This window comes from Pseudomonas sp. FA-1, from assembly GCF_056856075.1.
The window spans coordinates 1-57,518 of the sequence record NZ_JBWXTH010000002.1; the positions used below are offsets into that span (position 1 = coordinate 1).

Annotated in this window: 46 protein-coding genes, 1 tRNA gene and 3 pseudogenes; 25 read left to right on the forward strand and 25 right to left on the reverse strand. The window is 63.4% G+C overall.

Annotated features, from left to right (window positions below; translation table 11 throughout):
• Positions 1-139: 139 nt before the first annotated feature.
• The 5 genes from AC1MHZ_RS03960 to AC1MHZ_RS03980 all read right to left on the reverse strand — a co-directional run bounded on the left by AC1MHZ_RS03960 (position 140) and on the right by AC1MHZ_RS03980 (position 8,251).
• Entirely contained in the window at positions 140-409 is a 270-nt protein-coding gene (locus AC1MHZ_RS03960) for a PAAR domain-containing protein (RefSeq protein WP_482966037.1), read from the reverse strand.
• Positions 409-1,944: a type VI lipase adapter Tla3 domain-containing protein gene (locus AC1MHZ_RS03965; RefSeq protein ID WP_482966038.1), complete on the reverse strand. Its 1,536-nt coding sequence runs from the start codon at positions 1,942-1,944 to the stop codon at positions 409-411. Before AC1MHZ_RS03965 ends, AC1MHZ_RS03960 begins: the two co-directional genes overlap by 1 nt.
• A 69-nt stretch (positions 1,945-2,013) precedes the next feature.
• A complete protein-coding gene (locus AC1MHZ_RS03970) occupies positions 2,014-3,678 on the reverse strand; it encodes a type VI lipase adapter Tla3 domain-containing protein (RefSeq protein ID WP_482966039.1) in 1,665 nt (554 codons plus the stop codon).
• Complete coding sequence (locus AC1MHZ_RS03975) at positions 3,675-5,699, reverse strand: T6SS effector phospholipase Tle3 domain-containing protein (RefSeq protein ID WP_482966040.1); 2,025 nt, start codon at positions 5,697-5,699, stop codon at positions 3,675-3,677. The genes AC1MHZ_RS03970 and AC1MHZ_RS03975 overlap by 4 nt, the downstream gene beginning before the upstream one ends.
• Positions 5,696-8,251 (reverse strand): type VI secretion system Vgr family protein, encoded by a 2,556-nt coding sequence (locus AC1MHZ_RS03980; RefSeq protein ID WP_482966041.1) that lies wholly within the window; start codon positions 8,249-8,251, stop codon positions 5,696-5,698. Before AC1MHZ_RS03980 ends, AC1MHZ_RS03975 begins: the two co-directional genes overlap by 4 nt.
• Positions 8,252-8,574: 323 nt before the next feature.
• Between AC1MHZ_RS03980 and AC1MHZ_RS03985 the strand changes: the two genes are divergently transcribed.
• The gene (locus AC1MHZ_RS03985) at positions 8,575-9,465 is read left to right on the forward strand and encodes a LysR family transcriptional regulator (protein WP_482966042.1); all 891 of its coding nucleotides are present in this window, start codon (positions 8,575-8,577) and stop codon (positions 9,463-9,465) included.
• A 117-nt stretch (positions 9,466-9,582) separates the two neighbouring features.
• On the opposite strand, the gene AC1MHZ_RS03990 is transcribed toward AC1MHZ_RS03985, so the two are convergent.
• The 3 genes from AC1MHZ_RS03990 to AC1MHZ_RS04000 form a co-directional block, all read right to left on the reverse strand.
• A complete protein-coding gene (locus AC1MHZ_RS03990) occupies positions 9,583-10,917 on the reverse strand; it encodes an MFS transporter (RefSeq protein ID WP_324819213.1) in 1,335 nt (444 codons plus the stop codon).
• A 59-nt stretch (positions 10,918-10,976) separates the two neighbouring features.
• A complete protein-coding gene (locus tag AC1MHZ_RS03995) occupies positions 10,977-12,047 on the reverse strand; it encodes a C45 family autoproteolytic acyltransferase/hydrolase (protein WP_482966043.1) in 1,071 nt (356 codons plus the stop codon).
• 153 nt (positions 12,048-12,200) lie between these two features.
• On the reverse strand, positions 12,201-13,130 hold the full coding sequence (locus AC1MHZ_RS04000) for a LysR family transcriptional regulator (RefSeq protein WP_480460449.1): 930 nt from the start codon (positions 13,128-13,130) through the stop codon (positions 12,201-12,203).
• Between the two features lie 244 nt (positions 13,131-13,374).
• Here AC1MHZ_RS04000 and AC1MHZ_RS04005 point away from each other — a divergent pair, with 244 nt between their 5' ends.
• Both AC1MHZ_RS04005 and AC1MHZ_RS04010 read left to right on the forward strand, forming a co-directional pair.
• The gene (locus AC1MHZ_RS04005; RefSeq protein ID WP_482966044.1) at positions 13,375-15,096 is read left to right on the forward strand and encodes an amidohydrolase; all 1,722 of its coding nucleotides are present in this window, start codon (positions 13,375-13,377) and stop codon (positions 15,094-15,096) included.
• A 146-nt stretch (positions 15,097-15,242) separates the two neighbouring features.
• Positions 15,243-15,968, forward strand: coding sequence for a TorF family putative porin (locus tag AC1MHZ_RS04010; RefSeq protein WP_482966045.1), 726 nt, complete (start codon positions 15,243-15,245; stop codon positions 15,966-15,968).
• A 52-nt stretch (positions 15,969-16,020) separates the two neighbouring features.
• Here the strand turns inward: AC1MHZ_RS04010 and AC1MHZ_RS04015 are convergent, their stop codons facing one another.
• The 4 genes and pseudogenes from AC1MHZ_RS04015 to AC1MHZ_RS04030 form a co-directional block, all read right to left on the reverse strand.
• Positions 16,021-16,650, reverse strand: coding sequence for a helix-turn-helix transcriptional regulator (locus AC1MHZ_RS04015; protein WP_465001337.1), 630 nt, complete (start codon positions 16,648-16,650; stop codon positions 16,021-16,023).
• A 16-nt stretch (positions 16,651-16,666) separates the two neighbouring features.
• Complete coding sequence (locus AC1MHZ_RS04020; protein ID WP_482966046.1) at positions 16,667-17,299, reverse strand: hypothetical protein; 633 nt, start codon at positions 17,297-17,299, stop codon at positions 16,667-16,669.
• A 204-nt stretch (positions 17,300-17,503) separates the two neighbouring features.
• On the reverse strand, positions 17,504-18,244 hold the full coding sequence (locus tag AC1MHZ_RS04025) for a methyl-accepting chemotaxis protein (RefSeq protein ID WP_439958594.1): 741 nt from the start codon (positions 18,242-18,244) through the stop codon (positions 17,504-17,506).
• Between the two features lie 114 nt (positions 18,245-18,358).
• Positions 18,359-19,390: pseudogene (locus AC1MHZ_RS04030) on the reverse strand (HAMP domain-containing protein); the annotation flags it as partial.
• Positions 19,391-19,717: 327 nt separating this feature from the next.
• Between AC1MHZ_RS04030 and AC1MHZ_RS04035 the strand changes: the two are divergent.
• The 6 genes from AC1MHZ_RS04035 (at position 19,718) to AC1MHZ_RS04060 (ending at position 24,858) form a co-directional block, all read left to right on the forward strand.
• Positions 19,718-20,683 (forward strand): amino acid ABC transporter permease, encoded by a 966-nt coding sequence (locus AC1MHZ_RS04035; protein WP_084857999.1) that lies wholly within the window; start codon positions 19,718-19,720, stop codon positions 20,681-20,683.
• Between the two features lie 15 nt (positions 20,684-20,698).
• Positions 20,699-21,460: an amino acid ABC transporter ATP-binding protein gene (locus tag AC1MHZ_RS04040; RefSeq protein ID WP_324815134.1), complete on the forward strand. Its 762-nt coding sequence runs from the start codon at positions 20,699-20,701 to the stop codon at positions 21,458-21,460.
• Positions 21,461-21,498: 38 nt separating this feature from the next.
• Complete coding sequence (locus AC1MHZ_RS04045) at positions 21,499-22,338, forward strand: transporter substrate-binding domain-containing protein (protein ID WP_084858001.1); 840 nt, start codon at positions 21,499-21,501, stop codon at positions 22,336-22,338.
• Positions 22,339-22,469: 131 nt separating this feature from the next.
• The gene (locus AC1MHZ_RS04050; RefSeq protein ID WP_084858002.1) at positions 22,470-23,777 is read left to right on the forward strand and encodes an NAD(P)/FAD-dependent oxidoreductase; all 1,308 of its coding nucleotides are present in this window, start codon (positions 22,470-22,472) and stop codon (positions 23,775-23,777) included.
• A 25-nt stretch (positions 23,778-23,802) separates the two neighbouring features.
• Entirely contained in the window at positions 23,803-24,273 is a 471-nt protein-coding gene (locus AC1MHZ_RS04055; protein ID WP_084858003.1) for an Lrp/AsnC family transcriptional regulator, read from the forward strand.
• Positions 24,274-24,366: 93 nt separating this feature from the next.
• Positions 24,367-24,858: a GNAT family N-acetyltransferase gene (locus AC1MHZ_RS04060; protein WP_482966047.1), complete on the forward strand. Its 492-nt coding sequence runs from the start codon at positions 24,367-24,369 to the stop codon at positions 24,856-24,858.
• 150 nt (positions 24,859-25,008) lie between these two features.
• Here AC1MHZ_RS04060 and AC1MHZ_RS04065 read toward each other — a convergent pair whose 3' ends face one another.
• The 3 genes from AC1MHZ_RS04065 to AC1MHZ_RS04075 all read right to left on the reverse strand — a co-directional run bounded on the left by AC1MHZ_RS04065 (position 25,009) and on the right by AC1MHZ_RS04075 (position 28,212).
• Entirely contained in the window at positions 25,009-25,200 is a 192-nt protein-coding gene (locus AC1MHZ_RS04065; RefSeq protein WP_084858005.1) for a DUF4223 family protein, read from the reverse strand.
• Between the two features lie 276 nt (positions 25,201-25,476).
• Positions 25,477-26,493: an Ldh family oxidoreductase gene (locus tag AC1MHZ_RS04070; protein ID WP_482966048.1), complete on the reverse strand. Its 1,017-nt coding sequence runs from the start codon at positions 26,491-26,493 to the stop codon at positions 25,477-25,479.
• 96 nt (positions 26,494-26,589) lie between these two features.
• Positions 26,590-28,212 carry an APC family permease gene (locus tag AC1MHZ_RS04075; RefSeq protein WP_482966049.1) on the reverse strand — a complete coding sequence of 541 codons (1,623 nt, stop codon included), beginning with the start codon at positions 28,210-28,212 and terminating at the stop codon, positions 26,590-26,592.
• 475 nt (positions 28,213-28,687) lie between these two features.
• Between AC1MHZ_RS04075 and AC1MHZ_RS04080 the strand changes: the two genes are divergently transcribed.
• The 6 genes from AC1MHZ_RS04080 to AC1MHZ_RS04105 all read left to right on the forward strand — a co-directional run bounded on the left by AC1MHZ_RS04080 (position 28,688) and on the right by AC1MHZ_RS04105 (position 35,341).
• Positions 28,688-29,401: an AraC family transcriptional regulator gene (locus tag AC1MHZ_RS04080; protein ID WP_416768253.1), complete on the forward strand. Its 714-nt coding sequence runs from the start codon at positions 28,688-28,690 to the stop codon at positions 29,399-29,401.
• 170 nt (positions 29,402-29,571) lie between these two features.
• Positions 29,572-30,504 carry a 4-hydroxyproline epimerase gene (locus AC1MHZ_RS04085; protein ID WP_482966050.1) on the forward strand — a complete coding sequence of 311 codons (933 nt, stop codon included), beginning with the start codon at positions 29,572-29,574 and terminating at the stop codon, positions 30,502-30,504.
• A gap of 70 nt (positions 30,505-30,574) precedes the next feature.
• Positions 30,575-31,522 (forward strand): dihydrodipicolinate synthase family protein, encoded by a 948-nt coding sequence (locus AC1MHZ_RS04090; RefSeq protein ID WP_482966051.1) that lies wholly within the window; start codon positions 30,575-30,577, stop codon positions 31,520-31,522.
• Between the two features lie 110 nt (positions 31,523-31,632).
• Positions 31,633-33,210: an aldehyde dehydrogenase (NADP(+)) gene (locus AC1MHZ_RS04095; RefSeq protein ID WP_482966052.1), complete on the forward strand. Its 1,578-nt coding sequence runs from the start codon at positions 31,633-31,635 to the stop codon at positions 33,208-33,210.
• Between the two features lie 108 nt (positions 33,211-33,318).
• Entirely contained in the window at positions 33,319-33,978 is a 660-nt protein-coding gene (locus tag AC1MHZ_RS04100) for a GntR family transcriptional regulator (RefSeq protein ID WP_084858012.1), read from the forward strand.
• Between the two features lie 76 nt (positions 33,979-34,054).
• A complete protein-coding gene (locus AC1MHZ_RS04105) occupies positions 34,055-35,341 on the forward strand; it encodes an NAD(P)/FAD-dependent oxidoreductase (RefSeq protein WP_482966053.1) in 1,287 nt (428 codons plus the stop codon).
• Positions 35,342-35,428: 87 nt separating this feature from the next.
• On the opposite strand, the gene AC1MHZ_RS04110 is transcribed toward AC1MHZ_RS04105, so the two are convergent.
• The 6 genes from AC1MHZ_RS04110 to dapA form a co-directional block, all read right to left on the reverse strand.
• Positions 35,429-35,761, reverse strand: a complete 333-nt coding sequence (locus AC1MHZ_RS04110) for a YegP family protein (RefSeq protein ID WP_482966054.1) — start codon at positions 35,759-35,761, stop codon at positions 35,429-35,431.
• 442 nt (positions 35,762-36,203) lie between these two features.
• Positions 36,204-36,293 (reverse strand) — tRNA-Ser (locus AC1MHZ_RS04115).
• 92 nt (positions 36,294-36,385) lie between these two features.
• Positions 36,386-37,096 carry a phosphoribosylaminoimidazolesuccinocarboxamide synthase gene (purC, locus tag AC1MHZ_RS04120; RefSeq protein ID WP_043213139.1) on the reverse strand — a complete coding sequence of 237 codons (711 nt, stop codon included), beginning with the start codon at positions 37,094-37,096 and terminating at the stop codon, positions 36,386-36,388.
• Between the two features lie 29 nt (positions 37,097-37,125).
• On the reverse strand, positions 37,126-37,884 hold the full coding sequence (locus AC1MHZ_RS04125; protein WP_324815186.1) for an MBL fold metallo-hydrolase: 759 nt from the start codon (positions 37,882-37,884) through the stop codon (positions 37,126-37,128).
• Complete coding sequence (gene bamC / locus AC1MHZ_RS04130) at positions 37,885-39,000, reverse strand: outer membrane protein assembly factor BamC (protein ID WP_224456547.1); 1,116 nt, start codon at positions 38,998-39,000, stop codon at positions 37,885-37,887. It lies immediately after the preceding gene.
• 17 nt (positions 39,001-39,017) lie between these two features.
• Positions 39,018-39,905 (reverse strand): 4-hydroxy-tetrahydrodipicolinate synthase, encoded by an 888-nt coding sequence (gene dapA, locus AC1MHZ_RS04135; RefSeq protein WP_084854506.1) that lies wholly within the window; start codon positions 39,903-39,905, stop codon positions 39,018-39,020.
• A gap of 259 nt (positions 39,906-40,164) precedes the next feature.
• Here dapA and AC1MHZ_RS04140 point away from each other — a divergent pair, with 259 nt between their 5' ends.
• Positions 40,165-40,725, forward strand: a complete 561-nt coding sequence (locus tag AC1MHZ_RS04140) for a glycine cleavage system transcriptional repressor (RefSeq protein WP_084854505.1) — start codon at positions 40,165-40,167, stop codon at positions 40,723-40,725.
• Positions 40,726-40,735: 10 nt separating this feature from the next.
• Positions 40,736-41,209: a peroxiredoxin gene (locus tag AC1MHZ_RS04145; RefSeq protein ID WP_084854504.1), complete on the forward strand. Its 474-nt coding sequence runs from the start codon at positions 40,736-40,738 to the stop codon at positions 41,207-41,209.
• A 119-nt stretch (positions 41,210-41,328) separates the two neighbouring features.
• Here AC1MHZ_RS04145 and AC1MHZ_RS04150 read toward each other — a convergent pair whose 3' ends face one another.
• Both AC1MHZ_RS04150 and AC1MHZ_RS04155 read right to left on the reverse strand, forming a co-directional pair.
• Entirely contained in the window at positions 41,329-42,399 is a 1,071-nt protein-coding gene (locus AC1MHZ_RS04150; RefSeq protein ID WP_084854503.1) for an AI-2E family transporter, read from the reverse strand.
• Positions 42,400-42,420: 21 nt separating this feature from the next.
• Complete coding sequence (locus tag AC1MHZ_RS04155; RefSeq protein ID WP_084854502.1) at positions 42,421-42,660, reverse strand: sulfurtransferase TusA family protein; 240 nt, start codon at positions 42,658-42,660, stop codon at positions 42,421-42,423.
• A gap of 118 nt (positions 42,661-42,778) precedes the next feature.
• Here AC1MHZ_RS04155 and AC1MHZ_RS04160 point away from each other — a divergent pair, with 118 nt between their 5' ends.
• A complete protein-coding gene (locus tag AC1MHZ_RS04160) occupies positions 42,779-44,215 on the forward strand; it encodes a M48 family metalloprotease (protein WP_084854501.1) in 1,437 nt (478 codons plus the stop codon).
• A 109-nt stretch (positions 44,216-44,324) separates the two neighbouring features.
• Here AC1MHZ_RS04160 and nadA read toward each other — a convergent pair whose 3' ends face one another.
• A complete protein-coding gene (gene nadA / locus AC1MHZ_RS04165; RefSeq protein ID WP_084854500.1) occupies positions 44,325-45,383 on the reverse strand; it encodes a quinolinate synthase NadA in 1,059 nt (352 codons plus the stop codon).
• 250 nt (positions 45,384-45,633) lie between these two features.
• Positions 45,634-47,142: a YdgA family protein gene (locus AC1MHZ_RS04170; RefSeq protein ID WP_084854499.1), complete on the reverse strand. Its 1,509-nt coding sequence runs from the start codon at positions 47,140-47,142 to the stop codon at positions 45,634-45,636.
• A 505-nt stretch (positions 47,143-47,647) separates the two neighbouring features.
• Here AC1MHZ_RS04170 and AC1MHZ_RS04175 point away from each other — a divergent pair.
• The 7 genes and pseudogenes from AC1MHZ_RS04175 (at position 47,648) to AC1MHZ_RS04205 (ending at position 57,513) form a co-directional block, all read left to right on the forward strand.
• Positions 47,648-49,000 carry an APC family permease gene (locus AC1MHZ_RS04175; RefSeq protein WP_084854497.1) on the forward strand — a complete coding sequence of 451 codons (1,353 nt, stop codon included), beginning with the start codon at positions 47,648-47,650 and terminating at the stop codon, positions 48,998-49,000.
• 283 nt (positions 49,001-49,283) lie between these two features.
• A pseudogene (locus tag AC1MHZ_RS04180) lies at positions 49,284-50,333 on the forward strand (methyl-accepting chemotaxis protein); the annotation flags it as partial.
• 345 nt (positions 50,334-50,678) lie between these two features.
• Positions 50,679-51,191 (forward strand): annotated as a pseudogene (locus AC1MHZ_RS04185) (methyl-accepting chemotaxis protein); the annotation flags it as partial.
• Positions 51,192-51,311: 120 nt separating this feature from the next.
• Entirely contained in the window at positions 51,312-52,259 is a 948-nt protein-coding gene (locus AC1MHZ_RS04190) for a cation diffusion facilitator family transporter (RefSeq protein WP_084854495.1), read from the forward strand.
• 120 nt (positions 52,260-52,379) lie between these two features.
• Complete coding sequence (locus AC1MHZ_RS04195; RefSeq protein ID WP_324815644.1) at positions 52,380-54,149, forward strand: phosphoethanolamine transferase CptA; 1,770 nt, start codon at positions 52,380-52,382, stop codon at positions 54,147-54,149.
• A gap of 439 nt (positions 54,150-54,588) precedes the next feature.
• Positions 54,589-56,151, forward strand: coding sequence for an amino acid permease (locus tag AC1MHZ_RS04200; protein WP_324815641.1), 1,563 nt, complete (start codon positions 54,589-54,591; stop codon positions 56,149-56,151).
• Between the two features lie 60 nt (positions 56,152-56,211).
• Entirely contained in the window at positions 56,212-57,513 is a 1,302-nt protein-coding gene (locus tag AC1MHZ_RS04205; protein ID WP_482966055.1) for an NAD(P)/FAD-dependent oxidoreductase, read from the forward strand.
• The last annotated feature ends 5 nt before the right edge of the window (positions 57,514-57,518 follow it).

The following is a 57,518-nucleotide window of genomic DNA, read 5'->3' on the forward strand; positions in this document are numbered from 1 at the left end:
GGGACAAGCCCGCTCCCACAGGGTGCCGCAAATCAAATGGTCATGCGTTGTTCTATGAGAGCTGGCGGAGCCTGCGAGTGGGCCGCCCCTGCCATCGCAGTGCCAAGGCAGCGTCTGCTCCACCTCGAGCATCACAGGGTCAGGACACCCGTACATCCACAGCATGGCTTGCAACACCCTGGCAGCCACACGCTAGACGATGCCCTTGCAGCACCACGGGAATCCCGTTCATCCGCCGCGTCGGGTGGCCTTCGATGAACGCGAACTCCCCCTTGTGCCTCGGGCAGGTGGCCTTGTCGCCCAGCACAGCCGGCGTCTTGCCCTTGATCGTATGGGACCCTGCCAGCTGGCACGCCACCACACGGCCGCCGCTGCTGGTAGGGTCACCCAGGCAAATAGGATGGCTCATTAGGGCAAACCGTAGTTGAAAGGATCAACACCGCGATTCTTGCAGTTCTTCTCTTTGCGCGCCTCATCTGGTGGGCGGACCATCTGCACCGTCAGGCTGCCGTCCGCACCGGCGTACACCACTGCACTCGTGCCGCCGTCCAGGTAGCTGGCGATGCATGCCAGGTTGATCTGCACCAGGGCGCTGCTGACACCGGTATTGCCCAAGCGGCGGCCGATGTCGTAGCCCTCTTCCACATTGCCGATGTCCAGGCCGTGGCCGTCGGTATTGAGCTCATGCAGGGCGTTGGTCAGGGCGATTTCAGCTTCGAGGTTGTCCGTGGTGTCGTAGAACACCCGCACCGGCTTGTGCCCCTTGGGCAAAGTGTCCAATGCCTCTAGCCAACCGGCTTGCAGGGCCTTGGCCTGGAGCGCAGGTTTTAGGCGCTTGCCGTTTTCATCCTGCATCGGGACTTTGATCGGGCGGTGCAAGTACCCCAACACGGGCGAGGCGTCGAATTCATCGACCTGATGCTGGGTCCAGCGGATTGGTAGCCAGGGAGAGGGCTCGAAATGGCCGGGGCCTCGGTTGCTGATGGTTTTCCAAAGTTCGGGGAGTTTGGAGTGCCAGTAGGCGGTGGACATAAGTGGTGGTATAGGATATTCAACGCCCTTGGCTCGCTCTTTGTCCCGATACCAATATAGGTGCGCTCTATTCTGCTCCCAATAGAAAGCCCACAGCTTTCTCAAATCTGTCTTCTTGCTTTGATTATTTTCCGCTTGACTGATGGCATAAGGGCGGATATAGCGATCTACTCGATCAGATCGCGCAACCAACAAGCCCATCATATTTTCATATACAACAGGCACTCCTGGATCGCTACGCAAATCCGGCGTACCTGGCTTGCGATACATATTGCGCACCACATCACCATCCTTACTAACTATTAGAGCCTCAGGCACCCTAGGATTATCATCAAAAAACTTAAATAACCTCTCAATCATGGCTTGGGCATGCGTAGTATTTTCGTCTCCCTCCCATAGAAACAGTGTGACACCCAACGTAGCCGAATTACGACCAGAGCCAATCAAGTTAGCAGCTCGGTATGCACTGCCATATGGATTAGGCGGAGCCAAGGCAAACACCGGAAGGGGCCAGTAGGCTACTGATTCGCCGGCTGAGCCTTTAAAAGCCAAGATCATTTTTATCTTACTGGAAGATATTCTGGCCGTAATGGAATCACTGTAATCCTTAGGATCGCGCGAGTAAACCGACAGAAAGTTGTCATTTTTATTTTTTATAAATTCCCATATCTTGGTTTGAGCGTCTTTGTGGATCGCAAGCCCAACCCCACGCATTTCCAATGCAAAATTCCGCGTATGCATGGCGTTCTGCTTGATGATTTTGGCTTCAAGCTCATCCTTACTGGTTACAAGCTTGGCTTTTTCGCTCGCCGACGCATTGAGCCACAAATGAATGCTAAAAATTAGAGCGACAACTCCGAAGAAGGATGAAATACCCAAAGCCAACAAGCGCACGGAACTCCGATAAGTCACACCTAACTCCCTACCCTTTCATTCGAATGTAGCAACCTTTGTCAATCAGCCTGCAAATAAGATGGCTCATTAGGGCAAACCGTAGTTGAAAGGATCAACACCGCGATTCTTGCGGTTCTTCTCTTTGCGCGCCTCATCTGGCGGGCGGACCATCTGCACCGTCAGGCTGCCGTCCGCACCGGCGTACACCACTGCACTCGTGCCGCCGTCGAGGTAGCTGGCAATGCATGCCAGGTTGATCTGCACCAGGGCGCTGCTGACACCGGTATTGCCCAGGCGGCGGCCGATGTCGTAGCCCTCTTCCACATTGCCGATGTCCAGCCCATGGCCGTCGGTATTGAGCTCATGCAGGGCGTTGGTCAGGGCGATTTCAGCTTCGAGGTTGTCCGTGGTGTCGTAGAACACCCGCACCGGCTTGTGTCCCTTGGGCAAAGTGTCCAATGCCTCCAGCCAGCCGGCTTGCAGGGCCTTGGCCTGAAGCGCGGGTTTCAGGCGCTTGCCGTTTTCATCCTGCATCGGGACTTTGATCGGGCGGTGCAGATAGCCCAGTACCGGTGAGGCGTCGAACTCATCGACCTGATGCTGGGCCCAGCGGACCGGTAGCCAGGGAGAAGGCTCGAAATGGCCGGGGCCTCGGTTGCTGATGGTTTTCCAGAGTTCGGGAAGCTTAGATTGCCAGTAGGTGGCGGACATTGTCGGTGCAATTGAAAGCTTATTCCCCTTGGAGAGCTCTATTTCTTCATACCACTTGTCGAATGCTCTGCTTTGCTCCCAATAGAAATCCCACAGCTTGCCTAAATCCGTTTTCTTGCTTTGATTGTTCTCGGCTTGATTTATTGAATAGGGGCGGACATAGCGATTGACTCGGTCCGACCGAGCAACCAACAACCCCGTCATGCTCTCATATATTGTCGGCACGACCTGAACATCTTGGAGACCAGGTGTACCGGGCTTGCGATAAAGATCACGTACCACATCACCATCTTCACTCACGATCAACGCCTGCGGAACAGCCGGATTATCCTCAAAAAACTTGAACAGTCGTTCGATCATAATTTGACCATGGCTGGTGTTCTCGTCGTTTTGCCAGATAAATAGCGTGACGCCCAGCGTTGCGGCATTACGACCAGAGTTGATCAGTCCGGCGGCCTCGTCCCCCTTGGCATAAGGAACAGGCGGTCCTAGGGCAAAAACGGGAATTGGCCAATAAGCGACTGATTCACTAGCCGATTGCTTGAATGCTAATCGAACTTTTATTTCACTAGAGATTTCCCTAGAACTTAAAGAGTCTGGATAATCCATTGGATCATCTGAATAGACCGATGTGAAATTTGAATTTTTATCCTGGATAAATTTCCATATTCTAGACTGCGCATCCTGATGAATAGCAAGCCCTACGCCGCGCATTTCGAGAGCATAAGTTTTTGCGGAAGTAGACTCTTGCTCCGATAATGCGGCTAAAAGCTCAGCTCTATGCTTAGCTAGCTTTGCCTTCTCGTTCGCTACCGCATTCCACCACCAGTGGATACTGAAAACCAGAGCAACAATACCGACAATGGATGAGATACCCAGAGCCAATAGGGACGTAACGTTACGATAAGCCACACCAAGCGCCTGCCCTTTCACATAAACCACCATCAGAAGCCCAAGCCAAAGTACAACCATCAGCCCGGACAGCAATAAATAAACTTTAAGCTTAGGTCGCGCTCTAACCGGCAAAAGGTCATCCATCATAGAACAGCCTCACCTTCAGGACTTACGATTAGAGAAGGAGGCACCAGAGATACCAAATCGGAAGATGGGAAAATACCTTTTTGGTAGTACTCACTGCTCGCTTTTACCATTCCTTGGATTTCATCACTCAGTCGCGACCAGCCTGGTAAATTTTCGAGTTTCAAAAACCTTCTCTTATCTATCTTCCAATCCGCAATCGCCACTAACACCTCCCGCAACTCCGGGTCATCCAGGCAATGTGCCTGCCCAATCGCAATATCCATCGCCGTCACCCACCGATGATTTTCCGGGCTACGCAACACGGCCGAGTGGTAACTATTTTTTTCCAGCACATCGAGCTCGACCCTCATCCGTGCTCGGATTTCGTTGGGTGTTTCCTCTCGCAGAATGTCGAAGTAATCCGGTGTGCCCAGCATCCAGTTACCGTATTTGCGCTCTTGCTTGAGGGCGCCGGTCTGGTCGCCAGCTTCCTTGCCTTTGTTCCAGGCAGCGCGGGCTTTTTCCAGGTCGATCCGTGCAGGCACCGAAGCGATCTTCCGCCACTGGAAACGGGCCACCGGATTACCCAGGGCATTGCTGATGCTCACGTCGTCCGGCCTGTCGAGCCCGGACTGTTCAGGTGAGCCGGGTTGCTCCTCACCTCCGAACATGTGCGGTGCATGGGGTGGATTCAGCGGCTCGCCATTGATCAAGCGCTCTTCGCCCACGGCCATGCTCCCCTGGGAGGCAAAGCCCACGAACAGGTTGTTTCCTGGATAGCGGTGCTCACCTTTGGCGCGCAGCTTGTCCGGCCCGGCCGCTTCCCCCACCCGTACCGGCTTGCCATTGCGATGGCGCTTGGTCCACAGCCGCTGGTAGAAGCGCAACGGGTGCAACGCCTGCATCGCGGGCGTTCCATCCGGCAGGGTGTCCGGCACGCCGTAGGTGCCGATGCCCTTTACGTCATCCAGCGCCACGGTGGTGTCTTCCGGGCAGAAATACAGGTACACCTTGCCGCGGTTGTCCCGCTCGGGGAAAACAGTGAGGTTGCCGACCTTGTCCTTGCGTGAACCTTGGGTCGGCGACCAACGGGGGCCGGTGCGGCCGCCGTAGGTCTGGGGATCGCGCAATGCAGACAAGGGCGGTTCGGGGTGAGGCGTGGCGGTGACCGCCTTGACGATACGCAGCAAGGTGGACAGCGTGTCGTGGTGCTTGGGCGTCACGTTCGGCAGCACGCTGTAAGGCGTATCCACCATGATCAACGTGTCCGCGCAACGCTGGCCTTTGTCCACCAGCATCGCCTGGGCCAGCAGGGTGATCAGGGTCCCCTGGCTATGCCCGATGATGGTGATGGTCTCGTCGGGCGATACACGGCGGATCTCGCTGACGAGCATGGCCAGACGGGTGGCGGCCAGCACGAAATAACGACGATGAGGGCCCCTGCCCATGAACAAGGTATTGGGCAAGGCAAGTTGCGCCCCTTGACGCTTGAAGGCACCGAACCCCTCGCCATACATCTCCAGCAGATTGTTGGTGGCGTTTGCGAAGAAGCCGCCGCCCTTGGCGAAATGCCTGTCCAGCCGGTTTTCGAACACGTCCTGGTACTGATCACGCAGCTTGACGGGATTATCTTCCTTGTCCCGTTTTATCTCCTCCGGTGCAGCGCGATATCCCCAGTAGAACGGGATCATCAGGCTACGGGTCTTGGGGTCGTCCGTGTCGCGCTTGTAGAGATACGTATCGGGATCGTCGAGCGCGGTCCTGTCATCGTTATTGCGCTCCTCGGGAGCGCGCTTCATGGCCTTTTGGTAAACGGTCCCATACCGCCCCGCCTTCAGATCCGGCCGATCCAGACGCTCGTTGACGCCCTGACACAACCCCTCTTCCACCGCCTCGTACGAAGCCCCAGGGTCGTTCACCCCGTGCAGGAAGATCACCACCCCCGGCAGGTCGGCGGGCACCTCCAGGCTGCGATCGGTATTCGCGTTGGGGATCAGGCGGGTCTTGCACCCCGCTACGACACAGTGCTCGGACCCCTTCATTGCGCGCCTCCTTTCGAGCCGTTGTCACGCAGGGCAGCCACCTGGGCCTGGTGCATCTGGTCGCGCTCGACGCGCTCGGTCCGGCCGCTGGCGTCGGTACGGCCCTGCACGGTGCTGCCGTCCTCCAGCGTGATCCGGTAGGCGTGGCTGGCTGCCAGGCGGACACTGTCCTCGGCATGCCCCGCGTAGTGGAACAGCAAGCGCTGGGCCGCCGGGTCGCGGCTGAAGACCGGGGCTTGGGCAGCGTCGGTGCCAGGGCCGGTCCAGTCATGCTCGCTGGCCTTCACCGTGACCTTGCCCTGGGTACCGATCTCGATGCCGCCCCCGATCTTGATGTAGCTGCCGTCATCGGCCACCAGGCGGATGGTGGGCGCGGTGACCACGGCCTCGCCTTCAACAGCCGAGAAGCGCAGGTCCTTTTGCGCATTGAGGGCGATGTCGTCGTCCTGGGCCTGGACCTGCACCTTGCCGCGGTTGGCAATGGCGCTGATGCCGCCGTCCTGAGCGAAGGCGCTGATTCCCTGGCCGGCCTGCAGGCGCATGGCACTACCACTGGTGAGCTGCAGGTTGTCCTGGGCAGTGGTGTCATGGTTTCCGCCGGCGTAGTGCAGCTGCGAACGCGGGGTCGCGCTGGCGATCCCCGCCTCGCCAGCCAACGCCAACAACGGATCGCCCGTCGCGTCGCTGTCCGCAGCCGGCCATTGCGCCAGGGCCTGGCGCACGGCATCGCTCCCTTGGCTGTCCGCCGCCTCGCCACCGCGCGCCGCAGCAGTCTGGCCCAAGGCCCTGAACAGCTCGCCACAGTCGGCCAGCAGCTGCAGCAGCTCCTGGCGGTCCAGTTGCGCCCCCGTGGCGTCGCGGCGCGCATAGGTAGTCAGCAGCATGCCTTGGGCGGCACGCAGGGCGATGGCGGCATCGGTGCGCAACTCGGCGCCGCTGCCACGGGGCTGGGCACGCCCGTCGGTGCGCGGCGTGGTGAGCTTGCCCAGGTTCAGCGCGGTGGCCTGGTGGGTACTGGCCAGGCGGGTGCGCACTGCGCCCGACGTGTCATCGAAGAGCAACTCGTTGAAGCCGCGCCCCTTGTGCTCCTGAGTCCGGATACCCGACAACGCCCGGTTGCCCGGCAGGCCAACGGCCTTGCTGAAGCGCGGCGGAACCTGCTCGGCGTTGTACAGCGCCGCCGTGATCACTGGCCGATCGATATCACCGGCCATGAACGAAACCAGCACCTCCTGGCCGATGCGTGGCACGAACTGGTGGCCGAAACCACTGCCGGCGCTGGGCATCGCCACCCTCAGCCAGGTGGTACCCTCCGGCAGGCTGTCACCTCGCTGCCAGGGAAAGCGGACCTGGACCCGCGCCAGTTCATCGGTGAACACCTCTTCACCCTCCGGGCCCACCACGATGGCGCTGAGCGGCCCGTTGATGGTGGGGCGCGGCACGCTGAGCGGGGGGCGGTAAGGGATCTTCTTGCGGATACAGACGAAATCGTTGTCGTAGTCGGCAGGCTGGTCCGACAGGTAATTGTTACAGCCGCGATGCGTCACCGACAGCAACAGGAACTCGCGCTCGGCCTGCGCCTCGCGGTCGTGGTCGAAATGCCCGGTCAGCTCGAAGGTGTAGCCCGGGCGCATGGCCCGGCAGGTGCTGCTGCCGCGAAAGGTCTTGGCCTGGGCTTCGATGGCCTCCAGGCGGTTGCGCACCAGCAGGTTGCCTTCGTCCACGGTGCGGTGGCTGCGGGCGCCCAGGAACTCATAGACCTCGTAACTCCCGCAGTCACCCTGCTCGTTCAAGGTGTCCATCTGGATAGGCAGCCGATTGCGAGGTTGCTTGTAGTCGAAGGTCTGCAGGGCCATCCTGCCCGGCTGCAGTTCACGTTGGCTGCGCCATTGGGTGATCGAATCGGTGGACTCGGTGACGCAGGCACTGTGGTAACGGACCTGCGGTTGCTCGGCCAGCGGCCCCAGCATCTGGGAGCAATCGGTGATGATCAGGGTATGGTCGTCGGCGGTATGCTCGAAGTAGAAGACCAGCCCCTCCTGCTCCATCAGGCGCATCACGAAGGCAAGGTCCGTTTCACGGTATTGGGTGAGGTAACTGTGGGGCTTGAGGGCGTGATACAGGCGAAACTCGAAGCGTGCCAAAGCCCCGTAGTGGGCCAGGACCGTGCCGATCACCGTTTCCACGGTTTGGCCCTGGAAGATGCGCGAGTCGATGCGCCGCGTCAGCATCCACAACCAGGGCTGCAACTTCGCCTGGTAATAGGCCAGCCCACCATCGCTCCGTTGCAGGCTGAACATCGTGATATGGCCATGGATATAACGGGTGCCGCCGCCCGCCAGTGCTATTTCCAACTTCGCCGGCTGGCCGATCAGCGACTTGACTTCGATGCAGGCGTCCTGGCTGAGCAACCACAACTCGAAACCGGACAGCGTGCACAGCCCTTCGTTGCCGCTGAAGCGCTCGAGCAGCAAGGCCTGCTCGCCAGCGAGGGGCGTGGTCAGTTTGATCAGGCGGCAGTGTTGAGGCGAAAACGCCCGTTCTAAGTCCATTTGCACTTTACTCTACTCGACCGTGAAAGAGGCAATGAAAGTGCCCTCTATTTTTACACGCGAATATCCAAGCGCAACCAACTTATATTTCATTTCAAAGAATTAATAAAACCAGGAAAGTTCCTACAAATAAAAAACCCCACACACAAGAAACAGCCAAAAGTTAAACACCAAGAAAACTTTTGACAACAAATCAGCAAAAAACAAACAATTGAACAGTTGACCTATTCCACCAGACAATGCTGAGCCGACCGCATTAAGCATTGGCCAGCGCCGGAAGACTTGGTTAAGGTCTGCCCATCCCGCTTCCACCAGGCCGTACCATGGACATCAAGCAGCTCAAGTTCCTCATCGCCCTCGACCAGACCCGCCATTTCGGCCAGGCCGCGGCGCTGTGCCATATCACCCAGCCGACCCTGTCCATGCGCCTGCGCAACCTGGAGGACGAACTGGACCTGGTGCTGGTCAAGCGTGGCCAGCGCTTCGAAGGCTTCACCGAGGCCGGCGAGCGCATCCTGGCCTGGGCCCGCACCTTGCTCGCCGCCCACGATGGGTTGCAGGCCGAGGCCGCCAGCTGCCGCGGCCAGGTGGTCGGCAGCCTGCGCCTGGGCACCGTGCCGCTGGCCAGCTTCAACCCTATGCAGCTGTTGCTGCCGCTGCGCGAAAAGTTTCCGGAGCTGCACTTTCAACTCAGTTCGCTGAGCTCCGAGCAGATCATCGATGGGCTGAGCCGCAACCAGCTGGACCTTGGCATCTGCTACCTGGACCAGGTCAATGCCAGCTTCTTCGAAGTGATCGAGCTGGGCACCACCACCATGGGCCTGCTGCACGACACCCGCTACTTCGACTTCGACACACCCGAGCTGCGCTGGGAGGCCTTGGCCAACCTGCCCCTGGGCCTGCTGAGCGAAGGCATGCACTACCGCCAGTCGTTGGACCTGAGCCTGCGTAGCCGCGGCCTGGAACCGGCCGCGGTGCTGGAGAGCGACTCCACCTTCCAGCTGATCCAGGCCATCAATACCGGCATGTGCTGCGCCGTCATGCCATTGGATTGTGGGCTGGAGGAGCTGTCCGAGCACATGCGCATCCTGCCGATCGCCGATGCCAGCATCCACAGCCCGGTGGGGCTGCTGTTGCGTCGCAGCGAGCCACGCTCGGCGATTGCCGAGCAATGTTTCGCCGAAGCCAAGGCGTTGTTCACTGCCACGCCCTGAGGCCTGTGTCCGGGGAGCGCTTCGCGCTCCTTTCGCGGCAAGGCCGCTCCAGAGCCAGCGCGAGACCTGTAGGAGCGGCCTTGTGCCGCGAAAGGGCTGCGCAGCAGCCCCTGTCCATCAATGCCGGGCCAACACCGCCTCTACAGCACCCCCCGAAGGTTCCTCGTCGATCTGCGCCATGCTCAGCCGCGACGTCTCGCGCAACATCAACGAACACACCGCCACCAACCCCAGCGCCCCGGCTCCATACAACGCCACACCCAACGGGTCGTGGTCGGTAAGGATCAGAATGGCCGTAGCGATACTCGAGGCCGTGCCGCCGCCCAGCGCCGCACCGATCTGGTAGCTGGCAGAGATCCCTGAGTAACGCATGCTGCGCGGGAACTGCTCGCCGAGGAACGCCGGGATCGGCCCCTGGGTCGCCCCCATCAGCAGGCCGGTCAGGCTGTAGGCGAACAGGGCGATGGCGAAGCTCTGCATGCCCACCAGGGCGAAGAAGGCGAACAGCCCCAGGGCCATGACCAATGCGCCGAACACCATCACCGTGCGCCGGCCCAGGCGATCGGACAGGTAGCCGAACAAAGGCGCCGACAGCACGATGGCGATCGACAGGGTCAGGTCGAACATCAACGCCTGGGTGCTGCCGTAGCCCACCTGGGTGGCGTAGGTCAGGAAGAATGTGCTGCCGATATAGGCGATGGTGCAGTAACCGAAGGCGATGCCGGTGCACAGCAGCAATTGCCGTGGCCGTTGGCGCAGCGCCTCGGCCAGAGGGGCACGTACCGGCTTGGCGGCAGGTGCCGCCAGCGGCGCCGGGGCCCTGAGGCGGGCATACAGGCCGATCAGCACCAGGGTGCCACCGAGCCAGAACGGGATGCGCCAGGCGAAGTCCACCAGGTTGTCGTCGAAGGCCGCGCTGACGATGGCGAACACCGCAGCGCCAAGGATGCCGCCGACGCCGATGCCCATGCTCGTGAAGCTGCCCCACAGCCCTCGCCTACCTGGTGGTGCCGACTCGATGCCGAACAGCGCGGCACCACCCCACTCGCCGCCTGCGGCAAAACCCTGGACCAGGCGCAGCAGCACCAGCAGGACCGGCGCCATCACGCCGATGCTGGCGTGGCTGGGCAGGCAGCCGATGAGGAAGGTGCTCAGGCCCATGAGCAGCAAGGTCGCCACCAGCACCTTCTGGCGGCCGATGCGGTCACCGAAGTGGCCGAAGACCAGCCCACCCAGGGGGCGTGCGAAAAAGCCGGCACCGAAGGCGCTGAAGGCCACCAGGGTCGCGGTCAGGTGGTCCATCTGCGGGAAGAACACCTGGGGAAACACCAGCGCCGCCGCCGTGCCATAGATGATGAAGTCATAGAATTCCAGCGCAGTGCCCAGGCCGGAGACGCAGAAGGTCCGCAACGCAGACCGGGATGACGCAGGGTGGGAATGTTCCGCATGCATTGTTGTTGTTCTCGTTTTGCGGGTGCCGCCCCCACGACAGGCAGCGGCACCGGGTTGGCTCAGAAACGTTCGAAGCCGGCCTTGGCCAGTTGCAGCGGCGTGCCCGCCACGTAGTCCAGGAAGCAGTGCTCGGTATCGATACCGACGCTGAGCAGCGTTTCCCAGCGTTCGGTATCCGGCATGGCCATGTCCGGGTGGAAGCAGATCGGCGCGCTGTCGCCTTCGGCGCCACACATGGCCTCGGCGCGAGCGCGCAGGTCACTGCTGCCCATCTGGCCGATCACCTGTTCCAGGTGGCCCAGGCGGCATTGGGTGTCGGCGCGGTCGGCCACGTGCTCGCCCAGGCTCAATTGCGGGTCGAGGAAGTGGTTGGTGTGCAGCAGCCAGCCGTCCTCGCGTGGCAGCACCAGCGCGGTACGCTCGGGGCTCAGCTCGATGCTCACCGCGCGTGGGCTGCAGTCCTCGCGGGAGAACACGGTCAGTACGGTCGAGGCACTGACCCGCGCCGAACGCGCCAGCTCCACGGCTTCCTCGACGCTGCTCGCGTCCTCCAGCAGGCGCCGGGCAATGGCATGCACCGGCACCCCGCCGCTGTCGTTGTCGCTGGTGTGGTGCAGAATGTTGAAGTGCAGGCCCAGACCTGCGCTGTTCACGCCCAGCTTGGCCAGCATGCCGAATTCGCAGAACAGCTTGACCTGCATGCCACGCTCGGTGTGCAGGCCCAGCATCAGGCCATGAGGGCAGAGGCTGTCGTGCCAGTCCCAGGTCTGCAGGGTCTGCGGTGCCCGCGGACCGTGAGGTGCGTGCACGGTGGTGGAACATTCGCTGTGGCGGGTGCGAGCGGCCAGCACCTCGGTGCGTGCGTTCAAGCTCGCCAGTTGCCACAGCGCAAGGTCCGCTCCCCTGGCCATGCCGACCACTTCCGACGCCAGGTTCGGGCTCCAGGCTTCCAGGGCTGCCAGGCTGTTCTCGCCGATGCGCTGGGCCTCGCGCAGCGACACGCCGACCCGAGGGAAGAAGTCCAGGTACAGCTGGGTGGTCTGGCGGATCTGCTCGGCGAAACGTTCGCCGATCTGGCGACCGCGCTCGGCGGGGTTGCGGATGTCGGTGACGAGGGTGTGGATCTTCACTGCGGGGGAACTCCTGGTACAGCGGGCTCAAGGCATCGTTGCTGTTTGGGAAAGAGTGGAATGCCTGCTCAGGCGACCACCCTTAGCCTAGCGAGCCGCCTCCCGCCGATCATCGTCACACCCCGCACAACTTTTGTGCCCAGGCGGAAAAACTCAGCCCCGCTCAGCCGCCTCCAGGCCCTGCCCCCGCAGGTGTTCGTGCAGCAAGGCGATGAAAGCCTGCACTTTGCGCGTGTTGCGCCGGTGCGGCAGGTACAGCACATGCACCCAGGGCCCGAACGCGCTCAAGGCCCGCCAGTAGTCGGGCAGCACTTCCACCAGTTGGCCCTTGGCCAGGTAGGGGGCGGCGCACCAAGTGGGCACGAACTGCAGGCCCTGGCCATCGAGCAGGCAGGCCAGCAGGAAGTCGAAGTTGTCGCTGACCAACTTGGGCGTGGGCTGGCGCACGCGCAGGGTCTGGCCGCCCTGCTCGATCCACCAGTAGCTGCGGTTGAGCAACGGGTGACGCAGCAGCAGCCAGTCGTGCTGGGCGTAGTTCTCCAGGGTGATCGAGTCGCCCCGCCGGGCCAGGTAGTCGGGGCTGGCACAGAGGATCACGCGGTTCTCGATCAGCGGCTGGGCGATCAGTTCAGGCTGGTCGGTGGGGCCGTCGCGCAGCGACAGGTCGTAGCCGCCGTCGATCAGGTCTTCATTGGCATCGTTGAGGTTCACCTCCAGGCGCACCTGCGGGTGTTCGCGCATGAACCGGCAGCATACCTGGTTGAGAAACGCCGGGCCGAACGACGGCGGCGCGGTGATGCGCAAGGTGCCCCGCAGCGCGTGCTGCAGCTGTTCCACTTCCTCGGTCACCAGCTGCAGGTGCATCAATGCCTGGCGCGCGCCTTCCAGGTACAGGGTGCCGGCTTCGGTGAGCGCCATGCGCCGGGTGGTGCGCTCGAACAGGCGCACGCCCAGTTCGGTTTCCAGGTGGGCGACGGCCTTGGTGATGGCCGAGGGGGTCTTGCCCAACTGCTCGGCGGCACGGCTGAAACTGCCGTGCTCGGCGGCGGCGACGAAAATGGTCAGGGCCGTCATTTTGTCCATGGTTTCTTCCTGTTCGGCACAAGCGAGGCAATGCGAAGGCGCGGCGAGTATCTGCGCCTTTTCATCAAACCGGCAAATGCCGCGCGATTTGAATAGGCACCGGCAGGCCCGGGCTTTGCACCACGGCAATCATAGGCGACGGATTATTTCCCCAGCGCGAAAAAAGTTGTGCCTGTCGTCGCATTTAATCGCCCTTGCGCCTTGGCTAGGCTGCGGCCCCATCACAACAAGAACGAGGCATCGAATGAAGCAGCTCCTGAAGATGGCGATCAGCGCCGGCCTGGCCTGCACCGCCCTGCCGGGCTTCGCGGCGGTCGACCTGATCCTGCACAACGCCAAGGTCTATACCGCCGAGCCAGGCCAGCCGTTGCAGCAGGCCGTGGCAGTCGAGGGCCAGAAGATCGTCGCGGTGGGTTCCGACCAGGCCGTGCTGCGCCTGAAGGTCAGTGGCACGCAGGTGATCGACCTGGGCGGCAAGGTGCTGATGCCAGGCATGCTCGACTCCCACTCCCATGCGATCAAGGGCGGCCTGCAGTTGGAGCTGGCCAACCTGGCCGGCGAGCAGCTGCCCCTCGACGAGCTGGAGCAGCGCCTGCGCCAGTGGCGCCAGGATGGCAAGGCGGTGCGTGGCGAATTCCTCTCCGTCGGTGGCGTGCCGGGCACTTACTGGGACGACATCCCGGCCCTGGAGCAACGCTTCAACCATGGCGAATGGGCCAGGCAGCCGATCCTCCTGGCGGCCAACGACATGCATACCGGCTGGGCCAACCAGGCCATGCTCGAGCGCGCCGGGATCGATGCCAAGACCATCGCGGCGCTGCCTGCCGAGGCACGCAACACCATCGGCCAGCACCAGGACGGTACCCCGAACGGGTTTCTCGCCGATGCCAGCTACTACCCGGTGACCGACCTGCTGCCACCGCTGAGCCACGACACCTTGATGACCGCCGGGCGCATGGCCCTGGACTACAACAAGCAGCTGGGCATCACCGGCTGGATGGACCCACTGGCCAACGAACTGCCAGGGGCCGACGTCAAGAACAATTCGCTGGGCGTGCTGCCGGTCTACAAGGCCCTTTCCGAGCGCGGCGAGCTGACCGCCCACGTCGCCGCCCTGCTGATGGCCGACTCCAAGGCGCGCCCTGCCGACCTGGACGAGCTGGACAAGGTGCGCCAGCAGTTCCTCGGCGTGGAAAACCTCACCCTGCCGGGCATCAAGGTGTTCGCCGACGGCGTTGCCGAGGCCCCGGCACAGACCGCAGCCATGCTCGAACCTTACAAGAACTCCGGGCAGAACGGCGAACTGCTGCTGGACCCGAAACACTTCGGCGAGCTGGTCAGCGCCGCCGATGCCCGCGGCTGGCTGGTGCACGTGCACGCTATCGGCGACCGCGCCGTGCGCGAGGCGCTCAACGGCGTGGAGCAGGCTCGGCGCGAGCGCCACAGCGGCATCCCTCACTCCATCACCCACCTGCAGATGGTCAACCCGAAGGAGTACGCCCGCTTCAAGGGCCTGGACGTGATCGCTTCGATGCAGCTGTACTGGGCCAGCGCCGACGAGAACAACCTCGACCTGGTCAAGCCGTATGTCGACGCCATCGCCTTCATGCATACCTTCCCGGCCCGGTCGCTGTTGAAGAATGGAGCGACCATCGCCGGGGCCAGCGATTGGCCGATCACCACGCCGGAGCCGTGGAAGGCGATCTACCAGGCGGTCAGCCGCAAGGGCCCCAAGGGTGTGCTCAATGCCGAGGAGGCCATCGACCGGGAAACCATGTTCCAGGCCTACACCCTCAATGCCGCGCGGGCCATGCGCCTGGAACAGCAGGTCGGCTCGCTCAAGGTCGGCAAGCAGGCGGACATGATCGTCCTCGACCGCGACGTGCTCACCGTCGAGCCTGAAGCACTGCGTGACACCCAGGTGCTGCAGACCTGGTTTGCCGGCAAGCAGATCTACCAGCGCTGATCGCGTCCGACCGTCCTACAGCGCTGGCCTTTTCGCGGGTAAACCCGCTCCCACAAGCACGACACAGATCCCTGTGGGAGCGGGTTAACCCGCGAAAGCCACACCCCGCTTCACCGTACACAACAACAATAAATGGAAAGCCTCGAATGACCCCACGCACCCTCATCGCGGGCGGCCTGCTGGCCTGCGCTCCGTTGGCCCATGCCATCGACCTCGACGACGACTTCAGCCTCGAGGCCAAGGTCGGCATCTTCAGCGACTACCGCACCCGCGGCATCTCCCAGACCCAGAACGATCCGGCCCTGCAAGGCTCGCTGACCCTCGCCCACAGCAGCGGCCTGTACGCCGGGGTCTGGAGCTCCAACGTCGACTTCGGCTTCGGCAGCCGCACCCGCCAGGAGCTGGACTACTACGCCGGCTACTTCTGGCAGATCAGCGACGATGTCACCCTCGACACCTCGTACATCAAGTATGTCTACCCGCGCCAGGGCAACTTCAACTATGGCGAGTATCATGCTGAACTGCGTGCCTGGGGTGTGCTGCTGGGCGGCAACTACTCGGACGACTTCAATGGCGACCAGTCGATGCTCTACAACTATGTCGGCTATGGCACCCTGCTGCCCCATGACATCGGCCTGGAAGTGCGCTATGGGCGCAACGACTACAAGGACCCGAGCTGGTTCGCCAACGACGGCAGCAGCCGCAACGCCTACCACGAATGGGAAGTGGAACTGAGCCGCACGATGCTGTCGCTGGACTGGTCGCTCAGCTACATCGACACCAACCTGTCCCAGGCAGAATGTGCCAGCTACCTGGGCTTCAAGGACGTCTGCTCGGCCACGCTGGTTGCCTCGGTCAGCAAAGGTTTCTGATCGATAGCACCTGGGGTGGCTATACCGCGAAAGGGCTGCACAGCAGCCCCAATCAAGCCTGATGTGGCTCACCTGGCGCCTTGAGCGAAAACCGACACACCGCCCCACCACGCAACATGCACTCCTGATGCACCGCCTCCCCCCCGCCCAAGGCCCCGATCAACGCCAGGTCCAGCTCGCACACCACCGGGTGGGCCTTGGCCAGGTGGTGGAACACGCAGTTGTGGGCCACGATCTCAGCCTCGCCGGACGAACGAAAGAACACCTGCGCCTCGTAGCCGGCATTGTTCATGTGCTCGACGATGCGCGCCTCGTCGACCACCTTCTGCTCCATGCCCTCGGCCATCCTGCGCCCCAGGTTGCGCATCAACGCCAACAGCGCGTCCTGGCCGATCAGCCCGGCGACTTCGTCGATCAGCAGGTTGGCCAGCAGCGGATACTGCCGTGGAAACAACTCCCGGGCGTGGTCGGTGAGCTGGTGCAGCTGCTCCGGGCGCCGCCCGGTAGGCCGGGTGGCGCCGCGTTGGACCAGGCCGTCACGCTCCAGCGCCGCCAGGTGCTGGCGCACCGCGGTGCGGGTGACCGCCAGGGCCTGCGACAGCTCGTCGATGCTCATGCCTCCAGGCTGGTAGAGCAACGCGTTGAGCAGGTCCTGCTGGGTACGGCCCAAGCCTTCGAGCATCGGGTTGCCTCCTTGTTCAGAACTTGTCCGGGAACTGCTTGACCAGCGCGCCGGCCAGGGCATCGGCCAAGGCCTGCATGTGCTGGCGCATCATCTGCCAGGTCTGCGCCTCGCCGGCATAGTCACCGGCGGCGAACTGGTCGATCTGCGACAGGTGATGCCCGCCGTGGGCGGTAAGCATCGACAGCAGGGTCTGCTCCGGCAGGTAGGGGTTGGCCTTGGCCAGGAAGGCAGACAACGTCTTGGCATTGCTCGACAGCTCGTTGATGGCCGTTTGCTTGCCGGCCTTGTCCTTGGCCACGGTCGCGTCGCTGTAGTGTTTCACGGCGCCCCAGTGCCCGGCCAGCAGCTTGAGCAACTGGTCGGCGGCGGGCTGGCCGTACAGCGGGGCGATGCTGTTGGCGATGGTGGTGGCATTGCCCACCACCTGCTTGGTGGCGACCTCGGCTTGCTTGTGGTTACCCGCCTGGTTGGCCATGGCGTAGTTCCTGACCCAGAACACATGCTCGACCCAAAGGTCGCGCAGGGCCAGGCGCGTGGTCAGCGCGGCGGAGTCGGTGGTGGGAGAAGCAGCGGGGGCAGAAGTTTGGCTCCAGGCTGGCTGGGCGCACAGGGCCAGCAGCAGCAAGGCGGCGATCTTGAGATTCATGGCAGCACCCTCGGGTGGGATTGGACTGACAAGAATAATTTAAGCATCAAAATATGTTTTTATTAGTGGATGCCTGAGATTCCGATCAATGGTCTTGAGGCTACTTCGCGCCCATCGCCGGCAAGCCGGCTCCCACAGGTCTGGCGATGTCTCTGAAAACAGCGTAGGACTGGTGGGAGCCGGCTTGCCGGCGATGGGGCCGCCTCAGATCCTGAAGCTGCCCACCAGCTGCTTCAAGCGCCCCGCCTGCTGGCTCAGGGCATCGCAATGGCGCAGGGTTTCGTTGAGGTTCTCCACCCCTTGCTGGTTGAGGCTGTTGATCTGGGTGATGTCCAGGTTCAGGCTCTCGACCACCGCGCTCTGCTCCTCGGTGGCGGTGGCCACCGACTGGTTCATGCCATCGATCTCGCCGATGCGCTGGGTCACGCTGGCCAGCCGCTCGCCGGCCTGGTTGGCCACCTGCACGGTCTGCTCGCTGGACACCTGGCTTTCGTTCATGGTGTACACCGCCTCGCGCGAGCCCACCTGCAGGCCGGTGATCATGCGGTGGATCTCCTCGGCCGACTCCTGGGTGCGATGAGCCAGGTTGCGCACCTCGTCGGCCACCACCGCGAATCCACGCCCGGCCTCGCCGGCACGGGCCGCCTCGATGGCGGCGTTGAGCGCCAGCAGGTTGGTCTGCTGGGAGATGCCCTTGATCACGTCGAGGATCTTGCCGATCTCGTCGGTGCTGGCGTTGAGCGCCTCGATCTGCTCGCACGACTCGCTGATCTTCTGCGACAGCGCGGTCATGGCGTTGATCGCATCGTCCACCACCTGGCGGCCATCGTTGGCCTGCTCGCTGGCGCCGCTGGCGTGCTGCGAGGCGTCGGCGGCGTTGCGGGCGATCTCCTGGGTGGCGGCGCCCAGCTGGTTGATCGCCGCGGCGACGCTGTTGGTGCGCATGCTCTGCTCCTCGGAGCCGATGATCGAGGCGTTGGAGGCGTGGACCACCTTCTCCGACAGGTCATGCACCAGGCGGGTGGCCGAGGACACCTCGCTGATCGAGGCGTGAATACGCTCGACGAAGCGGTTGAACGAGGTGGCCAGTTCGCCGAACTCGTCCTTGTGCTGCACCGCCAGGCGGCGAGTCAGGTCGCCTTCGCCTTCGGCGATGTCCTGCATGGCGCGGCCCATGGTGGTCAGCGGGCGCATCAGCACCGGGATCAGCAGGCCCAGCAGGCCGGCGATGGCGGCCACGGCGATGAGCATGGCGATGATCGCCGAGGTGCGGAACTGGCTCAGGCCCGCGTAGGCCTTGTCCTTGTCGATGGACAGGCCGATGTACCACTGGGCCGAGGGCAGGCCCTGCACGGGGGCGAAGGAAATGATGCGGTCCTGGCCGTTCAAGGTGACGTCCTGCATGCCTGGCTCGACCTTCAAGGCGGCATCGGGGTAGATGTCCTTGAGGTTCTTCATCACCTGGTCCTGGTCGGGGCTGACGATCACCTGGCCGTTGCGGTCGGCGAGGAAGGCATGGCCGATGCCGCCGAAGTCCACCGAATTGATCAACCGCACCAGGGTATCCAGGCTCAGGTCGGCGCCTGCCACGCCCAGCAGCTCACCGCTGGCCTTGGCCTTGACCGGCGTGACGATGCTCATCATCAAGCCACCGACGGTGCCCTGGTAAGGCGGGGTCAATACCGTGCCACCGGCATTGGCGGCTTCGCCGTACCAAGGCCGCTTGCGTGGGTCGAAACCTTCAGGCAACTCCACGAATGGCCGCTGGGTGAATACCCCGTCAGCCTGGCCGAGGTAGGTGAAGAGGAAGTTCTGCGTATAGGACGGTTGCTCGACCAGACCGGCGACATGTTCGCCGATGCCCTGCTGAGCGATGTCCTGGGCGAGGTTCTCGAGCATCAGGATGCGCCCGCTCATCCAGTTCTGCACGCTGCTGGCGGTCAAGGCGCCAGCCTGCTGCACGGAAGACTCGATGTTCTGGCGGATGGTGTTGCGCTGCAGGTAGTCGTTGTAGAGGGTGAACAAGGCAAACGCCAATACCACGACGCCGCAGGCACTGAGCAGTACCTTGTGGCGGAATTTCAGGTTCATGTTCCGGACCTTGGATGGATTGTTCTTTTTATCGCACGCCCATGACTCGATGGCGGGACTCTCGCTTCCCTATCGGCTGGCTGTGTATGAATCTTGAACGCTGTAGCGATTTTTCATACAAGCATCCAGCCATTTTTCCTACTCGACACCGTAAAAACAGCCGCGCGTACACTGGCCGGGCCCTTGAACATTTGTAGGGGAATGATCCGAACAATTGATCTTGAAAAAGACCGATAACAAGCATTTCGACGTCTGCCTACCGGCATTGTGCGCCCCCATAATGGCCCCACAACAACAAGAGGAGCCCAGCTCCGCAGAGGCAGACACATGTACAAAGACCACATCGTCAAACCTCGGGCGACCGATAACGTCGCATTCATGGGCGCAATCGCCGTGGCGATCTTCACCCTGGCGCTGTTCACCGGCCTGGGCGAAAGCGGCCTGGCCCGATTGATGGGCCCGATCGTTCTCGACCTGCATGCCCCCTTGCTGCGCGATATCGCAGTGGCGGGCACCCTCACCATCACCCTGGTGCTGAACCTGTTCATCCTCGGCCGCTTCCCTTTGCGTGCCCAGGTCATCACGGTGTGGTGCGAGCTGCTGGTGCTGTTCCTGCTGTTCTTCGATACCTTCAATTTGTCCTACAGTTTCATCGCCAGCAAAGTCGGCTTCATGATCACCCAAGGGGTGTTCACCACCGTCTACGTCTCCACCCTGTCCATCGCCATCGCCTTCGTCCTGGCACTGCTGGGCGCAACGGCTCGGCTGTCCTCCAACGGTTTTGCCATTGCCATCGCCAGCTTCTACACCTCGTTCTTCCGCGGCGTACCACTGCTGATCCAGATCTACCTGATCTACCTGGGCATCCCCCAGCTCGGCTATGTGGTCGGGGCCGTGCCGGCAGGGGTCCTGGCGCTGTCGCTGTGCTATGGCGCCTACATGACCGAGATCTTCCGCGCCGGCATCAGCAGCATTCCACGCGGTCAATGGGAAGCGTCCCGGGCCATCGGCCTGACACCCCTGCAAACCATGACCCGAGTGATCCTGCCGCAGTCCATGCGCCTGATCATCCCGCCAACCGGCAACCAGTTCATCTCCATGCTCAAGGACAGTTCGCTGGTATCGGTGATCGGCGTCTGGGAGCTGATGTTCCTCGCCCGCACCCAGGGGCGTGCCGAGTTCCGTCATCTGGAAATGCTGATCACCGCCGCCGTGCTCTACTGGCTGCTGTCGATCCTCCTGGAAACCGTCCAGGCCCGCCTGGAAAAGCGCTTCGACCGCGCCCACCGCTGAACAAGGAGCCCTTCGATGAACCTGGCCCACACACCCGCGGTTTCGCCAGCGGTGGCGATCCGCGACCTGCAGAAATGGTACGGCGACTTCCATGTGCTCAAGGGTATCGACCTACAGATCGACAGCGGCGAGATCGTGGTCATCTGCGGCCCGTCCGGGTCCGGCAAGTCCACTTTGATTCGTTGCCTTAACCTGCTGGAGGACTTCCAGCAAGGCGAGGTGCTCATCGCCGGCAATGCCCTGACCCGCAGCGCCACGAGCGTGGCCGCCATTCGCCGCCAGGTCGGCATGGTGTTCCAGCAGTTCAACCTGTTCCCACACCTGACCGTACTGGAGAACCTCATGCTCGGCCCACGCCTGGTCAGCCGGCTCAGCGAGGCCAAGGCACGCGAACTGGCCTACGAATACCTCGACCGGGTGCGCATCAAGAGCCAAGCCGACAAGTTTCCCGGCCAGCTCTCCGGCGGCCAGCAGCAACGGGTGGCCATCGCCCGTGCGCTGTGCATGCGCCCCCGCATCATGCTGTTCGACGAACCGACCTCGGCACTCGACCCGGAAATGGTCAAGGAAGTGCTCGACGTGATGGGCGAGCTGGCCCAGGACGGCATCACCATGCTGTGCGTGACCCATGAGATGGGCTTCGCCCGCAAGGTGGCGGACCGGATCATCTTCATGGACCAGGGTCGCATCATCGAACAGGCCGAGCCCCAGGCCTTCTTCGACAACCCGCGGCATGAACGCGCCCGGGAATTCCTTTCGCAAATCCTCAGCCACTGACATCCGACAACAACAACCGTGTAACCGGAGACCTACCGATGACCTCAGTCGCTCGTCTATTCGCTGCCGCCGCTGTCGCCGGCGCCCTGTCGATCACCACCTGCGCGGCCTGGGCCGGCGCGACCCTGGAACGTATCCAGCAAAGCAAGGTGCTGAAGGTGGCCACCGCTGCCAACTGGCCGCCCCAGTCGTTCCTCGACGCGGACAACACCCTCAAAGGTTTCGACATCGACGTGGCCAACGAAATCGGCCGCCGCCTGGGCAGCCAGGTGACCTTCGTCACACCGGAGTACGGCATCATCACCGCCGGGCACTGGTCCAGCCGCTGGGACCTGTCGGTCGGCTCCATGACACCGACCACCGAGCGTAGCCGGGTCCTGGACTTCCCGGCCATCTACTACTACACGCCCTATGTGTTCGCGGTGCACAAGGATGCCGCCGGCACCAAGGCCGCCGACCTCAACGGCAAGGTCATCGGCGTCGAGGCCGGCACCACCTCCGAGGACTACATCAACCGTCGGCTGAAGATAGACGCCCAGGACGTGCCGCCCTTCAGCTATGACGTGCAACCGGGTGACGTGCAGACCTACGGCGACAGCATGGGCCCGCTGGACGACCTGCGCATCGGCAACGGCACCCGCCTGGACGCCACCCTCTCGGCCTTGCCGACCATCATGGGGGCGATCAAGCACGGCTATCCCATCGTGCCGGTGGAAGGCAAGCCGGCCTACTACGAACCCCTGGCCATCGCCGTGGACAAGGGCGACGAAGCCTTCAGCGCCGAGCTCGCCAAGATCGTCGCCGGCATGAAGGCCGACGGCACGCTCAAGCAGTTGTCCGAAAAATGGTACGGCGCCGACCTCACCAAAGTGCAGTAGCCGTCGTAATGCGCCGCCGCGCAGGGAAGCGGCCGGCGAGCGCAGCCCCCAACACCTCGAAACCACCAAGCTGGCGCCCTTACGTCACGCAGGGCGCATGGCCTCCCTGTGCCCAAAGGATGACCCATCCCATGTCCACCTACAGCAACAACTACTACACCGCCACCATGCGCCCTGCCCCACCGCGCCCACCGCTACAGGGCACCGTCCAGGCCGACGTCTGCATCATTGGCGGCGGCCTGGCGGGGCTGAGCTGCGCCTGGGAGCTGCTCGCGCGGGGGCGGTCAGTGGTGCTGCTGGAGGCTGCACGCATCGCCTGGGGTGCATCGGGCCGCAACGGTGGGTTCGTCCTGCAAGGCTGGTCGGAAGGTTTATCGGCCATCGAGCGGCGCTGCGGCACCCACACCGCGGCATCGCTGTTCAAGCTGTCGCTCGAAGGGGTCGACATCGTGCGCGACATGATCACCGAGCACCAGCTGGAGGGCTGCGCCCCGACCACCGGCAAGCTCAGCGTGGTGCGCTACGACGACGCCGACAACCTGCAGCGCCTGCGCGACCGCATGGCACGTGAGTTCGACTTCGACCTGCAATACCTCGATACCCAGGCAATCCGTGGCCAGTTGAATACCGATCGGTACTTCCAGGGCCTTCGCGACAGCCATGGTTTCCATTTCCACCCGTTGAACTACTGCCTGGGCCTGGCCAAGCGGATCGAAGACAAGGGCGGTCGGATCCACGAGCATTCATCGATGGTGCAGGTGCACAGCCGCGCAGGCCGGCACCGGGTCCAGACCCGACACGGCACTGTCGACTGTGCCGATGTGGTGTATTGCTGCGGCGGTTACGGCGGCCCGGAGTTCGGCCACCTTCGCCGCGCATTCCTGCCCATTGCCACCTATGTGGTGCTGACCGAGCACCTGGGCGAACGTCTGAGGGATGTGGTGCGCACCACCGATGCCGTGGGCGACAACCGCCGTGCCTCGGACTACTACCGCATCGTCGATGGCGATCGCCTGCTGTGGGGCGGTCATATCACCACGCGTAACCTGCAGGATGAAAAACGCCTGGGGCAGTTGTTGACCCGCGACATCCTGGCCGTCTACCCCCAACTGCAAGGGTTGAAGATCGAAAAAGCCTGGTCGGGGCTGATGGGCTATGCACGCCACAAGATGCCGCATATCGGCCCCATCGGGCCGCGGCTGTGGTCCTGTACATCGTTCGGGGGCCATGGTATGAACACCGCTCCCATCGGTGCGCGGGTGGTCGCCGAAGCCATCTGCGGTGAAACCGATCGCCATCGGCTGTTCGATGCCTACGGCCTGGAATGGAATGGCGGGCCCTTCGGCCCGGCCGCAGCGCAAACGGTCTATGCCGGCCTCAGGCTGATGGACATGTTCCAGGAAGCACGTTCGCATCGGCGGGCCGCCCTCAAGCCATGAAACCGACCGAGGCCATCACCCCCCCATGGATGCGCAGACCCCCGGCTCCCTGTTCAGCCTGACCGAGAAGGACAGGCAACTGCTCGCCCTGCTGCAGGCCAACGCCCGCGAACCCACCGCCTCGCTGGCACGCAAGCTCGGCGTGGCGCGCTCGTCGGTGCAAGAGCGCATCCAACGCCTGGAAAAAGCCGGGGTGATCACCGGCTATAGCGTGCGCATCGACCAGGACAAGCTGCGCCAGACCATCAACTGCTTCACCATGACCTCCTGCACCAACAAGAGCTACACCGACGTGATGACCGCCTTGCGCAAGATGGAGGCGGTGCAGGCGGTGTATGCGGTGTCTGGCGAGTCGGACTTCATCATCCACCTGGCCACCCACACCCTGGGCGAGCTCAACGCCGAGCTCACCCGTATCAATATGATCAAGGGTGTGGCCCACACGGCCTCGCATATCGTCATGGAAACCAAGTTCAGCCGACGCCTGGAGTTGTAGCGCCCTGCCTGTATGGCGTATTTCAAGGCGATCTGTAGCTAACACCCGCCTGGTGGCTGCTCTAGCATCGAGCCCACTGATGGAGGGCATGCCATGAACGAAGTCCCCGGCAATATCGACTGCGCGGGCCTGAAGGTCCGCCGCCTTGGCCTCGACGATCTGGACGTGATCTGCCGCCACCGCGAGCGGATGTTCCTGGAGGCCGCCGGCGATCCTGAACAACTTCGCCAGATGACCGAGCATTTTCGGCCCTGGCTGTCACAGCGCCTGGGCGATGGCCGCTACTACGGCTTCGCCTTGGTAGAAGGTGAGCATGTCGCTGCCGCCATCGGCCTGATGAGCATCGACTGGCCACCGCACCCGGCCCATCCGACCCGCGACCAACGTGGCTATGTGTTGAACGTGTTCGTCGAACCCGACTATCGGCGCCGGGGCCTGGCGTCAGCGTTGATGAAGCTGGCCGAGGCCGAGTTCGCCCGGCGCGACATAGCGTTCGCCGTGCTGCATGCCACCGAGGCCGGCAGGTCGGTGTATCTGGCGCAGGGGTGGAACGCCACTGCTGAAATGGCCAAGCACTTGGGTTGAAAGCGTGCAAGCCGGTATGGCGCTATCCCTAAAAATAGCGCAGGACAGGTAGGAGCCGGCTTGCCGGCGATAGGGCCGAAGCAGGTAAAAAAAACCCCAGCCATAGGATGACTGGGGTTTTGATCACACCGAAAGCGGTGTGTTCCAGAATTACTGCTGCTGCGGCAGCTTGTCGATCGGACCGCAACCGCCAATAACTTTGGAAATGGAAACCGAAGGGTGGAACAGGTAGTCGTACGAGCAGTTCTTCTGCTGGTTGAAGACTTGGCCGGTGCAACCGGAGAGCAGCGCCACGCCGGAAACGACAGCGACAGCAACAGTGGCCTTGATCAGCTTTTTCATTACTAAATCCTTTAATTTATAATTCACCACCGTACTGATGGCGCCGCGATATTAGCAAACGCGTTCAAAAAAAAGAATTGCCAATGTGCACAGGCTTAGTTGAACGGTTACAACGGCTTTTTTATCAATCCAATCCCTTGATCCCCTTTAGTATTTCCACTCAATTGAATGCCTGCTCGTCATACAAAAGCGCCGCTCGAAAGTGTGACTTGCATCACAAAAGGCAACGTGTGAAGTTCAACTAATTAGCCTTTGTCTCTTCACGTTTTGGCCGCCTCAAAGCAATTGACGCACCTCCTCGACCACCTGCCGGTTGACCCAAACCCCTTGCGCCTGCGATCGTTTGCGGGCACTGAAACGACGCTGGGAAGGCAGGCGTGCACCCTGTTCGGTGATCGCGGCGAACAGGTGTTCCGCCCGCTGCATCCCGGCTTCGACATCGTCCCCCAGGAAGGCCTTGGGGTCGAAGGCCAGCAAAAGCTCGCCATGGCACGGCGTGGCACCAGCGCCGGCGTCGAACGCCATGGATTCGAGGCTGGTCATGTCACCGATCAGCGCGCCAGCGAGCAATTCGATCATCGCCGCCAGGGCCGAGCCCTTGTGGCCGCCGAAGGTTTGCATCGCACCCGCCAGCGCCGCGCTCGCATCGTTGGTCGGCTGGCCATCGCTGTCCAGCGCCCAGCCATCGGGGATAGGCTTGCCCTGGAGCGCGTGCAGTTCGATGTCGCCACGGGCGATGGCGCTGGTCGCGAAGTCGAACACGAACGGCTCGTTGCCCGGGCGCGGCCAGGCGAACGCCAGGGGGTTGGTGCCGAACACGCCGCGCTTGCCACCGGCCGGCGCTACCCAGCTGTGGCTGGGGGTCATTGCCAGGCCGACCAGCCCGTGGGCGGCGATGGCCTCGACTTCCGGCCACAGGGCCGAGAAGTGGAAACAGTTACGGATGACCAGCGCTGCGATCCCTTGCTGCCGTGCCTTCTCCACCAACAGCGGCAGGCCGGTCTGGAAGGCCAGGAGCGAATAGCCCTGGTGCGCATCCACCTTGACGATGGATGGGCCCTGGTCGTGCACCGTCGGCAACACTGCCGGGTCGACCTTGCCGGAGCGCAGCGAACGCACGCACACCAATACCCGGTACAGGCCATGGGAATGGCACTCGTCGCGCTGGCCCTGGGTGATCACCTCAGCGATGGCCTGGGCGTGGGCCATGGACATGCCATTGGCGAGCAGGGCATTGACCGCCAGGTCATGGACCTCCTCGAGGCTCAGGTGGATCGAATCAGTCTGGTTCATGTGTTTTCTCCTCGAAACAACGCTCCCGCTGCGGGCGCGGCTGTGCCATCACGGCGCCGTGACCAGGGCTTTCGCCCTGGATCGCGGGGCGTCGGGTCAGCTGGCGTGCGCAGTGCTCAACCCCTTCACCGCAGGTTGCACGTGGGGCTCGTCTTCTTCATCGGCTTCCAGGCGCACCAGGTGGGCCGGCACGCCGGTGCAGGCGCCCCAGTAGTAGATGCCCAGCGAGCACAGGGCGACGATGACGTTGTCCAGCGGATGGGCCAACACGCCCAGGCCGCCGAAGCTGCCGAGCTTGGACAGCACGATGATCATCGCGTAGAAGCCCACCAGCCAGAGCGAGGAACGCACCTGTTGTTTGAGCGACAGGTGCTCGGTGGGCACGAAACGCCCGGCCAGCAGGTAGACCAGGAACATCAGGATCTGCAGGCTGAGCAGCCAGGACACGGTGTTCCAGCCAGACCAGTAGACGATCAGCGAGGCGATGATGAACGACACAGGGCCCAGCAAGCCCAAGGCCTTGACCCGGAACGGACGCACCAGCTCCGGGGCGCTGCGGCGCAGGGCGGCGACCGAGACCGGCGCCACCGCGTAGCTGAGCACCAGCGCAGCGGACACCACGTTGATCAGCGCCTCCCAGGACGGGAACGGCAAGGTCCAGAAAATCGACATGGCAAAGGTCAGCCACAGGGCCGGGCGTGGAATGCCGGACCCCTCGTCGATGCGTGTGAACACCTTGAAGAAGGTGCCAGTACGCGCCCAACCGTAGATGACCCGCGGCGTGGCGTTCATGTAGATATTGCCGCAGCCGCTCGGCGAGATCACCGCATCGGCGATCACCAGGTAGGCCAGCCAGCCGACGCCCAGGGTGATGGCAATGTCACGGTACGGCAGCGAGAATTCCTTGCTGATCTGGCCCCAGCCGTTGGCGAGCATCTCGGTCGGCACACTGCCGAGGAAGGCTACCTGCAACAGCACGTAGATGGCCGTGGACAGCAGCACGGAAAGAATGAGCGCGATCGGGATGGTGCGTTGCGGGTTACGCACCTCGCTGGCTACCGAGATGATCGGCGTCAGGCCCAGGTAGGCGAAGATGATGCCGCCACCGGACACGGCCATCTCGATGCCGGACATGCCGAACGGCGCGAAGCCCTGGATTTCCAGGTTCTCCGGGCTGAAGAAGCTGTAGAGCACGACGATGACCAGCAAGGGCACGATGAACTTGAAGGTGCTGATCAGGTTGTTGGTCTTGGCGAAGGTCTTGACGCTGCGGTAGTTGACCACGAAGAACAGGCACAACAGGGCGAACTGCACCAGCCAGCCGGCCAGGGTCGCGTCGTTGCTACCAGGCTTGGTCAGTTGCGGGAACCAAGCCGCGGCGTACTGCCGCGAGGCGACCACTTCGATCGCCACCAGGCTGGAGAACGCGATGATGGTGATGAAGCCCATCAGGTAGCCCAGCAACGGGCCATGGGAAAACACTGGGTAGCGCACCACGCCGCCGGCGCGTGGCAAGGCGGCGCCCAGTTCGCAGTAGACGATGCCCAGCAGCAGCACGGCGAAACCGCCGATCAGCCAGGAGATGATGCCCGCCGGGCCGGCGATGGCCGAGACGTGGCTGGCAGCGAACAGCCAGCCGGAGCCGAAGATTGCGCCCAGGCCGATGAACGTCAAGTCCATCAGCGACAGTTGTTTCTTGAATTTACCTTGGCCTGACATAGCTAAGCCCTTTTTTGTGGATTATTGAAATAGGCAGAAACTGTGTTGGAGATCGTGGTCGTTCGCAGGTAAAGCAAAGGCCTCTGGGTTCGAGGAGTGACGCTTGTCGCGATGGCGCAAGCGGCGTTTCCTGTTTCAGCGATGGGTTGCAAAAGCCCGTTCCAGACAGGCGGATGGTCTATGGCCGCCGAGCAGGAGTCAGGGTCGAGGAGGTGCCAGGCACGCTCGTTCTTTTCTAGGTTGAACTGATCGCGGCCAGGATTGCTTGATGGTTTTCATCAACCCTGATGACGAATTCGGCACAATTTGCATCCGCTGCTTGACGCCGGGCCGCCATGTGCAGGCATCCTGAAAAAAACAATCCGCCCGTGCCACACGGCCCAGGGACAGGCTCCCGAACTGCAGGACCGCCACCATGCCCGAGTCGCATTTCGCCGCCATCAGCGAAGGCCTCAGCGCCCATCGCCCCAAGAACATGAAGGAGCTCATGGGCTGCATCTCGCTGATGCAACCCATGCTCGATGCCATCCCCAACGCCGTGATCTTCGTCAAGGACGCGCAAGCCAGGTACCTGATGGCCAACCGCACGCTGGTGGAGCGCTGCGGCTTGAAGTCCCTCGCCCCGCTGCTCGGGCGCACCAGCGCGCAGGTCTTTCCGGCACAGCTCGGGCCGGGCTACACCGAGCAGGACCGGCGCGTGCTCGAAGGCGCCCTGGTGTTGCAGGACCAGTTGGAAGTGCACCTGTACGGGACACAGCAACCGGGCTGGTGCCTGACCCACAAGCGCCCGATCCTCAACCGCCAGGGCGAGGTCATGGGCCTGATCGGGGTTTCCGTCGACCTGCAGTCCGCCGCCCAGGCGCATCCGGCGTACCAGCGGTTGTCGGCGGTGGATGCCTACATCCGCGAGCACTACCACCGCCCGATCACCCTCGATGACCTCACCGCGGTCGCCGGCCTGTCCGTGGCGCAGCTGGAGCGCTACTGCAAGCGGATCTTCCACCTCACGCCGCGGCAGATGATCCACAAGGCCCGGCTGGAGCAGGCGCACCTGTTGCTGCATTCCGAGCTGCCGATCACCGAGGTGGCGCTGCGCTGCGGCTATTCCGACCACAGCGCCTTCTCCCGGCAGTTCAAGACCATGACCGGCTTCACACCGCGCCAGTATCGCCAGGCGACCCGCGGCTGATCGACTCGGGCCCGGCCCGCTCCTACAGGGGATGTCGGCTTACTGGCGATAGGCGTGATGCGATCAAAACGTGTGAGAGGCTTGATTGTATAAAATCTACATTGTATAAAATCTGCAATCCGCCCCACCCCAGCCCTCCGGCTGATGCTTGCAGAGGATCCATAATTTCAATGAAAAGCATCCATGTCATCGACTCCCACACCGGCGGCGAACCCACCCGCCTGGTCATGAGCGGCTTCCCTGCCCTCGCCGGCCAGACCATGAGCCAGCAGCGCGATCACCTGCGCAACGAGCACGATCAATGGCGCCGGGCAACCCTGCTCGAGCCCCGCGGCAACGATGTGCTGGTCGGCGCCCTGTACTGCGAGCCCGTTTCGCCGGACGCTACCTGCGGCGTGATCTTCTTCAACAACACCGGCTACTTGGGCATGTGCGGCCACGGCACCATCGGCCTGGTCGCGTCGCTGCACCACCTGGGCATCATCGAGCCGGGCGCGCACAAGATCGACACCCCCGTCGGCCCGGTGGAAGCCACCCTGCACAGCGATGGCTCGGTGACCGTGCGCAACGTGCCGGCCTACCGCCACCGCCACGATGTACCGGTACAGGTGCCAGGCTACGGCGAAGTGCGGGGCGATATCGCCTGGGGCGGCAACTGGTTCTTCCTGGTCTCCGAGCATGGCCAGACCCTGGAGCTGGGCAATGTCGAGGCGCTGACCGCCTACACCTGGGCCATCCTGCAAGCACTGGAGGCCAACGGCATCTACGGCGAGGACGGCGGCGTGATCGACCACGTCGAGCTCTTTGCCGCTGACCCGCAGGCCGACAGCCGCAATTTCGTGATGTGCCCGGGCAAGGCCTATGACCGCTCGCCGTGTGGCACCGGTACCAGCGCCAAGCTCGCCTGCCTGGCCGCCGATGGCAAGCTCGCACCGGGCCAGGCCTGGGTCCAGGCCAGCATCACCGGCAGCCGCTTCGAAGGCCGCTACGAACAGGAAGGCGAACGTATTCGCCCCTCCATCACCGGCCGTGCCCATGTCACGGCAGACAGCCAACTGCTGATCGACGAGCAGGACCCCTTCGCCTGGGGCATCTGCCAGTAACCCGAGCACGTCGCCTTACGACGCGACACCCCTGACCACCGACCTGAATGAATGCTTCAAGGAGCCCACAATGACTGACAATATCTTCACCGGCTGCATTCCTGCCCTGATGACCCCCTGCACCCCGGAGCGCAAGCCCGACTTCGACGCGCTGGTGAAAAAGGGCCGTGAGCTGATCGATATCGGCATGAGCGCGGTGGTGTACTGCGGCTCCATGGGCGACTGGCCGCTGCTGACCGAAGCCGAGCGCCAGGAAGGCGTGGCGCGCCTGGTCGCCGCCGGCATCCCGACCATCGTCGGCACCGGCGCGGTCAACTCCCGCGAAGCGGTTTCCCACGCAGCCCATGCCGCCAAGGTCGGTGCCCATGGCCTGATGGTCATCCCGCGCGTGCTCTCCCGCGGCTCGTCGATCCCGGCCCAGAAGGCGCACTTCAAGGCCATCCTGGAAGCCGCGCCGAACCTGCCGGCGGTGATCTACAACAGCCCCCACTACGGTTTCGCCACCCGCGCCGACCTGTTCTTCGAACTGCGCAACGAGCACCCGAACCTGATCGGCTTCAAGGAGTTCGGTGGCGCGGCAGCCATGAGCTATGCGGCCGAGTTCATCACCTCCAAGGACAACGAAGTGACGCTGATGGCTGGCGTGGATACCCAGGTGTTCCATGGCTTCGTCAAGTGCAACGCCACCGGCGCCATCACCGGCATCGGCAACGCCCTGCCGCGTGAAGTGCTGCAACTGATCGCACTGTGCAAGCAGGCCGCCGCCGGCGACGCCAAGGCTCGCCGCCTGGCGCTGGAGCTCGAAGGCGCCCTGGCCATCCTGTCCTCGTTCGACGAAGGCGTCGACCTGGTGCTGTACTACAAGCACCTGATGGTGCTCAACGGCGACAAGGAATACACCCTGCACTTCAACGAGACCGACGTGCTGAGCGAGTCCCAGCGCCGCTACGCGGAAAACCAGTACGCGCAGTTCCGCCAGTGGTACGCCAGCTGGGTAGCTGAAAACAACCTGGCCTGATCCCACGCCGGCTTCATCTCCCTGAGGCGGCACGCCTGCCGGTGTGCCGTCTTACTCCCCGCCCCTATCTGGCGCGGGAATTTCCGTCTTCTCGACCTCAGGAGAGCCCTATGAGTCTTTCAGGTAACCTGCTGATCGGCCAACGCGCCGTTGCCGGCACGCAAGCACCGGTCCATGCCATCAACCCTGCCACCAACGATCGGCTCGAACCGGCCTACCTCGGTGGCAGCCGCGAGCATGTCGAGCTCGCCTGCAGCCTCGCCTGGGACGCGTTCGACCGCTATCGCGAGACGTCGCTGGAAGCCCGCGCGGCCTTCCTCGAACGCATCGCCCAGCACATCGAGGCCCTCGGCGACACGCTGGTCCAGCGCGCCGTGGCCGAGTCCGGCCTGCCGCAAGCGCGTATCCAGGGCGAGATCGGCCGCACCTGCTTCCAGCTGCGCACCTTCGCCCGCACCGTGCGTGCCGGCGAGTGGCTGGACGTGCGCGTGGACCAAGCCCTGCCCGAACGCCAGCCCCTGCCACGCCCCGACCTGCGCCAGCGCCATATCCCCTTGGGCCCGGTGGCTGTGTTCGGTGCCAGCAACTTCCCCCTGGCCTTCTCCGTGGCCGGCGGCGACACCGCTTCGGCCTTGGCAGCGGGCTGCCCGGTGATCGTCAAGGCCCATAGCGCCCACCCCGGCACCAGCGAACTGGTCGGCCGTGCCATCCAGCAGGCGGTGCGCGAGTGCGACCTGCCCGAAGGCGTGTTCTCGCTGCTGTACGGCTCGGGCACCGAAATCGGTATCGGCCTGGTCAACGATCCACGTATCAAGGCCGTGGGCTTCACCGGCTCGCGCAGCGGTGGCATAGCCCTGACCCAGGCCGCCCAGGCACGCCCGGAGCCGATCCCGGTGTATGCCGAGATGAGCTCGATCAACCCGGTGTTCCTGTTCGAGTCGGCCCTGCGCAACCGTGGCGCCGCGCTGGCCGAAGGCTTCGTCGCCTCGCTCAACCAAGGCGCGGGCCAGTTCTGCACCAACCCTGGGCTGGTCATTGCTATAAAAGGTGAAGCCCTGGACGCCTTCATCACCACCGCCGCTGACGCCATCATCAGAAGCCCGGCCCAGACCATGCTCACCCCGGGCATCTACAACGCCTACAACAACGGCGTCCAGGCCCTGGCCAGCAATGCCAATGCCCACCTGCAGGCCAAAGGTGTCGCAGGCGACGGCCACAACCAGTGCCAGTCTCACCTGTTCGTCAGCAGCGCTAGCGACTTCATGCGCGACCACGCCCTGCAGGCCGAAGTGTTCGGCTCCGCCTCGCTGGTCGTCCAGTGCGATGACCTGGCCCAGGCCAGGCAGGTGGCCGAGCAGCTCGAAGGCCAGCTCACCGCCACCGTGCATATGGACGCTGCCGACAGCGAAGCAGTCGCCACCCTGCTGCCGACGCTGGAGCGCAAGGCCGGGCGAATCCTGGTCAATGGCTGGCCGACCGGCGTGGAAGTGTGCGATGCCATGGTCCATGGCGGCCCGTTCCCGGCCACCTCCGATGCCCGCAGCACCTCGGTGGGCACTGCGGCGATCCTGCGTTTCCTGCGCCCGGTGTGCTACCAGAACGTCCCGGACGACCTGCTGCCGCCAGCGATCAAGCAGGGCAACCCGCTGAACCTCGGCCGCCTGGTGAATGGCCAGCGAGAGCACTGATCGGCCATGGGCAGACCTCCACCGACAGCCCCGTGCCACGTCGGTGGATGCTGCCAGGCCCTTTTGCATACAATATGCAAATTCCAACCGGGTCCCTGAACAGTAACTATGGCTAGCTTCAAGACACGTGCCCAGCACGTTGCGGACGATCTTCGCAAACGGATACTCAGCGGCGAGTTCAAAGGCGCCACCCAGCTGCGCCAGGACGCGCTCGCGCGCGACTACGACGTCAGCCGCATTCCGGTGCGCGAGGCGCTGCTGACCCTGGAGGCCGAAGGCCTGGTGGAGTTCCACCCCCACCGGGGCGCGTTCACCACCGAACTCTCCACGGCCACCATCCGCGAACTGTTCGACCTGCGCGTGCTGCTCGAATGCAGGGCACTGGCGCAGGCCATTCCGAAGCTGACCCCAAGCGAACTGGACCGCGCCGAGCGCCTGCTGGACCAATACGACGCTGCACTGGACTCGGGCAGCGATATCGACAACTGGAGCGAGCTGAACTTCGCCTTCCACACCGCGCTCTACTCGCCCGCCCAATTGCCGGAAACCCTGGCGATGATCACGCACCTGAACACCAAGTGCGACCGCTATATCCGCATGCAGCTGCTTTATACGCGGGAGATCCAGAAAGCCGAGAAGGAACACCGCGAGCTGTTGGAGTTCGCCCGCGACAAGAACATCGAGGCGGCCTGCCGCCTGCTGGACCGCCATATCCGTGAAGCCTGCGAGGGCATCGTCGCGGTCCTGGAAAACAGCTTGAACCACTGACCCCGCGCCCTGGGTATTTTCCAGGGCGTGGTTCGGATAAACCAATTGTATAAAATCTACGATCACGAGGTAGCGGATGCATTCAGACGAACTTCACCGTGCCGCCAGTAACGACGCCTATGACATCGCCGTGGTGGGCGCAGGGGTCGTAGGCGTCGCCTGTGCCCTCGCTCTATCCCGCCAAGGGCACCGCGTGCTGGTGCTGGATCGGGACGAACCGGGCAAGGGTGCATCGTTCGGCAACGCCGGCCACCTGGCCACCGAACAAGTGTTCCCCATTGCCGATGTGTCCATCCTCAAGCGCCTGCCGGCCATGCTGCTGGACCCGATGGGGCCGCTGCGCCTCGATTGGCGTTACCTGCCCAAGGCCCTGCCCTGGTTCACCCGATTGCTGCTGAACCTGCGCCAGCGCCCCTACCGCAACAGCGTCGCTGCATTGCGTGCGCTGAACGAAGCCAGCCTCGATGCCTGGCGCCGGTTGCTGGCCTCGATCGGGCATGCGCAGCTGCTCAAGGACGACGGCTCGCTGCTGGTGTTCGAGCGCTCTGAATCACACAGCGCCATCGAGGCCCTCAAGCAGAAGATGCAGGCCCAGGGCGTGCCCGTCGAGTTCTGGGATGCCGCCGCCGTACAACGCACCGCGCCGCAGTTGGCCGAGTCGATCCAGGGCGGGCTGTTCTTCCCCGCGACCGGGCATTTCATCGATCCGCACCTGGTAGTGACGACGCTGGTTCAGGCCGCCCGGGAAAACGGCGTGCGCTTTGCCCAGGAACACGTCGACAGCGGCCAATTGGTAGCGGACGGCGTGGCGCTACGCACCGGCAGCGGCGAGGTTCGAGCCCGCAAGGTATTGATCGCCTGCGGCGCCCATTCGGCCAAGCTCACCCGACAACTCACCGGCAAGACAGTCCCACTGGACACCGAGCGCGGCTACCACCTGATGCTGCCCCACGAGCACGACCGCCTACCCCTGGCCGTGACCTTCATGGAGCGGCGCTTCATCATGACGCCTATGCAAGGCGGTCTGCGCCTGGCGGGCACCGTGGAGTTCGCCGGGCTGGAGCGCGCGCCCAACATGCAACGTGCCTGGCAGCTTCATCGCCTGAGCCAGGGCCTGTTCAAGAATGAATTGAATATCGAAGCCGCGAGCACCTGGATGGGCTTTCGCCCTTCCCTACCCGATTCATTGCCGGTGATCGACCAGGCCTGCGACGGCCGCGTGCTGCTCGCCTTCGGCCACCAGCACCTGGGGCTGACCCAAGCGGCGACCACTGCGGAAATGGTGGCGTCCATGGCCGGGGCCGTGTCCATCGAGGGCAAACCGCTACCAGCGTTCGCGCCCTACCGGCTGGATAGATTCTAGCCTGCACGGATATGCGCAGGCTGAACAGGAGTTCCACGTTTCAGGGTTGAGCCAAGCCCCTAAGGGTTCGGCTCAACCAGACACCGCTTAGGTGAGATCTTTCACCGTTTTCGAAACACCATTGTTTTGCACCGACACGATGCCCGCATCTCGGGACTGCGACGTGGTGTACATCTGGCTCGTACCAATGATCTGATGGTTGGCGGCCTTCAGATTGAAGTAAAACCTGCCATTGGAAGACTCCCGCTTTTCGTAACGCTCGGCCGACGGGCTGTTCGTCTGGACCGAGGCAATTCCATTTTCGGCTGACTTCTTCGCCTCATACAGCTCGCTGGTGAGGATGACCTCCCCGTTCCCTGCCTTCAATACGAATCTCACTTGATCGTTGCTGCTTTTGCTCAGTTCGAACCAGCCGGCCATAGGCGCTCCTTGGTGTGATGCGACAGTGTTGACGACATCGAATACCTTTCATGCCTTTCGAGTATGCACAACCTGTTGGACATTTCCATTAACAGCGCAACGGCGTAAGCAGTGGAGTTCGGTCGTATCCAGCGGGTGCTCGACCATAGACAAACCTGATGAGCCGACGCATCGGACGCGCCATTTGCATGGTTTGCCGTACGCGTACCGACAGCTCTTTGGGCGAACCCTCTGGAACGAGATACTTCACTTCGAAGTCACGCTTCCAATGGTCTTCGCTCCGCTCGAATCGTGTTTTTTGGCACGCAATATACCGACGTTAACCAACGTCTTCGCCAGCAATCAGATTGACGTCATGGAAAGGATTTCCTGAACGCCGCCCACAGAAACACAAAGCCCCTGACTCCTTATTAGGAATCAGGGGCTTCGCGCTTCACATGTATGGCGGAGAGATAGGGATTTGAACCCTAGGTACTGTTGCCAGTACAACGGATTTCGAATCCGTCCCGTTCGACCACTCCGGCATCTCTCCAGTGGCGCGCATGATACCAGCGATTTCGTGAAAGGCAAACCCTTCTTTGAAAAAAATTCGCGTGGTATCAGGCGCTTGCGTGAGCGAGGCGCTTAGAGCGGCACGCCCAGGCGCTTGGCCACTTCCTCGTAGGCTTCGATGACATCACCCAGGCCTTGGCGGAAGCGGTCCTTGTCCATCTTCTTGCGGGTTTCCTTGTCCCACAGACGGCAGCCGTCCGGGCTGAACTCGTCGCCCAGGACGATTTGGCCGTGGAACACGCCGAACTCCAGCTTGAAATCGACCAGCAGCAGGCCGGCGTCGTCGAACAGCTTGCTCAGCACTTCGTTGACCTTCAGCGACAGCTGCTTCATGGTCGCCAGCTGCTCGGCGGTGCCCCAGCCGAAGGCCACGACGTGGGATTCGTTGATGAAGGGGTCGCCCTTCTCGTCGTTCTTCAGGAACAGCTCGAAGGTGGACGGCTCCAACTTGATGCCCTCCTCCACGCCCAGGCGCTTGACCAGGCTGCCGGCGGCGTAGTTGCGCACCACGCACTCGACCGGGATCATGTCCAGCTTCTTGACCAGGCATTCGTTGTCGCCCAGCAGCTTGTCGAACTGGGTCGGGATGCCGGCTTCTTCGAGCTTCTGCATGATGAAGGCATTGAACTTGTTGTTCACCATGCCCTTGCGGTCGAGCTGTTCGATGCGCTTGCCGTCGAACGCCGAGGTGTCGTTACGGAACAGCAGGATCAAGCGGTCGGCGTCGTCGGTCTTGTAAACCGATTTGGCCTTGCCGCGGTAGAGTTCTTCGCGTTTTTCCATGATGGGCTCCGCTTGCTTGAGTAGGTGGGCTAGGCGATTTCGCGCCAGTCGAGCCCGTGTTCCTGGTTCGCCACCTGGAGCCAGTCCGGGTCGCACCCCAAGGTGTCGACGAAGCACTGGCGGGCCAGTTGTGGCCGGTTGTTCTTGCTGCTGAGGTGGGCCAGCACCAGGTGCTGCAGGTGTTGCCAGCCCAGCTCGGCCACCAGGCTCGCGGCCTGGTGGTTGTTCAAATGCCCCTGGTTGCCGCCGACCCTGAGTTTCAGGAAGTGCGGGTAATGCCCCCGGGCCAGCATGTCACGACAATGGTTGGCCTCGATCAGCAGGGCGTCCAGGCCTTGGTAACGGTCCAGCAGGTACCTGTCGTAGGAGCCCAGATCGGTGAGCATGCCGAAACGTCGGCGGCCATCGCTGAACACGTACTGCAGCGGCTCGAACGCATCATGCTCGACCCGGTTCGCACTGACCTCCAGCGCGCCGATGCGCAGGCTGTCGCCACAACGCAGGAAACCCGTCGCCTCCACCGGCTTGCGCATGCCGCGCAGGGTGCCTTGGCTGAGATAGACCGGTACATTGTAGCGCCGCGCCAGCAGCCCCACCCCATGCACGTGGTCGGCATGTTCGTGGGTGACCAGCACCGCGCTCAGCTGTGCCGCAGACACACCGAGCAGCGCCAGGCGCCGCTCGGTCTCGCGCAGGGAAAAACCGCAATCGACCAGGACGAAGGTATCGTCATGGGCGATCAGCGTGCCGTTCCCCTGGCTGCCGCTTCCAAGTACCGCGAAACGCACTTAGCCCAGGTGGTCCTGAATCATGCTCAGCACGCGGCGGGCCACATCGGCTGGCGCCACGGTGTTGATGTTCTTCTCGACGGTGACCTGGACGTTCTCGCCCACCTTGCTCAGGCGAACCTGGTAGCGCTCGGCACGGGCTTCACGCTCTTCCTTGGACGGCTCGCTGCCGAACATGCGGCCGAAGAAGCCTGGCTGGTCCTGCTTGTCGTCGGGTTTCTCGGACAGGTTGATGTAGTACAGGCCCAGGCTGCGGTTGATGTCCTCGACCCGCCACTCGCCCTGCTCCAGGGCGCGGCCCACGCTGGACCAGGCGCGGTCCAGGTCGGCGCCCAGGTACAGCACCGGGTTGCCGCTGCCGTCTTCGCTCAAGCTGACGCGGCTTGGCGCGTCGAAGTCGCGGGCGGCGAGCAGGGACACCGAACCGCCTTTCTCGGCGCTGCGGTTCATGCTGGCCAGCATCTCGTCGACCAGCAGGGCGTCGGCGGCAGTGTTGGCGGAGCTGGACGGGAACTCAGGCTCGGCGGTACTGCCGGCCGGGCGCTCGACGCTGACGATGTACACCTCGGAGGTGTTGCGCTGCACACCAGGCTCCATGCGAACGCGCACGCGCACTTCGCTGTCTGGACTGCTGGAGGCGCTGGCCAGGCGTTGGCCAAGGGATGCGGACAGCTCGTCGAAACGCTGCCAGGTGGTGTTGAATTCACCGGTCTGCGGGCGCTCTTCGGCGATGCGGAAACCGTTGTCCTCGAAGAACTGGCGGGCCACCGGCCAGACTTCGGCCGGGGCACGCTGGGCCAGCACCCAACGGCTGCTGCCGCTGCGCTGCAGGGTGAAATCGCTTGCTTCGGCCGCTGCGGTCAGCGGCTGCGGGCGCGGCACCTCGAACTCGCCGGTGGCGTGATCGTCGGCGACGTTGCGCGGGATCGGCAGCAGCGGGTCCAGGCGCTTGACGTTGCTGGCGTCCGGCGGCAGCTGCATCGGTGCAGTGGGGTGCGCCTGCAGGTAGTCGCTGCCGCGGTCGCGGAAATAGCCATCCTCGCCCCACAGCCAGCCGCAACCGCTGGTGCTGGAGATGATCAGGGCAAGGGTGGAGAGACCAGCCAGTCGCTTCATGCGGTGTACTTCCTCGATTAAACCAGTACGCCGGACTGGCGCAGGGCCGCACGGACTTTTTCGTGGCAGCCTTCGCTCAGCCAGGTCAGCGGCAGGCGGATGCCCTTCTGCATCAGGCCCATCTCCACCAGCGCCCACTTCACAGGGATCGGGTTGGCTTCGCAGAACAGGTCTTTGTGCAGCGGCATGAGTTTTTCGTTGATTGCGCGGGCCTTCTCGGCATTGCCCTCAAGGGCGGCCTCGCACAGGTCGGCCATTTCGCGCGGGGCGACGTTGGCGGTGACCGAGATGTTGCCCTTGCCACCCATCAGGATCAGCTCGACGGCAGTCGGGTCGTCGCCGGACAGGACGATGAAGTCCTTGTCGACGCCGTCGAGGATGGCCTTGGCGCGCACCAGGTCGCCGGTGGCTTCCTTGATGCCGATGATGTTCTTGACCTTCGACAGGCGGATCACGGTCTCGGCCTGCATGTCGCAGGAGGTGCGGCCGGGCACGTTGTAGAGGATCTGCGGGATGTCGACGGCTTCGGCGATGTGCTTGAAGTGCTGGTACAGGCCTTCCTGGGTCGGCTTGTTGTAGTACGGCACCACCAGCAGGCAGGCGTCGGCACCGGCATTCTTGGCGTTCTGGGTCAGGTGGACGGCTTCGGCAGTGGAGTTCGCACCGGTACCGGCGATGACCGGGACGCGATGGTTGCTGCGCTTGACGCGCTCGACCACGTGCTTGATGACCAGGATATGCTCTTCGACATCCAGGGTGGCGGACTCGCCAGTGGTGCCGACCGCGACGATCGCGTGGGTGCCTTTTTCCAGGTGGAAGTCTACAAGCTTGTCGAGGCTGTCCCAATCAAGACGCCCTTGTGCATCCATGGGTGTGACCAATGCCACCATACTGCCCGCAATCATGTAACTGCTCCTGCCGGAAAAAGAGAGCGGTAATGGTACTGGCGCCATCGGCCTTGCACAAGCGACGCAGGTGGGCGGAGCATTCCCCTCGGCGCTGCTTTTCGCTACCCTTCTCCCTTTGATCGGCGCAGCGTGGCCCGCCGGGCCGTCGACAATGCTCCGCGCCAGCGTCCACGACCTCGATTGCGAGCCCGGGGCCCTGCCGACAGGAGGCTTTCGCCTGTCCTGTGCCGACCGCTCATCGCTTTAGGAATGCTGCATGTCCACCCCCACCGTCCGCGAACAGTTCCTCGTCATCAGTGCCTTGGGGCCCAACCCCATGGAGCTGGCCAATGTCCTCAGCCGTGCCGCCTTCGACAATCGCTGCGCGGTGATCACCTCGCGCCTGACCCGCCACGGCGAGACCAGCGCCGTGGTGCTGCAGGTCGGCGGCAGCTGGGATGCCCTGGCCCGCCTGGAGTCCGTCCTGCCGGGCCTGGCCAAGAAGCACGGCCTGACCCTCGACGTGGTGCGCAGCGCCGACCAGGAAGTGCGCCCACAAGCCCTGCCCTACGTAGCCTATGTAAGCGCCGCCTATCGCCCGGACATCGTCAGCGAACTGTGCCAGTTCTTCCTCGACCACCGCGTCGAGCTGGAAAGCATGACCTGCGACACCTACCTGGCGCCCCAGACCGGCAGCAGCATGCTCAATGCCCAGTTCACCGTGATCCTGCCGGCCGGCACCCAGATCAGCTGGCTGCGCGACCAGTTCCTGGACTTCGCCGATGCCCTGAACCTGGACGCGCTGATCGAACCCTGGCGCCCACAGAACCCCATGTAAGGAAGCTCCCATGGCCGTAGCACTCGACCAACCCGTCGCCGATTTCCAGGCCCAGGCCACCAGCGGCCAGGCCATCAGCCTTGCCGGGCTCAAGGGCAAACAGGTGGTGCTGTACTTCTACCCCAAGGACAGCACCCCGGGCTGCACTACCGAGGGCCAGGGCTTCCGTGACCAGCACGAAGCCTTCCAGGCCGCCAACACCGTGGTGTTCGGCGTGTCCCGCGATGGCCTCAAGTCCCATGAGAACTTCAAGGCCAAGCAGGGCTTCCCGTTCGAGCTGATCAGCGACAAGGATGAGGCCCTGTGCCAGCTGTTCGACGTGATCAAGCTCAAGAAGCTGTATGGCAAGGAATACATGGGCGTGGACCGCAGCACCTTCCTGATCGACAAGGACGGTGTGCTGCGCCAGGAATGGCGTGGGGTGAAGGTGCCGGGGCATGTGGATGCGGTGTTGGCTGCGGCACAGGCGCTGGATAAGGCTTGAGATCGATTGGGGCTGCCTTGCAGCCCTTTCGCGGCACAAGGCCGCTCCTACAGAGGATTGCGCGCTTCTGTAGGAGCGGCCTTGTGCCGCGAAAGGGCCGCAAAGCGGCCCCAGCCACTTCAAAGCATCGGTGAAACGCTAGGCTCCTGCCTCGGCCACGCATCCAGCACCGCCTTGAACAACGTCGCCAGCGGGATGGCGAAGAAGATCCCCCAGAACCCCCACAGCCCGCCGAACAGCAGCACCGCACAGATGATCGCCACCGGGTGCAGGCTGACCGCCTCGGAGAACAGCAACGGCACCAGCACATTGCCATCGAGTGCCTGGATGATCGCGTACACGGCCATCAGGTAGATGAACTGGTCGCCCCAGCCCCATTGGAACAGCGCGATCAAGGTCACCGGCACGGTCACCACCACCGCCCCGACATAGGGCACCACCACCGACAACCCCACCAACAAGGCCAGCAACGCCGCATAGTTGAGCCCCAGGCTGATGAAGGCGATGTAAGTGGCGATGCCGCAGATCAGGATCTCGATGCCCTTGCCGCGGATGTAGTTGGCGATCTGCCGGTTCATCTCGTCGCCCACCCGGTTCAGCAGGGTGCGCTGGCGCGGCAGGTAACCGCTGACCCAACGGGCGATGAGCTCGCGGTCCTTGAGGAAGAAGAACACCAGGATCGGCACCAGCACCAGGTAGATCATGGCGTTGACCAGCAGCGGCAGGCTCGACAGGGAAAAGGTCAGCGCCCACTGGCCGAACTTGCCGATCTCGCCGCGCACCGACTCGATGGCGCGCAGCACCTGCTCGTCCGATACCAGGTGCGGGTAGCGCTCGGGCAACAACAGCAACAGCGACTGCCACTTGCCCAGCATGCCCGGCAGCTCGTTGAACAAGGTGATCAACTGGTGCCAGAGCAGCGGCACCAGCACCAGCATGAACACCGCCAGGGCGCCCATGAACAGCGCGAACACCACCCACACGGCCAGCCGGGTCGGCACGTGCAGACGCTCCAGCGCATTGACCAGGCCCTGCATGAGGAAGGCCAGGACCATGCCGGCCAATACCGGCGCGAGCATCCCGCCCAAGGTCAGCACCACGGTGAAGGCCAGGAACAGCAGGACCGCCAGCACCACCGCCTCCTCATCTGAGAAGTAGCGCTGCATCCAGTCGCGAAGCACTTTGAACATTGACGATCCTTGGGGTGGGGCTCAGGCCTTGCGCAGCCAGTAGGTATAGACGCCGGCCTCGGCGGTTTCACGAAGCAGCGTATGACCGGCAAGCTGGGCAAAAGTGCGGAAGTCGCGCTGGGAACCGGCATCGGTAGCGATCACCTTGAGCACCGCGCCGCTGGCCAGGCGGTTGAGTTCCATCTTCGCCTTGAGTAGCGGCAACGGGCAGTTCAGCCCGCTGGCATCCAGCTCGGCGTCGCAGGTCAGGGTGTCAATCATCCGGTAATCTCCTGGCGGGGCAATCTAGCATTGCAGACAAGTTCGGTAGGATAACGCCACTGGTCGCCAACGTGTGAGCCGGCTACAGTAGGCTTTTTGACCGACGCGAGCTTCATGCATGAATCTACTGCGCCCTACCCTGTTGACGCTGGCCTGCCTGATGGCCCTGCCCGGCCATGCCGACGACCTGCCGTCACTGGGTGACGCCAGTTCGGCGATCGTCTCGCCCCAGCAGGAGCATCAACTGGGCCGGGCCTGGCTGAGCCTGCTGCGCGGCCAGGTCAACCAGCTCAACGACCCGCAGCTCAAGGACTACGTCGAGACCAGCGTGTACAAGCTGGCCGAGACCAGCCAGCTGCAGGACCGGCGCCTGGAGTTCATCCTGATCGACAGCCGCGAGCTCAACGCCTTCGCGGCGCCAGGCGGGATCGTCGGGGTCAACGGCGGCCTGTTCCTCAACGCTCAGACCGAAGGCGAATACGCCTCGGTGCTGGCCCACGAACTGGCGCACTTGTCCCAGCGCCACTTCGCCCGCGGCGTCGAAGCCCAGCAGCGCATGCAATTGCCGATGATGGCGGCGCTGCTGGCCGGTATCGTGCTGGCGGCAGGCGGTGGTGGCGATGCCGGCATCGGCGTGATCGCCGGCACCCAGGCCGCGGCGATCCAGGAGCAGCGCCGCTTCTCCCGGCAGAACGAACAGGAAGCCGACCGCATCGGCATCCAGAACCTGGAAAAGGCCGGCTACGACCCGCGCAACATGCCCACCATGTTCGAACGCCTGGCCCGCCAGTACCGCTACGACGCCAAACCTCCGGAGTTCCTGCTCACCCACCCGGTTACCGAGTCCCGTATCGCCGACACTCGCAACCGTGCCGAGCAGGCCCCCAAGGGCGGCGTGGAGGACAGTGCGCGCTACCAGCTGATCCGCGCCCGCGTCGCGTTGATCTATGAAGGCACGCCAGGCCTTGCCGCCAAGCGCTTCCGCGCCCAGCTCGACGAAGACCCGAAACTCGACGCCGCGCGCTATGGCCTGGCCATCGCGCAGATCAAGGGCGGCCAGCTCAACGAAGCGCGGGCCAACCTGCAGCCGTTGCTGGCGAAGGCCCCGAACGACATCACCTACAACCTGGCCCAGGTCGACCTGGACATCACCAACAACCGCCTGGCCGATGCCCAGCAGCGGGTCGAGCGCCTGCGTGCGCTGTACCCGAGCAACTACCCGCTGCAGCAGGTCCGCGCCGACCTGCTGATCAAGCAGAACCGCCCGGCTGAAGCCGAGAAGGTGCTGGACGACCTGATCAAGCGCCGCCCCTACGACCCGGACGTGTGGTATGACGTAGCCGAAGTGCGCGGGTTGTCGGGCAATACCATCGGCTTGCACCGGGCCCGCGCCGAGTACTTCACCCTGGTGGGCGATTTCGACCAGGCCATCCAGCAGCTGGACTACGCCAAGCGCCGTGCGGGCAGCAATTTCCCGCTGGCATCGCAGATCGACCAGCGCCAGCGGGAAATCCTGGAACAGCAACGGATGGTCAAGGAGATGATGGGGCGCTAGGTCTGCCGCCCATCGCGGACAAGGCCGCTCCTACAAGGGTTAGCGTCCCCCCTGTAGGAGCGGCCTTGTGCCGCGAAAGGGCTGCAAAGCAGCCCCGCTGGGTGTCGACTCAGGCGTTACCGGACAGCTTCAACCGTGCAGCCTGGGTAAAGTCCAGCATCCGGTTCAACGGCTTGATCGCCTTGGGCACCAACGCCGGGTCGACGAAGATCTCGTTGCTGCCCTTGCGCAGGCAGTCGAGGGTGCGCTCGAGGGTGTTCATCGCCATCCACGGGCAGTGCGCACAGCTACGGCACGCCGCGCCGTTGCCGGCAGTGGGCGCTTCGACGAATTCCTTGTCCGGGCACAGCTGCTGCATCTTGTAGAAGATGCCCCGGTCGGTGGCGACGATGAAGGTCTTGTTCGGCAGCGTCTGGGCGGCCTTGATCAACTGGCTGGTGGAACCCACCGCATCGGCCAGCTCGATCACCGATTCCGGCGACTCCGGATGGACCAGGACGGCCGCATCGGGGTACAGCGCCTTCATGTCGGCCAGCTGGCGCGACTTGAACTCCTCGTGGACGATGCAGGCGCCATCCCACAGCAGCATGTCGGCGCCGGTCTGCTTCTGGATATAGCGGCCCAGGTGCTGGTCCGGGCCCCAGATGATGGTCTCGCCGTTGTCCATCAGGCTTTCGACGATTTCCAGGGCGCAACTCGAGGTGACCACCCAATCGGCTCGCGCCTTCACTGCCGCCGATGTGTTGGCGTAGACCACCACGGTGCGCTCGGGGTGCTGGTCGCAGAACGCCGAGAATTCCTCCACCGGGCACCCCAGGTCGAGGGAGCAGGTGGCTTCCAGGGTGGGCATCAGCACGCGTTTTTCCGGCGTGAGGATCTTCGCCGTCTCGCCCATGAAGCGCACACCAGCCACCACCACCGTACTGGCGGGGTGGTTCTTGCCGAAGCGGGCCATTTCCAGGGAGTCGGATACGCAACCACCGGTCTCTTCGGCCAGGGCCTGGATCACCGGGTCGCAGTAGTAGTGGGCGACCAGAACGGCGTTCTGGGCCTTGAGCTCGGCCGCGATGGCCGCACGGTATTCGGCCTCCTGCTGCGGCGTCAGCGGGTTGGGCTGCTTGGCGTCAAGATGGGCTTGAACCAACAGGCGTTCGGAAATCTGGGTCATGATCACGGGACCTGCGGGCGCGTATGCGCGTCACTCGAGTGTATCACCCGGCCCTGGCAGGTTGGCTGAAGGTGCCGGATGGCCGGCCAGGCCATCGCGGCCCACCTGCGGGCACGGCGTATTATCGGAGGCCGAAGGCTACAGACAATCGAGGCAATGCAAAAGGGCTTTTTGTGGCTTCGGGTTGGGACCCGCGCCCGGCGGCGGCCTGCCCCGGTCCTATCGCGGGGCAAGACCTCGTACCTGGGTTTCAGCCTTGCGGCGACAGTGCTGCCAGGTGAGCGCTCAGGAGCATAGCGAACTCTTCGACGGTCATCTTGCGGCCATTGAAGTCGACCATGCCATCGGCGTAATCCAGACGAGTGACCACGTTGTCACCCTCCACCGTGGCCATGCCGCTCTGCAGCGCCATCATGCCGACCATTTCCCCAGCCTGGCTGGACTGCTGGGCAATGGCCTGGGCGTCGGTCTGCCCATCGAGCAGTGCCTGCAACGTCGCCAGGTCCCCGACCATCGGCTTGGACACCGACAGCTTGCCCTCCAGGCGGGTGACGATCTGCTTGCCCAGCTGGTCGGCCGGCAGGTCGAAGGATGCCGGGCTGGCCAGGTCGACCGCCAGGTTGAAGCGGCTCTCGCCATTGGCGGTCTTGAACGACAGGTTCTCCAGGGCCAGTTGCGGCTTGGCCGCGAGCATCTTCTGCACATCGGCCTGGACCTTGGCCTGCTCCTCGGGGCTCAGGTCGAGCGAAGGCAACTGTTCACCTTGCGCGGCTGCCTGCTGGATGTCCGGCATGCGGGTCTGGTACCAGGCAATCAGCGCCTGCATGGCCGGGATGTCCAGGGACTTCATGCTCCAGACCATCTGCCCGCTGCCCACCGCACGCCCGGCATAGGTGATGTCGGCGACCTTGTATTCCAGGCGGCCGGACAGCTTGTCCTCGCCCTCGGCATCGTAGCGGTTGTTCTGCTCCAGGCCCTTGAGCACCAGGACATCCTGGCTGTTGCCCAGGGTGACCTGGGTCTCGGCCAGCGCCATGTCGAAGTTGCCGACATACACCAAATCATGGCCGGTGCCCTTGAGGTCGCCGGTGACCTTGAAGCCATTGAGCAGGAACTTGACCGGCGCCTGGTCAGCACCGACCAGGTTCATCTCCAGGCGCTCGGCCTTGCCATCGATGCGCACCGCCTGGCCCTCGCGGTCGCCCCGCAGTAGCACACGCATGCCGGAGAAATCCAGGCTGCTGCCGTCATCCTCGCTGAGCTTGAGGGGTGCCAGGCGGATATCGCTGGACAGGCTGCCGTCGTAGCCCAGGCTCACCTGGCCGGTCACCGGCGACTGATCGCCCGCGGCTGCGAACCAGGAGGCGGTGAAATCGTCCTTGTCCAGCTGGCTGTTGCTGGTGGCCATGACCGGCGCCAGGTTCAGGCGCTTGACTCGCGACCAAGGGAACGGGCCATGCTCGATCTGGTCGGTCACCCCCAGGTCGAAGTTCAGCGGCTCGCCTTCGCCGAGCCAGACATTCTGGGCCTTGAGCCGGTAGTGGGCGGTACTGGTGAAGAAGTGCTGCTCCAGCGAGACCAGTTCGATGGTCATACTGCCGCCAGTGCCGGCCATGGCCTTTTTCAATTCCTCGTTGCCTTGGGCGACGGAACGCTCGAGCTCAACGGGCAGCTGCTTGCCGGTATACCAGGCGCCGGCGGTGGTGGCGAGGGCGATGGCAACGGCCAGGCCGGAAAGAATGCCTACTGATTTCTTCATGAATAGAACCGATTGCTGTCCATAAGGGCGGATGCGCAGCGGGCGACGCCACGCGGGAGGCGAAGATTATCACTGCTGGCAACTTGATGCCCGACCCGTGACACTCGAAACGCCGGATCGTAAATTTTTACGAACACAGAAATCGATCTAAACCTTGATAGCACCTACAAAAAGACAGACAACCCTTAAAAACAACGATAAATCTTCACTAATGTTACATCTTGTCACGTTTCACTTGACACAAACTCGCCCTTCGTTTTTTATTTTTCACACCCACCCAGCGCCTACAAACGAAGAAGAACCGCGCCGACGATCATGACCCCCGTCCACCCCAACCCCCACGCGCCGCCTTCGACGTCCAGGCCCTGCCAGGCCTGATACAAGCGCTCGTCGCGCCCCGATCCGCTCCTACAACAAAAGGTGAACAACATGGAGCCCACCCGCTCGCCCTTGCCGTGCCTGCCGTACACCGTGCCTGTCGTCCAGCCCCAGGAGCGCCGCCCGCATGCAGCCTGACCACAGCGCCAACGGCAACGTCCAGTTCCGCAAGTCCCTGCGCTTGTGGCAAGTGGTCATCATCGGCCTTGCCTACCTGACCCCGATGACCGTGTTCGACACCTTCGGCATCGTCTCCGGCATCACCGCCGGTCACGTGCCCAGCGCCTACATCCTGGCGCTGCTGGGCATCCTCTTCACGGCGGTGAGCTATGGCACCCTGGTGCGCCGTTTCCCACAGTCCGGCTCGGCCTACACCTACACCCAGCGCGCCATGAACCCGCACATGGGCTTTCTGGTGGGCTGGGCCTCGTTGCTGGACTACCTGCTGCTGCCGATGATCAACGCCCTGCTGGCCAAGCTGTACCTCTCGGCCATGTTCCCGGAAGTACCGCAATGGGTCTGGGTAGCGGGCTTCGTCACCCTGATCAGCCTGATCAATATGCGCAGCATCAACCTGGTGGCCAGTTTCAATGGCCTGTTCGTCGCCGTACAGGTGGTGATCATGGCGGTGTTCGCCTACCTGTGCATTCGCGGCCTGAACCAAGGTGAAGGCCTGGGCACCAGCTGGACACTGGTGCCGTTCGCCAACGACCAGACCCAGCTCAACACCCTGATCGCCGGCGCCACCGTGCTGTGCTTCTCGTTCCTGGGCTTCGACGCGGTCACCACGCTTTCGGAAGAAACCCGCCAGCCGGAAAAGGTCATCCCCCGCGCGATCTTCCTGGTCGCCCTGATCGGCGGCGCGATGTTCATCTTCATCTCGTTCTACATCCAGGCCTATTTCCCGACCATGGCACGCTTCCACGACCAGGAAGCCGCCCTGCCGGAAATCGCCCTGTATGTCGGCGGCAAGCTGTTCCAGTCGATCTTCCTGGTGTGCACCGTGATCAACACCATCGCCTCGGGCCTGGCGTCGCAGACCAGCGTCTCGCGCCTGCTGTACGTGATGGGCCGCGACAACGTGATCCCCCAAGGCCTGTTTGCCCGCCTGCACCCCCGCTACAAGACGCCGGTGCTGAACATCGCCGTGGTCGGCCTGATCGCGCTGTCGGCGATCTTCTTCGACCTGGTGACTGCCACTTCGATCATCAACTTCGGCGCACTGGTGGCCTTCAGCTTCGTCAACCTCTCGGTGATCAGCCATTGCTACTTGCGAGAAGGCCTGAACCAAGGCCTGGCGAACAAGCTCAAGTATCTGGTACTGCCCACCATCGGCTTTTGCATCATCGCCAGGCTCTGGCTGAACCTGGACGTACACTCGTTGCTGTTCGGCGGCGTCTGGGCGCTGGCCGGCGTGCTATACCTTGCCTGGTTGACCAAGGCATTCCGGGTATCGCCACCGAGCTACATGGCCGAATGAGACTGCCTGCCGACAACGCCCGCGCCTGACGCGGGCGTTGTCCTTGACGAGAAGGAAAGCTCCCATGCCCCTGCGCCGCCTCTCCATCCAGTGGAAAATCACCCTGCTCGCCGGCCTGTGCCTGCTAGCGATCGTCGCGTTGCTGGTCGCCACGTCCCTGACCCAGGCTCGACGCAGCGCGACCGAGGTCTTCCAGGCCAATACCGAGCTGCTGGACCACAGCGCCCGCCTGCGCCTGCAGGCCCATGCCGAAACCCAAGCCCTGCGCATCCAGCGCTATTTCATGGACGCCTACCAGTACGGCAATGGTTTCGCCCGCCTGGTGCAGGTGCTCAGGGCCCGCGGCGGAGACGACCTACGCGCCGAACTGAGCGCCCAGGCCCGCGCAACCCTGGCCGGCAACCGCGACCTGATCGGCCTGTACCTGGTGTTCCAACCCAACGCACTGGACCAGCAGGACGCCCGCTTCATCGGCCAGGATGCCCAGGGCAGCAACGACAGCGGGCGCTATTCGCTGTACTGGTCGCAGCCCAGCCCCGGAACGCTGGAGTCGGAGTCCATGCCCGAATCGATGCTGGCCGACACCAGCACCGCGGCCAATGGCTCGCCCTACAACCGCTGGCTGACCTGCCCACTGGAAACCGCCAAGCCCTGCGTGCTCGACCCGTATTTCGATGAGGTCAACGGCCGCCAGGTGCTGATGACCAGCATCGCCCTGCCGCTGCTGGACAACGGCCAGGTGGTCGGGGTGGTCGGCCTGGACATTGGCCTGGACAACCTGCAGCAACTGAGCCTGGCGGGCCGCCAGGAGCTGTTCGACGGCCAAGGCCAGGTCAGCATCATCAGCCCCGCAGGCCTTCTGGCTGGCCACAGCCAGGACAATGCACAACTGAGCAAGACGGTGACCCAGGCCTACGGCGAACAGGCGCGTGAACTTGCGACCGCGATGGCCGCCGGCCAGCCGGTGGAACAGCTCGAGAACGGCCTGATGCGCGTCTCCCGCCCGTTCCCCCCGATTCCCGAGGCAACGCCCTGGCAGGTCCTGCTGGAACTGCCGGAGGCCGTGCTGCAGGCACCTGCGGTGGCCCTTAACCAACGCCTGGACGCACGCAACCAGGCCGCCAACCTCACCAGTCTGTTGATCGGCCTTGCGGCAGCCGTGCTCGGCCTGCTGCTGGTGTGGCTGACCGCCCGCGGCGTGACCCGGCCGATCCTCGCCGTGGCCGAACGCCTGCGCGACATCGCCAGCGGTGAAGGCGACCTGACCCGACGCCTGGACTACACCCGCGAGGACGAACTGGGCCAGTTGAGCGGCTGGTTCAACCGCTTCCTCGACAAGCTCCAGCCGGTGATCGCCCAGGTCAAGGGCTCGCTCCAGCAGGCCCGAGGCACGGCCGACCAGTCTGCGGCCATCGCCAGCCAGACCAGCGGCGGGATGCAGCAACAGCAGCGGGAAATCGAACAGGTGGCCACTGCCGCCAACGAGATGAGCGCCACCGCCCAGGACGTAGCCCGCAATGCCTCCCAGGCGGCCCAGGCCGCACGCGGCGCCGACCAGGCCACCCATGAAGGCCTGGAGCTGGTGGCCGTGACCCGCCAAGCCATCGATCGGCTGGTGGCAGACATGGACAGCGCCATGGACCAGGCACGCGCCCTGGCAGGGCGCAGCGAGCAGATCGGCACGGTGCTCGAGGTGATTCGCGCCATCGCCGAACAGACCAACCTGCTGGCGCTGAACGCGGCCATCGAAGCCGCCCGCGCGGGCGAGGCCGGTCGCGGCTTTGCCGTGGTCGCCGACGAGGTGCGCGGCCTGGCCCAGCGCACGCAGGTTTCGGTGGAGGAAATCCGCCAGGTGATCGAAGGCCTGCAGCAGGGCACCCATGATGTGGTCGGCGCCATGCACGAAGGCCAGCGCCAGGCCCGTGACAGCGCCACGCGCATGGAACAGGCCCTGCCTGCCCTGCAGCGAATCGGCGAAGCGGTGGCGGTGATCAGTGACATGAACCTGCAGATCGCCTCGGCGGCCGAGGAGCAGAGCGCGGTGGCCGAGGAAGTCAATCGCAACGTCGCCGGCATCCGCGATGTGACCGAGTCGCTGTCGGGCCAGGCCGACGAGTCGGCGCGGATCAGCCAGGCGCTGAACCGGCTTGCCAACCAGCAGCAGGCCTTGATGGAACAGTTCAAGGTATAGCCACTGCTTTCCCTGTAGGAGCGGGCTTGCCCCGCGATTGGGCCGAGCCTGCATTCGCGATCAATCGCGGGACAAGCCCGCTCCTACAGGGGGACGGTGAAATCAGACAGGGAGCCCATGATGGGAAAACCGTTTTTCGACCTGGCGAGCGAACAGGGCGTGCTGCGCACGTCCATCGCCGTCACTTTGTTCATCGCCGTGATCGGCATCGCCTTCGGCCTGGCGTCAGGCTCGTTCTCGATCGTCTTCGATGGTGTCTATTCGCTGGTGGACGCCAGCATGAGCGGGTTGTCACTGGTGGTGGTCAAGCTGATCACCTCCCATGCCCGTGCCGAACGTATGTCACGCAAGCTACGCGAGCGCTTCACCATGGGCTTCTGGCACCTGGAGCCGATGGTCCTGGCGCTCAATGGCATTCTGCTGACCGGCGTAGCGGCCTACGCCCTGATCAACGCCATCAGCAGCCTGCTCGAAGGCGGCCGAGACCTGGAATTCGGTGTCGCCCTGATCTATGCCGCAGTCACCGTCGTCGCCTGCCTGGCCATCGCCATCGCCGAGGCCCGCGCCAACCGCACACTGGGCTCGGACTTCGTGCGCATGGATGTCAAGGGCTGGGTGATGTCGGCCAGCATCACCGCCGCCCTGCTGGTCGCCTTCTGCTTCGGCTACCTGGTGCAGGGCACCGAGTGGGCCTGGCTTTCGCCCTACATCGACCCGGCCGTGCTGGCCCTGGTGTGCCTGGTGATCATCCCGCTGCCGATGTCGGTGGTGCGCCAGGCGCTGGCGGAAATGTTCCTGGTGACCCCGAGCGACCTCAAGCAACACGTCGATGACGTGGCCCAGGCCTTCGTCGGGCGGCATGGCCTGCAGTCGTACCGCGCCTATGTAGCCAAGGTCGGTCGCTCGCGGGAGATCGAGTTGTACTTCATCGTGCCGACCACCATGGCCGCCCGCACCATCGCCGAGTGGGACGCCCTGCGCGACGAGATCGGCGAAGCCATCGGCGGCGAAGGGCCGGACCGTTGGCTCACGGTGGTATTCACCGGCGATCCGGAATGGGCCGAATAAGCGCCAGGCCACTGCTTTTTCCATGAACGGTTGACGTTATTTTCACAGCCGCTCCATTAGCGTCGCAGCCTTTCCGGCAGCCGGCACACCCGGCTGTCATCAAGGTTCGACGAGGCGCACGTGGCAAGCACTACCCCAACAATGCGAAAAGGCATCGACTGGGCCGGCCTGGGCTGGCTCCTGCTGTTCTTCTGGTATTTCTCCGGTGTCACCCAGGCGCTGCTGATGTTCAGCGGCACCACCGGGTTTTCCGGCTTCCGAGACTCGCTTTTCCTCAGCACCCTGTGGTTCGCCCCAGTATTGCTGCTGCCGCGCCACACCCGCACCTTGAGCGCGGTGATCGGCGTGGTGCTCTGGGCCGCCTCGCTGGTGGGCCTGAGCTACTTCGGCATCTACCGCCAGGAGTTCTCGCAGAGCGTGATCTTCGTGATGTTCGAGTCGAACACCGCCGAAGCCGGGGAATATTTCAGCCAGTACTTCAGTGTCGGGCTGTGCCTGGCGCTGCTGCTGTATACCGTTGTGGCGGTGCTGCTGTGGAAGCGCGTGCGCCCGGTCACCCTGCCCCTGCGCAGCCGGGCGCCGCTGGTGATCGTGCTGCTGGCGGCGAACCTGATCTACCCCTTCTATAAACAGATGGTGACCCAGGAACGCAACTTCGCCGACGCCCTGGAAAAGGTCCAGCTACGCATGGAGCCTGCGGTGCCCTGGCAGTTGCTGGTCGGCTACCAGCAATACCGCCAGCAGCTGGACAACATGCAGAAGCTGCTCGAGCAGAACGCCTCGTTGCCACCCCTGCAGGGCCTGAAGGACAGCAGCGGCGACGCGCCGCGCACCTTGGTGCTGGTGCTGGGCGAATCGACCACCCGTGAACACATGCACTTGTACGGCTACGGCCGGCCGACCACACCCAACCTCGACGCCCTGGCCAGCGAGGACAAGCAACTGACGGTGTTCCGCAACGTGGTATCGCCACGGCCCTATACCATCGAAGTGATGCAGCAGATCCTGACCTTCGGCGACCAGAAGAACCCGGATCGCTTCCTGACCGACCCTTCGCTGATCAACCTGATGAAACAGGCGGGCTACAAAACCTTCTGGATCACCAACCAGCAGACGATGACCAAGCGCAACACCATGCTGACCACCTTCTCCCAGCAGACGGATGTGCCGGTCTACCTGAACAACCAGCGTAACCAGAACGCCAGCCAGTATGACGAAGTGGTGCTCGCACCGTTCGAAAAGGCACTGCAGGACCCGGCGCAGAAGAAGTTCATCATCGTCCACCTGTTGGGCACCCACATGGACTACCGCTACCGCTATCCGGATACCTACGAGCGCTTCAAGGACAGCCAGGGCGTGCCTGCTGGCTTGTCTCCCAGCCAGGTGGAAACCTACAACTTCTACGACAACGCAGTGCTGTACAACGACCACGTGGTATCCAGCCTGATCCAGCGCTACTCGGCGTCGACGCCCAATGGGTTCCTGCTGTACCTCTCCGACCATGGTGAAGACGTCTACAGCTCCGGCGACCACGATCGCCTGGGCCGCAACGAGAACGCGCCGACCCGGCCGATGTACACCATCCCGTTCCTGCTGTGGACCTCGCCAAGCTGGCAAGCCGAGCACCCTCGCGACCTGCAGTCGATGACCGACCGGCCCTACAGCAGCTCGCATCTGATCCATACCCTGTCCGACCTCGCCGGCCTCAGCTATGACCGTTTCGAGCCGGCCAAGAGCCTGGTGAGCCCGCAGTTCCTGGTGGCGCCGCGCTGGATCGGCGACCCGTACCGCAAGGACGGCCTGCGCGAGTTCGACCAGCTGCCGCAGGACACGGCTGTGCACGAGCAGAAAGCTGCCATCACCAGCCGCGCCCAGCCCCACGAAGGCTGATCTCCCCGGGGCCGCGTCGCGGCCCTATCGCTTTAAACCCCACACCTACAGCTCTAATAAACTGAATTTTTTTCCTGTCATTTTGATAGATCCGATCGTCAAAACGCTCAAATCGACACAAGCACGTTACATTCTGACGCAACGCATCCAAGCGCAGAAGCTCTAGACCGGCATTTCGCCATATGACCAGTCAGTCATCATAAAAACACACCAATACCCAACTTCATTCCAAAACAGAATGATTTAGTGCCTAAAGGTCGTTTGTTGGGCAGCACTTCGCACGCCGATACTGACCCCGGTCAATGAATTCGCCCGCCATTCATGGCGAGCGAACTCTTGAACTTGGGCCGTACAGCCTGGCCCGCGCGAAGCACGACGCGCCAGCCAGGGCAGAACAAGAACAAAAAACTCAAACTGAACGAGGTCAAATAGATTGCCCATGACCCAATCCAATGAACACGCACGTTCGACCGCCGCGAACACGCCCGCGGGCCATCTGAAACGCACCCTCAACAGCCGCCACCTGAACATGATCGCCATCGGCGGTTCGATCGGCACCGGCCTGTTCGTCTCTTCCGGCGCCACCATCGCCCAGTCGGGGCCCGGCGGCGCCCTGCTCGCCTTCGCGATCGTCGGCCTGATGGTGTACTTCCTGATGACCAGCCTGGGGGAACTGGCCGCCTGCATGCCGGTCAGCGGCTCGTTCTCCACCTACGCCTCACGGTACGTGGACGAAAGCTTCGGCTTCGCCCTGGGCTGGAACTACTGGTATTCCTGGGCGGTGACCATCGCCGTGGACCTGGTCGCCGTACAGATCATCATGACCTACTGGTTCCCGGACACACCCGGGGTGATCTGGAGCGCCGTGTTCCTGGGGCTGCTGTTCGCCCTGAACGTCGCTTCGGTACGCTTCTTCGGCGAGACGGAGTTCTGGTTCGCACTGATCAAGGTCATCACCATCATCGCCTTCATCGTCATGGGCGTGCTGATGCTGATGGGCATCGTCGAAGGTGGCCAAGATGGCGGCGCACACCTGTGGCAGATCGGCGACGCACCGATCGCCGGTGGCCTGCCTGCGCTGATCGGCGTGGCCATGATCGTCGGCTTCTCGTTCCAGGGCACCGAGTTCGTCGGCATCGCCGCTGGAGAGACGGAAAACCCCGGACGCAACATTCCCAAGGCGGTGCGCCAGATCTTCTGGCGCATCCTGCTGTTCTACGTCTGCACCATCATCGTGATCGGCCTGCTGATTCCCTATACCGACCCGCGCCTGCTCAAGGACGGGCTTTCGGACATCACCATCAGCCCCTTCACCCTGATCTTCGAAAAAGCCGACATGCTGGCCGCTGCGGCCATCATGAATGCCGTGATCCTCACCTCGGTGCTCTCGGCCGGTAACTCCGGCATGTATGCCTCTTCGCGCATGCTCTACAGCCTGGCCGTGGAGCGCAAGGCGCCCGCGCTGTTCGCCAAGCTCACCCGCTCGGGCACACCCGTGTGGGCCTTGTTGGCCACCTCGGTGGTGGCCGGCCTGTGCCTGCTGAGCTTCCTGTTCAGCCCCGGCAAGCTCTACCTGTGGCTGCTCAATACCTCCGGCATGCTGGGCTTCATCGCCTGGCTGGGCATCGCCATCAGCCATTACCGCTTCCGTCGCGGCTACAAACTGCAGGGCCATAGCCTGGACAAGCTGCCCTACGTCTCGAAGTTCTTCCCGTTCGGGCCGTTCTTCGCCTTCGCCCTGTGCATGGTGGTGATGCTGGGCCAGAACTACCAGGCTTTCATCGGCGACCGCATCGACTGGATGGGCGCCACCGCGACCTATATCGGCCTGGTGCTGTTCGCGGTGATGTGGCTTGGCCACAAGTTGATCACCCGTTCGCGCATCGTCCGCTACCGGGATATGGACTTCAGCGTGATCGAGGTTCGCCGGCGGCAGGCGCGCCACAGCGCCGAAAGCGATGCCAGCGACCTGGCGATCGCCAGCCCCCAGACTTCCGCCTGATACCCTTTGGCACGGCGTCGGCAGCCTTCTGCCCGGCGCCATTACCGCATGGACCTTGCGATGAGCACCGATTTCCTTCAATCCTTCTACGAAGCCTCCGTCGATCGGGTGTCCTACCCGGCCCACGCCGGCCGCACCGACACCCGCGTCTGCATCCTGGGGGGCGGCCTGGCAGGCCTGTCGACCGCCCTGGGCCTGGCCGAACGTGGCGTCACCGACGTGGTGGTGCTGGAGTCGTACCGGGTGGGGCATGGCGCATCCGGGCGCAACGGCGGTTTCGTCTTCGGCGGCTACAGCTTGGGCAACGGTGCCCTGCTCGATACCCTGGGCGCACAAGAGGGGCGGCGCCTGTACCAACTGACGCTCGACGCGGTGGAGCTGATCCGCAGCCGTGCCCGCCACTACAGCATCGACTGCGACCTGGTGGACAAAGGGGTGATCCTGGCCAACTGGTTCAATGACCCGTCGCGCCTGGAAAAGCCCCGCCAACTGATGAAAGAAGTCTACGGCGTGGAGTGGGAATACATCGCACCCGGCGAACTGAAAGAAATGCTCAAGACCGACCGCTATTACGGTGGGCTGCTCGAGCGCAATGCCTTCCACTTCCATCCGCTCAAATACGTCTGCGGCGTGGCGCGCGCGGTTACCGACCTCGGCACGCGCCTGTTCGAACAGTCTCCCGTGCTGGCCATCGAACGACGCGCCGGCAAATATGTCGTGCGAACCGAAGGCGGCGAGGTACATGCCGAAGAAGTGGTGTTCTCCGGCGGCGGCTACGCCCGTGGCGTCTATCGCCCAGTGGAGCGCGCAGTATTGCCCATCGCCACCTACGTGGTCGCCACCCAGCCATTGGGCGAGAGGCTGAAGGACGCGATCGCCTGCGAGTCGGCGATCTACGACACCCGCTTCGCCTTCGACTACTACCGCCCGCTCAAGGACAGTCGCATCCTGTGGGGCGGGCGTATTTCCATCCTCGATCGCGGCCCCGAAGCCATCGCCAAGCTGCTCAAGGCCGACCTGGTCACGGTCTACCCTCAGCTCGAGGACGTGGACATCGACTATTCATGGGGTGGCCTGATGAGCTACGGACGCCATCAGATGGCGCAGATCGGCCAGGACGACAACGGCATCTGGCATGCGGTAGGTTTCGGTGGCCACGGCATGGCGCCCACCACGGTGGCGGGCGAGGTGCTTGCCAATGCCATCGCCCACAGGTTGCCCGTACCGGCAGGGTTCGGGCAGTTTGGCTTGACCCGTACCTTTGGTGTTGCCGGTTTGCTGGCGGCGCAGGCGACCTATACCGCGTACCAAACGATCGATGCCTTCGATGCACATCGGCTGAACAGGGTTGGAGAAGGTTGAGCCTG

Bases quoted from the DNA above. Each gene is read 5' to 3' on its own strand.
- AC1MHZ_RS04005 (WP_482966044.1), top strand. From the start codon at position 13,375: ATGAAGCAGCTCCTGAAGATGGCGATCAGCGCCGGCCTGGCCTGCACC.
- AC1MHZ_RS04050 (WP_084858002.1), top strand. From the start codon at position 22,470: ATGTCCACCTACAGCAACAACTACTACACCGCCACCATGCGCCCTGCC.
- AC1MHZ_RS03980 (WP_482966041.1), bottom strand. From the start codon at position 8,251: ATGGACTTAGAACGGGCGTTTTCGCCTCAACACTGCCGCCTGATCAAA.
- AC1MHZ_RS03960 (WP_482966037.1), bottom strand. From the start codon at position 409: ATGAGCCATCCTATTTGCCTGGGTGACCCTACCAGCAGCGGCGGCCGT.
- AC1MHZ_RS04080 (WP_416768253.1), top strand. From the start codon at position 28,688: ATGAAGGAGCTCATGGGCTGCATCTCGCTGATGCAACCCATGCTCGAT.
- bamC (WP_224456547.1), bottom strand. From the start codon at position 39,000: ATGAAGCGACTGGCTGGTCTCTCCACCCTTGCCCTGATCATCTCCAGC.
- AC1MHZ_RS04045 (WP_084858001.1), top strand. From the start codon at position 21,499: ATGACCTCAGTCGCTCGTCTATTCGCTGCCGCCGCTGTCGCCGGCGCC.
- nadA (WP_084854500.1), bottom strand. From the start codon at position 45,383: ATGACCCAGATTTCCGAACGCCTGTTGGTTCAAGCCCATCTTGACGCC.
- AC1MHZ_RS04205 (WP_482966055.1), top strand. From the start codon at position 56,212: ATGAGCACCGATTTCCTTCAATCCTTCTACGAAGCCTCCGTCGATCGG.
- AC1MHZ_RS04085 (WP_482966050.1), top strand. From the start codon at position 29,572: ATGAAAAGCATCCATGTCATCGACTCCCACACCGGCGGCGAACCCACC.
- AC1MHZ_RS04140 (WP_084854505.1), top strand. From the start codon at position 40,165: ATGTCCACCCCCACCGTCCGCGAACAGTTCCTCGTCATCAGTGCCTTG.
- AC1MHZ_RS04055 (WP_084858003.1), top strand. From the start codon at position 23,803: ATGGATGCGCAGACCCCCGGCTCCCTGTTCAGCCTGACCGAGAAGGAC.
- AC1MHZ_RS04020 (WP_482966046.1), bottom strand. From the start codon at position 17,299: ATGAATCTCAAGATCGCCGCCTTGCTGCTGCTGGCCCTGTGCGCCCAG.
- AC1MHZ_RS04145 (WP_084854504.1), top strand. From the start codon at position 40,736: ATGGCCGTAGCACTCGACCAACCCGTCGCCGATTTCCAGGCCCAGGCC.
- dapA (WP_084854506.1), bottom strand. From the start codon at position 39,905: ATGATTGCGGGCAGTATGGTGGCATTGGTCACACCCATGGATGCACAA.
- AC1MHZ_RS04175 (WP_084854497.1), top strand. From the start codon at position 47,648: ATGCAGCCTGACCACAGCGCCAACGGCAACGTCCAGTTCCGCAAGTCC.
- AC1MHZ_RS04000 (WP_480460449.1), bottom strand. From the start codon at position 13,130: ATGGACAAAATGACGGCCCTGACCATTTTCGTCGCCGCCGCCGAGCAC.
- AC1MHZ_RS04025 (WP_439958594.1), bottom strand. From the start codon at position 18,244: ATGCGCACCAACAGCGTCGCCGCGGCGATCAACCAGCTGGGCGCCGCC.
- AC1MHZ_RS04155 (WP_084854502.1), bottom strand. From the start codon at position 42,660: ATGATTGACACCCTGACCTGCGACGCCGAGCTGGATGCCAGCGGGCTG.
- purC (WP_043213139.1), bottom strand. From the start codon at position 37,096: ATGGAAAAACGCGAAGAACTCTACCGCGGCAAGGCCAAATCGGTTTAC.
- AC1MHZ_RS04060 (WP_482966047.1), top strand. From the start codon at position 24,367: ATGAACGAAGTCCCCGGCAATATCGACTGCGCGGGCCTGAAGGTCCGC.
- AC1MHZ_RS03990 (WP_324819213.1), bottom strand. From the start codon at position 10,917: ATGCATGCGGAACATTCCCACCCTGCGTCATCCCGGTCTGCGTTGCGG.
- AC1MHZ_RS04150 (WP_084854503.1), bottom strand. From the start codon at position 42,399: ATGTTCAAAGTGCTTCGCGACTGGATGCAGCGCTACTTCTCAGATGAG.
- AC1MHZ_RS04035 (WP_084857999.1), top strand. From the start codon at position 19,718: ATGTACAAAGACCACATCGTCAAACCTCGGGCGACCGATAACGTCGCA.
- AC1MHZ_RS03985 (WP_482966042.1), top strand. From the start codon at position 8,575: ATGGACATCAAGCAGCTCAAGTTCCTCATCGCCCTCGACCAGACCCGC.
- AC1MHZ_RS04090 (WP_482966051.1), top strand. From the start codon at position 30,575: ATGACTGACAATATCTTCACCGGCTGCATTCCTGCCCTGATGACCCCC.
- AC1MHZ_RS03975 (WP_482966040.1), bottom strand. From the start codon at position 5,699: ATGAAGGGGTCCGAGCACTGTGTCGTAGCGGGGTGCAAGACCCGCCTG.
- AC1MHZ_RS04075 (WP_482966049.1), bottom strand. From the start codon at position 28,212: ATGTCAGGCCAAGGTAAATTCAAGAAACAACTGTCGCTGATGGACTTG.
- AC1MHZ_RS04170 (WP_084854499.1), bottom strand. From the start codon at position 47,142: ATGAAGAAATCAGTAGGCATTCTTTCCGGCCTGGCCGTTGCCATCGCC.
- AC1MHZ_RS04015 (WP_465001337.1), bottom strand. From the start codon at position 16,650: ATGCTCGAAGGCTTGGGCCGTACCCAGCAGGACCTGCTCAACGCGTTG.
- AC1MHZ_RS04200 (WP_324815641.1), top strand. From the start codon at position 54,589: ATGACCCAATCCAATGAACACGCACGTTCGACCGCCGCGAACACGCCC.
- AC1MHZ_RS04100 (WP_084858012.1), top strand. From the start codon at position 33,319: ATGGCTAGCTTCAAGACACGTGCCCAGCACGTTGCGGACGATCTTCGC.
- AC1MHZ_RS04070 (WP_482966048.1), bottom strand. From the start codon at position 26,493: ATGAACCAGACTGATTCGATCCACCTGAGCCTCGAGGAGGTCCATGAC.
- AC1MHZ_RS04105 (WP_482966053.1), top strand. From the start codon at position 34,055: ATGCATTCAGACGAACTTCACCGTGCCGCCAGTAACGACGCCTATGAC.
- AC1MHZ_RS04190 (WP_084854495.1), top strand. From the start codon at position 51,312: ATGGGAAAACCGTTTTTCGACCTGGCGAGCGAACAGGGCGTGCTGCGC.
- AC1MHZ_RS04010 (WP_482966045.1), top strand. From the start codon at position 15,243: ATGACCCCACGCACCCTCATCGCGGGCGGCCTGCTGGCCTGCGCTCCG.
- AC1MHZ_RS04160 (WP_084854501.1), top strand. From the start codon at position 42,779: ATGAATCTACTGCGCCCTACCCTGTTGACGCTGGCCTGCCTGATGGCC.
- AC1MHZ_RS03970 (WP_482966039.1), bottom strand. From the start codon at position 3,678: ATGATGGATGACCTTTTGCCGGTTAGAGCGCGACCTAAGCTTAAAGTT.
- AC1MHZ_RS04040 (WP_324815134.1), top strand. From the start codon at position 20,699: ATGAACCTGGCCCACACACCCGCGGTTTCGCCAGCGGTGGCGATCCGC.
- AC1MHZ_RS04095 (WP_482966052.1), top strand. From the start codon at position 31,633: ATGAGTCTTTCAGGTAACCTGCTGATCGGCCAACGCGCCGTTGCCGGC.
- AC1MHZ_RS04065 (WP_084858005.1), bottom strand. From the start codon at position 25,200: ATGAAAAAGCTGATCAAGGCCACTGTTGCTGTCGCTGTCGTTTCCGGC.
- AC1MHZ_RS04110 (WP_482966054.1), bottom strand. From the start codon at position 35,761: ATGGCCGGCTGGTTCGAACTGAGCAAAAGCAGCAACGATCAAGTGAGA.